Raw genomic sequence first — 57671 nt, forward strand, 5'->3', positions numbered from 1 at the left:
AAGTTCGAATGAATTATCCGTTTTTGTTGCCAGGTTCCCAACCCGGTAAATCGCATTATTTTCTTCCAAAGCAGGGGAGTGGATCCGAATATGTAAATTATCAACCGGATCTTTTTCATCCAATTCCTCGATACCGATAACAGGACGATCCTCCACATCATGTGCAATTACATTTGGGATATATAGTTCACTTTCCAATTTACCAAAATTGGCTTTGACTGCATCATTACCAACATCAACGGCTGCAATTCTTGATTTTGTCATAAGGTTAAATTCCCTCCTATTTAATCTATTACTCTTACAAGAATAATAGATTTACCAAAAATAATCAATCAGACTTTTATCATGTTTTCTTTAACGCTTGCATGCACACAATTTGCACACAGCTTTGTGCCAATATGTATACACTTTTGTATTCATGTAATCCCATTCGTAAACTTTTATGTTTTCATTTTTGCATACAAGAACACATTTTTTGTCCACTTGTGTTCACAAAAGTAAACATGTATGCAATTAACGCAAACATAGATTTTGCAGACTTTAAGGTGGCGAAAATATATGAATATTATTTAGCTATCATAACAGGCAGGGTTATATTTTTTTTACATGCGACAAAAAAGGAATATATGACAGCAATTTTACTGTTTCTACAAATTCATACAAAAAACGCCCCAAGGTGACCCCGACACAAGAGAAAGAGAGAGTTTTGTTTTATCTGTAAAACTGTTCTTAGATTAAGATTTCATTAAATAAGGTGGGGTCTAACTAACGTCAATATATTATTAAAGCAATGATCAATGTTTGACGTTATTTGTCGATTTATCTTTCACAATGAAAATCTCTATTTATTTGAGAGAAAACATCATTATAAGACTTTTTTTCTGTAATTACTTTTCAGCCAGTAACATGAATGTCGAATTAGTTCTTCCATTTCATTGTAAGTGGTAAAAATGATTGAGATTATCAAAAAAGGTAAGGTGATGTCATATAAAGTTGAAATGTGGAAGTTTTTATCACGAATGTATGTGTAGCATTCCGATACCTCTAACGGTGGCAAATGGAAACACAGATGTTGCGGAAAATGTCGTGGTTGATATTGGAATATATATGCAGCACATCACAGCCATATGGTATTTATTGATTAAACCACATCCTGTAGATGAAAACTAACCATCGGTGGGGAGATGAGGTGGTAAAGAACGCAGCGCCTTTATGTACTTCACCGGAACTAGTATGGCCTGCTTACCAATTCCTGATAAGTGAGGTCTTGCCTCTTGCAGAATTTTAGCTATTATTGTCTACCAAAATAAAATCAAATACTTGCTAAATATTTCAACCTCCGCAATATTTGACATATATTTCACCTGAACTGTTTAGGATGAGTAGAGTAGAGAAATAGAAGTGGACAAATTCAATGATGATTCGACAACTGATATGATTTATCAATAACTTCAACACATACTAATTACTTATCATACCTTCAATAGGTTAAAACAAATCAGCTTGACTATGAAGATCTATACTCTTACATGCTGACAAATGTTTTTCATATATCACGTCTGGACCAATCAAAGTTCCCTGCCAGCGTAACGGGTTGTATTTGAATACAATGTCGTACACTGCATCACACCGGATTGCAAGCTTTCTTGTACACATGTAAACATATTTGTACACCCAAAGCAAACGAATTTGTGTACAAGAATACAAAACGCGTCTACAAAAATACATTATTGTATACAAGTATGCAATAATGTATTTTAATTCTTTTAACAAATAATATATCTTAATCAACTGCTTATTTCCTGATCAATTAATTAGGAGACTTTATTGTAGACTAATTGGAGGGAATTGAATATATAAAGACGCATCTTGTTAAGATGCGTCTTTATATATTCAGCCAACATTTTTCTTTTTTATTTGCTTACTGCGCAACTGACCGCATGCGGCATCGATATCCGCACCATTTTCCCAGCGTACACCACAGTTTATACCATGCTTCTTTAATGTTTCAAAGAAAGTTTGAATAGATTCCTTTTCACTACGTTGGTATTGGTTATGTTCATCAACTGGATTATAGGGTATCAGATTAACATATGTCAGATGGCGCTTATCCCGAAGTAATCTGGCAAGCTGTTCCGCCTCTTCTACATGATCATTTACATCCCGAAGCATGATGTATTCATACGTAATCCGGCGATTGACTTTATCCAAATAATAATCAACTGCTTTCATTAATTTTTCAATTGGGAAAGCCTTATTGATTTTCATTATTTTAGTCCGCAATTCATTATTCGGTGCATGTAGGGAAATGGCTAAATTCACTTGCAGACCGGTATCGGCAAACTCATATATTTTATGAGCTAGTCCACTGGTCGAAACAGTTATGTGTCTGGCACCAATGCAAAGTCCCTTATCATCGTTTACAACACGTAAAAAGTCAATCAAATTGGTGAAATTGTCAAATGGCTCCCCAATTCCCATCACGACAATATGACTGACCCGCTCGCCGTCACCTTGTTCATCAAGATGCTTTTGCACGTTCATGATCTGTTCCACAATTTCGCCGCTGGAAAGGTCGCGGTTTTTTCTTAGTAATCCACTAGCGCAAAATGTACAGCCAATATTACAGCCAACCTGCGTTGTAACACAGACCGATAATCCATAATTAAATCGCATTAACACTGTTTCAATTAAGTTACCGTCTTGTAATTTGAACAGGAACTTTTTCGTTCCATCTGCAGACTCCTGTCTAATCTCTTCTTCTAACGTATGGAGCACAAAATTTTCCTCTAACAATGCAATACAATCTTTATTGACGTTTTTCATCTCCGAGAACTGTGTCACACGCTTCTTATATAACCAATTCCACACCTGTTGGGCACGAAATTTCCGTTGTCCTTGCTCTACCAGCCAAGCGGTCAGCTGGTCATAGGTTAATCCGTAGATGGATGGTTTGCTCATTGTATACCCTCATTTCAATACTATGCGTATGTTACCAATACTATATTACTGAAAATACATCAATGGTGCAACCAGCCAAGCTAATCATAAGTTAGCATCAATCGATTTTGATGATATATCGACCTTGGAATCCGAACATCGACTGAATTTGTGGTATTATCGACCTTAGTGTGCGAACATCGACCTAACCGACAAAAACATCGACCACATAGCCTAAATATCAACCCAATTCATGAAAATATCAACCTTGGGAGTGAACATCAACCGATTCCGCGAAACTATACTCTTGGAGCAAGCATTATATTAGACCTCCCACATTGAAAGACGTATCATTTCTTGTAAGGAATTATTACAAGGAGTGAATCAAATGACTTCTAATAAAGCAAAAACTTTTCATCATATCCCACTATCTGTTTTGGATCTTTCCCCCATTAATGAGGGAAGCAACCCTGGTGAATCATTAGCCAATAGTACAGATTTAGCTCAGCATGTGGACAAATGGGGATTCAATCGTTATTGGCTGGCGGAACATCACAATATGCCCGGAATTGCCAGCTCTGCAACATCTGTATTAATTGGCCACATTGCCGGGGCAACAAATCGTATTCGCGTTGGATCCGGTGGCATAATGCTGCCAAACCATGCATCATTGGTGATCGCTGAACAATTTGGCACCTTGGAAACACTCTATCCTGGACGTATTGACCTGGGTCTTGGACGGGCACCAGGCAGTGATCAGGCAACCGCCTTTGCATTAAGACGAACATTAAATATGAGTGTAGAGGACTTTCCTTTACAGGTTGAGGAATTGCAAGGATATTTCGCAGGCACTGAACGGGTTCATGCAGTTCCTGGTGAAGGATTGGATATTCCTATCTGGCTGCTTGGTTCCAGTGACTTTAGTGCACAGCTTTCTGCACATAAAGGATTGCCATTCTCGTTTGCCAGTCACTTTTCACCGAATTACACCATTCCAGCGTTACATTTATACAGGGAGCGGTTCCAACCATCGAAGTCGCTTGAAAAGCCTTATGCTATGCTAGGTGTCAATGTTATTGCTGCAGATACGGATGAAGAAGCACAATATTTAGCAACGTCCCATCAGCAACAGTTTTTAAATATCCGCAATGGACGCCCGGCGAAATTACAACCGCCAATTGAAGATACAAAAAACGCTTGGTCAGAAATGGAACAGGCGGCAGTTGCAAGTTCCATGGAATCACCTGCTACCATTGTTGGCGGGCCGGAGACTGTGAAACGTGGTCTGGAAAGCTTTTTGGAACAGACCAAAGCCGATGAGTTCATTATCAGTTCGCAAATTTTTGACCATCAAGCCCGTTTGCATTCGTATGAAGTTATCAGTGACTTGATGGATTAAACCTCTTATCATAAGCTTGGACATCAATGATATACTTCCTTAACCGAAGAAAAAAGGCATGATTTTTCAATATATCATGCTTTTTTCTATTTCAAGATAATGCCTTTAGTCCAACAACGCCAATAATGATCACTATTAAACTCAACATCCGAAAGTAACTTTTCGATTCCCCGAAAAATATCATATTTAAAAGCACCGCTCCTGCTGTACCGATGCCAATGAAGACGGCATAGGCAACACTAATCTGCAAATATAAAAACGCCATGTATAAAAATGCAAATGACCCGCCAAGGCCACCCAGGTAAATAACCCCATTTTTCACTGTCCTTGCATGACTAAACAGCCTCAGTCCCAGCACGCCAATCACTTCAAACACTGCCGCCAATAATATATACATCCAACCCATTAGTTTGTTACTCCTTCTGTTTGTTGTTCATCGGAAAGTTTTAAGCCAACGACACCGGCAACGATAACTATCATAAACAAGATTTTTCCAGTGGTTAACTGTCGGTCAAAGAGAAATACATCCATCAGTGCTGTTCCAACTGTACCTGCAGCAGCAAAAATAGCGTATACCGTACCTGTAGGGAGATTTTCACACGCCTTGGCAAGAAAGTGCAGATCAAATGGAATTACACACAAGATTAATACCCAGTGCCACCACTCGGATGCAGTGTTAAATCCATACACCCACACTAATTCAAACAAACTTGTTAATACAACATATATCCATGATTTATTCAACATGTTCACTCCATTCATGACTGACAATCAGTCACTATAAACTTAAAAAACACTAGTCACGCAGACCCAGCGCATATTCTGCAAACATTAATACAGCTTTCTTTTTCATATCAATGGTTTCATCGTCCATTTGTGAATACAAAAAGCATTGTTCTGCGGTTGATTCAATCAATCCAATGAGTACTTCTGCGGTTCGCTGAATATCAAATGCTTCCCGAATTGCTCCATCCGCTTTAGCCTGCATTAAAAAGTCACGCATCCACCAATAATATGGTTCATATATGGCTTCCCATTCCTTCAGATAATCTGTTGCTGCCAGCCCGGAATAGATCAAAGCAAAAATTTCCCGATACTCATCTGTTATTGCAAATACTACGTCAACCACTGTTTCGAGTTGTTTAGAAAAGGGAAGATTCTCATCCACATTTTCTTTTATCTGAACAAGAGTTTTCTCCATCATCTCTTCAGCTATTGACGGCATTACGGCAAACTTGGAAGAAAAGTATAAGTAAAATGTCCCTTGTGCAATACCAGCATCTTTGACAATATCAGATATTTTTGTTTTTTCAATGCCTTTTTCCCGAAAAACATGAATTGCGGATTGAATGATGCGATCTTTTTTATCCTCCACAAAATCCCTCCGTAACTGACTGATTATCATTCATTTTATCGACTTCATTTTAACCTGTCAATGAATAATATTTACTACCGGATTGTCAAATACTAAAACAAAACCAAAGACAAGAGAGGTGTACAATCATGCAACATCTGAAAGCATTAGGACTTAAATTTTTGGCCATAGCGTTTACCATATATACCATCTTCGGCATCTTTTCCGGTGCGGGGTGGGTAAACTTATTTTGGATTAGCCTATTCGTTACAGCCATTTCTTATCTGATTGGTGATATGATCATATTGAGACAGTTTGGCAATATTACCGCGACTATCGCTGACTTTGCCTTAACCTTCTTTTCGTTATTTATTCTGGGAGGCCTATTTCTCAATGCCAATATCCCAATCATTACGACCTCGATCCTATCAGCCTTTTTTATAACTTGTTGTGAACCATTCATCCACGGTTTTATTGTTAACCATTTTTCCCCTGATGAATATGAACGAAAAGACTGGCGAACGATGAACCAGCTGCAAACGGAATTCGCTGAGGAAACAAATGAACATACCTTAAGAGTTGAAAAAGAAAAGGACGATAAAAAGGACCGGGATAGATGATTATCCAGGATTTTTTACAACTAAAAATGGCTAACCGAAAATGATTCCGGTTAGCCATTTATGATTATTACTTATTTATTTCCCGCTTTAATCCGGCTAGCAATATCAACAGTCCGTTTTGCTTGTACTTCCACTGCTGGTTGTACATTGTTGACAATATTTCCTTCCGCATCAACGGTGGCACTTGCGCCATATGGATTTCCGCCGGTTGTGAACAATACAGGGTCAGTGTATCCTGGTGCAGCAATAATCGCGCCCCAGTGCATAAAGGAAGTATAAAGAGAGAGAATACTTGCTTCCTGACCACCGTGATCATTTTGGGCAGAAGACATTGCACTAACGACCTTATTTACTAATGCACCACTCGCCCATAGTCCGCCTTGCATATCAAGAAATTGCTTCATTTGCGAGGCAATGCCGCCAAATCGTGTAGCTGTACTAAAGATGATGGCATCTGCCCATTGCAAATCATCAGAGGTTGCCTCCTGGATATCTGCTGTTGCTTCATGATTGGCCTTCCAAGCTGGATTGGATGCAATTGCTGCTTCTGGAGCCAATTCCGTAACTTTCAACAGACGTACTTCGGCACCGGCTTTTGTTGCGGCATCTTCAGCCCATTTCGCCATTTTATAGTTTGTTCCAGTTGAACTGTAATAGATAATTGCTAATTTAACATTTTCCATCTTGTTTGTTGTCTCCTTCTTGGTTGAATGATTTCAAAATAATTTTTCCAAAAATCCAATGGTTTAAGTCTCCTTAAGCCACATCAGATTGAAATAAGTATCCATCACAAGGATGCATATTTATGTGTGTCCATAAAGTGAAACTTAAAATACTCCTGTACTTCGTTTTGTCTATTCTTTGCAAAAACCTCCTTTATTATTTACTTTTCTATATCAAAACGAAATTACAATACGTATTTTTATCAAGTTAGTTACTTTATGTAAGTATTATACATAAACATTACAATTGTGTCAAGTAAGTTTGTTATTATATGTAACCTTAGTGCATTACATTATCAAAATACAGATCAAACACGAAATTGTATGTCTATCCATTAATGATATCTAACAATTTCTAGTATAATGAACATAAATGATCATGGGGGTATGAAAAATGAACCTAACAGACATTATCGCAAAGCTAAACGGTCGAAAACCTACCATTCTTGGTTATGATAATTTTCACAAACACGCCATCCTGCTGCCGTTAATCGAGAAAAACAATGAAGTCCATATACTATTTGAGGTAAGGTCCATGAAACTGCGCAGCCAGCCCGGGGATATTTGTTTTCCGGGCGGCAAAATTGACCCGACCGATCCTGATCCTGAGTATTGTGCGATTCGCGAAACGACGGATGAACTAGGGATATCGAAAACATCGATTGAGAATATCAGTCCGCTTGATTACATTGTTGCGGATAACGGACGGATGATTTTCCCGTTTACAGGTACGATCAAAAACGCTGAACAAATAAACCCAAGTCAAGCAGAAGTTGGAGAAATTTTCACCGTACCTTTATCCTATTTCCTTCAGGTAAAACCCGAGATATATAAAGTCTATTTTAAAGTAATACCAGCGGATGATTTTCCATTTGATTTAATTGTTGGGGGAGAAGATTATAATTGGCAGGTACGTCATAAGGATGAGCTCTTTTACCAATATAACGGTAAAGTGATTTGGGGTTTGACCGCCAGAATATTATACCACTTCCTACATTTAATAGACTCCTAATAAGCAGCTAATTCAATATTAGCTGCTCTTTTTTGCACTTTTTCTTAAACACGCCCCTTTCTCTCTTATTCATTCGTTAATAGTAGTGAATAGGCGATGACAATCATGGAAATTGGCAATTAAAAAGACGTCTGTCCAATTGCCATTTTTCCAACTGTCATACGCTATTATTGAAAAAAGAAAGAATGGGGGATATTTAAATGAAACTTTATTTGGATCCTGGTCATGGCGGCAATGATCCGGGTGCACAGGGAAAAGAACTAAAGGAAAAAGATGTTACGCTTGCTATAGCAAAGCACATCCATTCCATTTTAACGCAAGACTATGAAAATGTCAGCGTGAAAATGAGTCGAACCAGCGATAAGACTGTCAGTTTAACCCAACGCACCGATGAGGCGAATAACTGGGGAGCTGACTACTTTTTGTCGATTCACTGTAATTCGTTTAATGGTTCTGCCAAAGGATATGAGGATTATATTCATAGCAGCCTTTCCAGTTCATCCAAAACTGCTGCCTATCAGAATACCATCCATAAAGAAGTCGTCAAGAAAAACCAGTTAAATGATCGGGGTAAAAAGAAGGCTGACTATCATGTATTGCGAGAATCGAAAATGCCAGCACTTTTGACGGAAAACGGATTTATTGACAATTCCCATGATGCTGCATTGATGAAACAGGATGCATGGTGCAAAAAGGTAGCCCAGGGACACGTAAACGGGCTGGCAAAAACTTTTGATCTAAAAAAAAAGAAGGGTAGCTCCAAAACTATTTATCGGGTCATTGCCGGTTCCTTCACTTCTAAAGCAAACGCCAAAAAGCGTGCAGATATGCTGAAAAAGAAAGATATCGATGCATTTGTTGATACGATAATGATTTCCGGTAAGCAATGGTATCGCGTACAGGCAGGGGCATTTTCTGATCAGAAGCATGCGGAAAAACAGTTGAAAAAGGTGATTGATGCTGGTGTGAAAGATGCTTTTATCGCGAAAGAAAACCGGTAGACTGCAAGAACAGGCAATCCAAATGTTTGTATTTGCGATTGCCTAATTTATTTCTCTCTTCATTAATTTAGTTTCGCCAAGGCAACTATATTGCGAATATGAAGTTGAATAGTTTGCCTGCCCTCTGTTTCCCAGTGCCGAAGTGGAAGAAATATTAATGATACGTCCGAACCTATTTTTCACCATATATTTTTGCGCAGCACGTGCAGCGTTAAAAGAGCCTTTTAAATGGACGTCCATCACTTGCTGCCAGTCCTCATTGGTCATTTTAAACAACATATTATCCCGAATAACACCTGCATTATTGACCAGAATATCCAGTGAGCCAAATCTTTCTACCACTTCATCCATCGCTGTCTCTACTTCTTCGGAATGAACAATATTGACATTCTTTGTGTAATAGTCGTAACCGTTGCCTTCGAAAACATCGGCCGCCTCTTGTAACGCTTCGGCATTAATATCAACAATTGCTACTTTAGCACCTTCTTCAGCGAACCATTCTGTAATTCCTCTTCCAATACCTCGACTCCCGCCAGTGACAAATGCTACTTTTCCTTTAAATCTGTTTGTCATTATGAATTCCTCCCACCAATTAAATATTGAACCTTCTTATTCTTTCTCGATCGGCTCAGCTTGAATATCACGCGTTTTCCCTAGTTCTCAATTCAAATCTTCTATCGTGTGTAGCATTCCCAGCTACCTATTATCGCGCTATTCCCTAATTAGCTTAAATGTTCCAGTGCCCTTTGCGAGCATCTCACCCTGCTCTTCCAGTATTTCCCCTTCTGCTGTAACAGTACGATAACCCTGTTGAAGTATTCTTCCTTGGGCAAATAGGCTTCCACTATCGGCTGGAGCAAAGTAATTTACATTTAAGTTCATGGTGATACAACGGGTTCTGGTCGTTGATCGTATAACCATTCCCAGCACAAAATCAATCATGCTGGCATGCACACCGCCATGCAGTATCTGGTTTGCATTTAAAAGCTGCCTGGTAACAGGTAATTTTAAGCGAACATCCCCTTCTTGAAAATGGGTGATTTCAAAACCTAGATGGTAGAAAAACGGGCTTGTTTCAAAACTTTTTCGTACCTCTTCCAGCTGTTGCATCGTAAATAATCCTCCGATCTTTCTTCAATGGTTATAAGAAACTTCCCATTCGACAATATACGACAAAACCTGGGAAGTAACAGGCACCATTAAATACGCTCCATCATCACAGCCATACCCTGACCGCCACCTGCACACAATGTGGCAATACCAAGCTCGTTCCCACGTTTGATCATTTCGTGTAGTAAAGTAGTGATAATTCTAGCACCGCTCGCTCCTACTGGATGCCCTAAAGCAATCGCCCCTCCATTTACATTCACAATTTCAGGATCGAGTGATAACTCACGTATGACTGCCAGAGATTGCGATGCAAAGGCTTCATTCAGCTCGATTAAATCAATATCTTTCACTTGTTTGGATGTTCGGTTTAATAACTTTTTAACAGCTGGAACAGGGCCAATCCCCATCACTTCCGGAGAAACACCGGCAGTTGCCCAATCGACGACCCGGGCTAACGGTTTGAGCCCCATCTTTTTCGCCTGCGATTCTTTCATCATAACCATTGCCGTAGCGCCATCATTACGGCCGCACGCATTTCCAGCCGTCACAGTGCCATTTTCTTTAAACGCAGGCCGCAATTTTGCAAGCTTCTCCATCGTTGTTCCCGGTCGCGGATGTTCATCCTGCTCTACGATTCGTGTTTGCTTTTTCTCTTTTACTTCTACTGGGACAATTTCATCTTTGAACGTTCCCTTTTCGATTGCTCTTGCTGCCCGCCTTTGACTTTCTACCGCAAAAGCGTCCTGGTCTTCTCTTGATATATCATATCTTTCAGCGAGGTTTTCCGCTGTCATCCCCATACCTAAATTTTTCCCATACATTTCAATGGGTTGCTGACCGGCCTCTGTATTAGCATCAACCAGTGTTGGATGGTCCCCACCGAAACGGGCATTTCGCAAATAAAAAGGTGATCGGCTCATACTTTCGGTTCCACCTGTCACAAGTACATCAGCTTGTTCAGAGTAAATTTGTTGCACCCCCGAAGCGAGCGCTTGCATTCCTGAGGCACACAGTCGATTAATCGTAAAAGCAGGGGAAGATTCCGGTATACCTGATCGTAATGCTGCGACTCTTGCAACATTCGAGGATTCTGTGGTTTGGCGGACTTCTCCCATAATCGTTTCATCCACTTGTTCCGGTTTGATGCCTGCTTTTCTGATCGCTCCTTCTATCGCAATGGAAGCCAAATGCCCGGAACTAATATCTTTCAAGGAGCCACCATATCTTCCTATTGGTGTTCTGGCGGCACTGACAATAACAATATTTTCGTTCATCACTATCCCCCCAATTTGTTTAGCTATATTCCTTTTTCAACTGCCCGGCAATAATGTTCTTCTGAATTTCCGATGTTCCTTCATATATCCTGGTAATCCTTGCGTCACGGAAGAAACGTTCAATTGGGAAGTCTGCAATGTAGCCAATTCCCCCATGAACCTGAACCGCCTTATCTGCCACCCTGTTATATACTTCTGATCCGTACAGTTTTAACATAGATGCTTCTTTAATTACTTTCTCCCCGTCATCAACCATCGAAGCAATCCGATAAGTAAAAGCACGTAAAGCTTCTGTTTCCATGGCCATCTCCGCTACCATATGCGCGACTGCTTGATGCTCAATTATTGGAGTACCAAATTGCTCTCGTTCCTGTACATATTGCATGGATAAATCCAATAATTTTTGACATGATCCCAGATTCCTGGCTGCCAATCCCGCACGACCATTAGCTAAAATTTTTAATGCGTTAACATATCCTTTTCCTTCTTCACCTAAAACATTTTCAACAGGAACCTCGCAATCTTCTAAAATAAGTTCCGCAGACTGCGAGCCTTTTAACCCCATCTTCGGTTCAATGGCGCCAACTTGAAAACCGGGAAAATCCTTTTCAACAATAAATGATGTAATCCCCTTTGCCCCTTTATCGGGATCGGTAACAGCCATTACGGTGAAAATATCCGCATCTGTTGCATTCGTAATATAATGCTTTGTCCCATTTAAAATATATTTATCTCCCTTTTTAACCGCTGTTGTTTTTAAATTACTGGCATTTGATCCGGCACTTGGTTCTGTTAGTGCAAAGGCTCCAATTTTCTCACCAGTGGCAAGCGAAGGTAAATACTTGCTTTTTTGCTCCTCATTACCCAGTTCGACAATACCGACCGTTCCAATTCCGGTGTGTGCTCCGATGAGTGTCGTATAGCCATTGTGTGTTGCTCCGATTTCTTCGTATAGCGCACATTTACCAACCATTCCAATTCCCAGGCCACCATACACTTCAGGAATACTTAAACCGAAAAGTCCCATCTCTTTTGACAGCTCAAGAATACGCTCCGGAATCCGGTTCTCTTTTTCAATGTCCATCGCGACCGCTTCCACTTCTGTTTGCACAAAATCGCGTACATTTTTCTTCAAGAAAGCAATATCTTCGTCTAAATGAAAATTCATGTTTTCCTCTCCTTTTTGTGCCGGGTACACATATTATGCATAATTGCTCAAACCCCAGGCAATTAAATAAAAAATAGATTATTCTTCCCATTAACTTTTTTCAGACTCAATCAGTTTTCGTTTTAAAATCTTTCCAACAGTGTTCCGAGGAAGTGATTCTCTTAGTTCAAATTGCTTTGGAACTTTATACGGTGTTAAGTTTCGGTAACAAAATCCTTTTAATTCCTCTACATCAATAGAATATTCTTCTTTTGGGACGATATAAGCTTTCACAATCTCACCTTTTTCGGGATCGGGTATCCCTGCGACTGCCGCTTCCTTCACATAAGGATGCTGATATAAAACACCCTCAATCTCTTGCGGGTAAATATTGAATCCGCCTGTAATTACCATTTCTTTTTTTCGGCCTACAATGTAGAAATAACCATCTTCATCCTGCATAGCTAAATCGCCAGTATGCATCCAGCCGTTTTGCAATGCACGGTTTGTCTCCGTTTCATTATTCCAATAACCTTTCATAACTTGTGGGCCTTTGACAACCAATTCGCCAACCTCATACAGTCCAAGCTCATTTTGGTTGTTATCGATAATTTTACTATCTGTTTCAGGAACGGGAATCCCTACACTACCCGGTTTCACCTCTCCATTAACCGGGGTTCGATGCGTCGTTGGAGAGGTTTCAGACATACCAAAGCCCTCTGATATTTTCGATCCTGTTAGCTTTTCAAATTTATTCAGTATTTCTACAGGCAGTGGAGCTGAGCCACATGAGCAAACTCGAAAACAATCTAACCCATACTTCTCTGCATCCGGGTAATTAACAAAAGCGATATACATTTGCGGAACTCCCGGAAACACCGTGGGCTGGTGTTTTTTGATCAGGGGCATCACTTCATCCACCTTAAATTTAGTAACTAACAGTATATTGGCGCCCATAAAAATCCCTAAATTCATAGCACCTGTCATTGCATACACATGGTATAACGGTGTAGCAGCAAGAACAGTATCTTGACTCGCAGAAAGATTTTCCCTGTACATGATAAAACTTTGAATCACATTTGTTACCAGATTTTTATGAGTCAGCATAGCTCCTTTCATTTTCCCTGTTGTACCCCCTGTATATTGAATAACCGCGACATCATCTTCCGCATTAATAGCAACAGGGGTATTCAACTTCTCACCAGTTTCTGTCAGCGCTTTCAATTGGTGGGTTTGCTTATCTAATTCCAATTCTGCTAATTGTGATGTAACGATCGTTTGAAATGGATAAATATCCTTAACCGCCTGAACAGTCTCTATCGATTTGGGATCAGCCAAAATATAGGTTAACTGTACATCTGTTACGATTTGCAAAAGCTCTCTAGCTGTATAAGATGGATTGATTTGCACAACGATTAACCCTAATGCGTGGGCTGCATAATAAGACACAATATAATCAGGATGGTTTTGAATCATCAAACCTATCCTTTCGCCCTGTTTAAATCCCATCCGTCCCCAGTTCCCAGCCAAATGGTCAATCTTGTTTTTTAGTTCTTCATAAGTTATTGTCTTTTCCCGAAAAGTAATTGCTGTACGTGTCGCATACTTTTTTGCGCTTGTATTAAAAAATTCATAAAGAGAGATATTATTGGATCCGGCATCCTGTAATGAAAGTGTATAATATTTTTCCCAGGGTCGCTCTTTTGCTTCGTTCATTAAATCTCCTCCCTTTCTATGAGGTTCAAGTTTATCCTATTTAAACCGAATGAGCTTCCGAAGAGATATTATCAACTCTTCCCGGCCTTACGAATAACAAGAACAAGGTTGCAAAAATGAATACAATAGCAGCCATAAATAACACAGAATAATTGTAACCAAGCATCTTATTCGCCCCGGAAAGACTAATGATAAATCCAGTAATCATAGGACCGACAATACCTGCAAGATTTCCCGAGGAGGTTAAAATACTGGTCATTAGTCCTCCTCTTTCAGGCATTTCATTGATCATGATGGTTGGGCCAATAGGTATAATAGAGTATGTTAACCCTTTCCCTAAACTCATTGCAATAATGACCCAGATTGGATTCTGAACAATCATTAGAGATGCCATAATCACTGCCCCGACGATCATTGCGATACCGATAACATATACCCTGGAGATACGCCAGTTATTATTCTTCTTAAACAAACGATCGGACAGCACGGAAACCCCCATATATATGGCTACAGAAATAATGCCAATGATCATGACTACAACCCCCATTTGTGCTGAAGGCATCTCGATAACTTCCTCAAGATAAATCGGCAGCCATACGGAAAACCATACAATCAAGATATAAGTCGAGAAATAGGCTAGTGTCGTAAATAAGGCAGAGGGCGAAACAAGTAATTTTCCAAAATCCTTAAGTTTTATTTTTTCTAGTTTTTCCTTCTTTTTCTTCTGTACATTTTTATATGCTTCAACCGGACTCTCCTTCGTAAAAAATTGAAAAATTATCGCCCATACCAAACTCGCCAAACCTAACGTAGCAAATGCAATCTTCCAACCAAACATGGTGATCAAAGCGACCAGAACCGGAGCAATAATCATCGCTCCTACCGTTCCTCCAGAAACAATGACAGAATTGGCAAAACCACGTAATTTTGGAGGAAACCATTTATGGGCATGGCTATACGCAATCGGGCTGTATGGTCCTTCGAAAGTTCCCAATAGTATCCGATAAACAACTAATAGCGGTAAAGCTGTAACCGCCAAAACTCCAAATTGTAAGACCGACCAAATAACCATTAAACCAACTAATACTCTTTTGGCTCCTATTTTATCTGCCCAGGCAGCACCAAAAATTCCGGTAACAGGATAGAGCCAATAATAACTACTGCCCACTAATCCCCATTCCGTATAAGACAAATCCAGTTCATTCATAATTGGGACAGCAGCAAGGCCAACGATTGATTTATCAGCAAAGTTTAGAATCGCTCCGAAGAATAGTAGAATAAGAACAATCCAGCGCATACACTCCCTCTTTTCTTCTATTAATTTGCTACCTGTTTAGTTTTCTTCAAGTACCTTCCTTGCAATAACTAACCGTTGAACCTCACTTGTTCCTTCATAAATTTTCGTAATCCGGGCATCGCGATAAAACCGCTCCACAGCATATTCGTTTATGTATCCGATCCCGCCATGAATTTGCAGCGCCTTATCTGCCACTTTATTAAAAACCTCTGACGCATAAAGTTTTGCCATAGATGCTTCTTTGATAACCTTTTTCCCTTCATCTACCTTTTCTGCAGCCATCATTGTTAAAGTACGTGCAGCTTCGGTTTCGGTAGCCATATCCGCCAACATCCATTGAATACCTTGATTGTCTGCAATTGGCTTGCCAAACTGAACACGCTCTTTCGCATAACTGGCAGATAGCTCAATTAACTTTTCACAGGATCCGACCGCTCTGGCTGCCAAACCGATTCGGCCCTCTCCAAGAATTTTTAGTGCATTGATATATCCCATCCCTACTTCACCAATGACATTCTCTTCCGGTACCATACAATCCTCGAGGATAACCTGAGCAGTGTAAGAGCCTCGCAACCCCATTTTTTTGTCCGTTTTCCCAATATGTAGCCCCGGAAAGTCCTTTTCGATAAAAAATGCCGTAATACCGCCTTTTGCCCCCTTTTCTTTATCGGTTAGAGCAAATACAGTGAAAACGTCGGCGATTGGAGCATTTGTGATAAAATGCTTCATGCCGTTGACCACCCATTGATCTCCGCTTTTTTCTGCTTGAGTGGAGAGATTCGTAGCGTCAGACCCTGCACCTGGTTCGGAAAGTGCAAACGATGCGATTTTGTTCCCGGCAGCCATCTCCGGTAAATATTTCTGCTTTAAATAGTCGGAACCAAGTTTGACTAATCCTGTGCTGCCAATTCCGGTATGAGCACTGATTAATGAAACCAGTCCGTTATGTGCTCTTCCCAATTGTTCCAGGACTATTGCCTTTTCCACCGTATTTAAACCAATTCCGCCATATACTTCGGGAATGCTCATACCGAACAAACCCAATTCCTTCATTTCATCTACCAAATGCGGTGGGATTTCATCTTGATCTTCTATTTGTTGACTATATGGTTCTACCTCCTTATCTACAAAGTTTTTTATCATGGTTTTCATCTGTTGCATTTCGTCTGTCATCACAGTCGACATCGCTATTCCACCCCTTACTTGATCTTCTTTCCATTTGGGAATGCAACTACAATGCCAACTTTTAATCTTTATCCAAAAAATAGTCAAAATCCGTAATACACACGCATTTATTGTTAATCCTATTTTCCATTGTTTATATGTAGCATTCAAAAACAATACAAAATTGAATCATTCTTATGTAAAAGTCAGTTTTCATCGATTCATTTTTAAATCAATGATTCATTTATGTATTAAAAGTCGGTTTTCTTTTTCGCAGCAATTCCTTTTACTAGATTCATCACAAAATAAAAATGCAACGGTATGAAATAATGGTACATAACGTTGCACTTGATTTAATAAAGGACTTATTAACCTATTTTATCTTTAAGTTATATTTATTCAGTTTTCTAACGACTGTCGGTTGGCTTATTTCCAATGCCTTCGCAATTTCGTAACTGCTTTTATACTTTTCAACTGCATGTGATAATACCTTTTTTTCGGTTGTTTCTACTGCATACCTTAAAGGAACAGTTGAATCCATTTTTACATTAGTTGCGTCATCATATTCTGAGGGGAGATTATCTATATCGATAACTTCATCAGGCGTCGTAACAACCAGCCTTTCGATCAGATTAGAGAGCTCCCTTATATTACCAGGCCAATGATACGAATAAAAAAAGTCCTTCAGCTCATAACCTAATTGCTTTGTCATCCCATATTTCTCGTTTGTCTGCATTAAAAACAATTGGGCCAAAGATAAAATATCATCTTTTCTCTCTTTTAATGACGGTAAGGTAAACGGAATAACATTTAATCTATAGTATAAATCCTCCCGAAAATCTCCTTGTTTAACCTTTTCCAATAAATTTTGGTTAGTAGCCGCTATGATTCTTACATCTACTTTTTTCGGATTCGTTCCTCCGATTTTTTGAATGTCACCTTCTTGAATCACACGCAATAGTTTCACCTGTAATGCTAAAGGTAATTCACCAATCTCATCAAGAAATAGCATGCCTTTATCCGCAATTTCAAACATCCCGGGTTTCCCTTTTTGATTTGCTCCGGTGAATGCACCTTTTTCATAGCCAAATAATTCAGATTCCAATAAATCGGGAGGAATGGCCCCACAATTTATTTTAATGAAATCTCCTCCTTTTGAGCGAATGCTATGGTTAAATATATATTGTGCCAAAACATCTTTTCCCACTCCTGTCTCTCCTAAAATTAAAACAGTTGCATCAATGTTTGCCACTCTCTCCGCTGTTTCGAAAATTCGCTTCATTTGCCTACTATCTACAATTAACCCATCCGGTTGATCCGGTTTATTTTTTAATCGATTTATTTCTTGTTTGTATTTATCATTTAATTCATTTACTTTACTTAACTCAGCTTGCAGTTCATTCAGGTCGGACAGGTCTCTAATATTCGTTACAACTTTATCAACAGTGCCTTTTTCATTAAATACAGGGGTCCCTGTTATTAAAGTTTCCTTACCTGCGTAATTTTTTTGAACAACCGAAATCGTTCGCCCTTCCTTCACTACTACATGCGTGACGGAGTTTTCCAGTATTCCCCTTTTGATAAGTGCGTCTACATTTTTTCCGATATAATATTCTTTTGGGATACTGGTAATCCTTTCAATTGCCGAATTCGTCTTCAGCGTTACACCATCACGATCTGTAATATAAATACCATCATATGAATTTTCGATAATGGCATCTAATTCACGATTGACATCTTTCAATTCTTTGTTTTCGTCTTCCAGTTTAGACAGTGCAGATGTGTCCAACCCGAACCATAACATATTCTTCGTACCGGGTATCGGATTACGAATAAAAATAAAGGTTTTCTTACCGGATGACGCTGAAAAAATCTGGGTATGATCGTATACCTCTTCTAAGGTGAAAATTTCTTGGATATTCTCCCCAGCATTTATATCATTCTCTAAGCTAGTACCCATCGTTCGGTTATAGGAAACAATCTGATTATCTTCATTCACAATAATAGCTGGAACCGGAATGCGTTCTATTATATCCGCATGAAGCATGATCTCACCCCCGTGTCAGGTACAACACGATTCTGAACTTATATACCTGATACCATCTTATTTCTGCAACAGTTTCATGTAGTATGTTAAGTATTACATGGTTATGAATATTTGTAAATATATCTCCATGCTAAATACAAATACTATTCGGTATTTTTATTTGACACATTTAACGGCGATTCCTTTTTCAGTAGTCTCTAGCAAAGCAGGTTGAAAATGAATCGCTTCCGATCAAAGGATAACTTACATGCCCTCATCACAAAAGAGGGGTTCAGCAAACAGACAGGAAGAAATGACTCCTGAAGATTGTTTCTAAGCACTGCCCTATATAAGACAAAATTCGAAAAGTGACAGGCACTCACGAAAACAGGCACCACAAATCAATTTCTTCTTGCCAAAATAACCATTGTGCCAAACACCGTAATAATCATCAACGCTGCCAAAATATTCAGCACATCCATTGAAGTTAATGGTAAAATGTCAAACTGAATGATACCTGAAAGGACGATATAATAAACAACAAACGCAATGGCTGAATAAGTTAACGCTTTATACCGAATAAATTTCATCCGTTCATCTTTTTGCTTAAACTGCGGATACAGATACCTCATTGAAAACGACATGACGGCTAGCGCAAACAGCATATAGGTTTGCTGTAACGTGACCTGTCCAATTATGCTAACCACTAGCATAAATACAGCCATGCAAACAAACACACATCCTAAAACAATAAAACTCAATTGTGTGTTATCTTTACGCATACAGAACCCCCCTTATTATTTTTTATAATCCTTTTCCTCCAAAAAGAAAATACTTTCCACATTCGTCTGAAACGTCTTCGCAATAATCATCGCCAATGGGAGGGAAGGATTGTATTTCCCCTTTTCAATAGAAATAATGGTTTGCCGTGAAACACCTAGCGCTTCCGCCAAACCTTCCTGTGAATAACCGAATTTACGTCTATATACTGTCATGTTATTTTTCAATGCGTTCACCCTTCTTTTTTCCATGGTAACGTACAGGTTCTTTTACGTCAAGGTACCTTTACATGGCTTTTTAAAAAAACTACACTTGTTTCAAAGTGCAGTAATACACGTTTATATTCATCGCTCTCCATAATAACACTTTCGATAAAATTCGACAAAATTCAGGAAGTGACAGGCACCATGCTATTTCTCTTTACCACGTAACACATCCTTCAATTCATCCTCAATCGTAATATCACTCCTTTTCACACCAGAGCGATACGCTGCCCGGATAATCAGATGACCGGCAACCGGAGCCGTTGTAAACACGAACAGAATACCAAGCAACAATCGTACACTAAATGATTCACTTGCCCAAAAATAAAGGAAGACCCCTGATAACGTCAGGAATACCGCTAAAGCAGAGCTTTTTGTTGCGGCATGTGAACGGGTATACACATCGGGAAAACGAATGAGGCCAATTGCACTAATGACACTGATGACACTGCCAATCAATATCAAAAGTGCCGCAATAAATTCAACTATTCCGCTTACGTTCAATGACCACACCCCTTTCGATATACTTCGAAAAGACAACCGTACTAATAAAGGCGAGAATACCAAGAATAAGAATTACATCCAAAAAGGTGGTTGTCCCAATAATAACCGAAATAATCCCAATGGCAGAAAGCAAAAGGAAACCGATCATATCCAGGGCAATGACCCGATCAGGCAAACTTGGCCCAAAAATAATGCGGAAAAGTGCTATGGCAATCGCAACACCGAACAATACCAGTGCAGTAAACAACATCATTTTAATCATTACCGTGTCACCCCTTTAATCGCCTTCTCAAATTTAGCCAATGATTGTAATAACATATCTTTTGAGTGTTCGACATCCATCCCGTGAATATAAAACGCATTCCCTTCAGGTGTAACTTCCATAACCACTGAACCAGGGGTTAACGTTAATAACATCGCTAGTAAAGAAACTTCCCATTCACTTTCCAAATCAGTTTCATATCTAAAAATGCCCGGTTTAATCGTTAATTTCGGACGTAAAATATGTTTTATTACAAAAAGGCTCGAACTGATTAATTCAGAAATAAAAATGAGGATCAATTTTATTAAGGCAAAAAACCTGCCCAAGTAAAACCGCTCACCAAAAAATCGGTGCATGAGAAACAAAATGGCAATACCAACGATATATCCTTCAAAGAATGTAATAAATCGTAAATGTTCCTCATCCTGAAACAACATCCATAACAGAGCAATCGCCATATTTAACAGAAATTGGGCTGGCAATGAACAGCCACCTCCTTATGATTGCTTAATCATTTAGTACCGCATCGATATATTTGTCTGGATTTAATAGTGTGTTCGCTGCTTCACTTACATATGTTGCAATCGATTCTGCTCCCAGTCCTAATCCAATAGTTGTAATTGTCAGGATAGCACACGGAATAAGCCATCCCTTTTTCGCGGTAATCATTTCTTCCTCATCAATAATTGTCTCTCCCCAAAAACAACTGAGAAACACGCGTAAAAGGGAATAGAGCACGAGAATACTGGAACCAAAGGCAAGTGCAAGTAATAGATAAGAACCTGATTCAATCGCTCCTTGTCCCACCAGAACTTTTCCAATAAAACCACTGAAAGGCGGAATACCTGCCATTGACAACATGACGATGAAAAACATCCAGCCCAATAATGGATAATTCCTAATCAGACCGCTTATTTGATCCATTCTGGCGGTTTTCGTTAAGGTAATCATGACCCCTGCAAGCAAGAACAATAATGCCTTCACAATCATGTCATGGATTAAATAGTAGATCGACCCTTCCATGGCTTCCGGTGTTGCAACCGCAAGACCAATTAAAATAAATCCAACCGAAATAATCACATTATAAACGACAATTTGCCGGATATCCCGATAAGCAACAGCTCCAATACTACCGCCAATTAATGTTAACCCGGCCAAAACCCCAATAATCGTATGGGTAAACACTGGTTGGTGATAAAATACGAGTGTAAACATACGGAACATTGCATAGATCCCGACCTTGGTCAATAGGGCACCGAACAGAGCAGCAATAGCAATCGGTGGAGCCGCATATGAACCTGGTAACCAGAAATATAACAGCAGGCCAGCCTTTAGGGCAAATACCGTTAAAAACACAATACTTATCACGGTTATCAGTGGTGGCTGTCCCGATTCAGCAATCCGCTGTGATAACTGGGCAAGATTCAACGTTCCTACCATACCGTATAAATAGGCAATCCCAACAATAAACAGCCAGGAAGAGACTACGTTGATCACCACATATTTTATCGCTTCTTTTAATTGCACCTTTCTTCCGCCTAAAGCCAGCAAAACATACGAGGCAAGGAGCATGACTTCAAAGCAGACATACAGGTTAAACAGGTCTCCGGTTAAAAACGATCCATTAACCCCTGCCACCAATAAATTAACGAACGAATAAAAGAACATCTTTTCATGACTGCGATCCATTGATGAAAAGGCAAAAAGCAAACAGATCGCTGTTACAATACTGGTTGTCATCACGAGTAGAACAGAAAAAGAATCAGCAACAAAAGAAATTCCAAATGGCGGCTTCCATCCGCCAAAGTCAAGTCTTAGTATTCCTTCTGTATGTATTTCATGTAACAAATAGATGCTTAAACCTAAATTGACCACCATGACGGCAAAGCTAACCCATCGTTGTAATGGGATATTCGAGCGAAAGAAAATCAGCAGGATACCAACTAATACAGGGAGGGCCAACGGAAGTACGAGTATATTATTCATCAGTAAACCCTCTCCATTCATACAAATCATCCGTTTTTGTTTCCTGATAGATACGGTAAGCCAATACGAGCGATATCGCAGTAACCGCAAAGCCAATCACAATCGATGTTAGTATCAGTGCCTGTGGAAGTGGATCCACGTGGTTATTTCCTTCACCGATAATAGGAACACTGCCTCTTTTTAGTCCGCCCATCGTCATAATTAATAAATGTGCGGCATGTGAAAGAATCGCTGTACCCAAAATTGTCCGAATCATACTTTTTGATAAAATCAAATAGGTAGCAGTAGTAACCAATATACCGGCGAGGATGGTTATTAATGTTTCCAATGCTTACACGTCCCTACTAATACTTAAAATAATGGATACGACAACGCCAACCACAGTAAGTGCGACGCCTGCTTCAAAGATGGTAACTGTCGTCAGATGCGTCTCCCCAAATATAGGAAGATTGAAATGTCCAAACGTTTGGGTTAAAAACGGCTCGCCAAAAATAATCGCGCCAAATCCGGTAGCAACTGCTATAAATGCCCCAAGTGCCGCAACCCGTTTAAAGTCAACAGGAATACCCTTTTTAATCGTGGCAATATCCTCAACAATAAACAGCAATACAAAAGCGGAAGCCAGAACAAGGCCGCCAATAAATCCTCCCCCGGGACTGTCGTGACCAGAGAAGAACAGATACACAGCCAATGTCAGAATGATAAACACAACAATTTTGATGACCGTTCTTAGGATTACATTATTGGTCTTCAACCCCGTTCATCCTCCTTTTTCGCTTTCAGCTTTGTAAAGGTATAAACGCCGATACCCGCGATCAGGAGCACGACAACCTCGAGCATCGTATCAAACGCCCGGAAATCACCCAGGATCGTATTCACAATGTTTTTTCCACCTGCCAATTCCTCAGCGTTTTCGTAAAATCCAGAGATGGTCGCAAATAATTTACCGTTCTGCACAGCAAGAGCAATAACTGTAAATATTACGCCGACACAAATTGAAATCAGCAAGTTAACGCTCTTGGATATCGATCGTCCTCTTTCCCTTCTCCATTCCGGCAAGAAATAATACGCCACAAGAAATAATACGGTGGTTACCGTTTCAATTATGGTTTGCGTCAACGCCAAATCCGGTGCCCGAAAGATGACAAATAACACTGCAATTCCATAGCCAAGTGCACTGTTTAACAAAATAGCCGTCAAGCGGGAGTTGGCAAAGATGATGGCAATACCAGCCGCCATCATCACCATCGCAATAATCCATTCAAACAGACTCACCGGACTGTTCCCAGAGATTTCAAATAGAAACGCCTTCGTATAAATGAGTATACCGCCCGCAGCAATAATAAGAAACAGATAAATATAGACCAAATAATCCCGTAAATAACCTGTCATATAAAAGTTTGTCATACTATTTGCCTTTTTCCCCAATTGATCAAGGATGACATCATATAATGCATTAAACGATAAATTATCCGGAAATAATTTATAAATTCCTTTCCAGTAACGGGAAAACTTGTACAAAATAATCCCTAAAGCAATAATCCCAAACGTCATCAATAATTCCGTATTGAACCCGTGAAAGGCAGCGATTGGAACCGTTAATTCACTTGGTGGAACAGATGGGTAAATGCTACTCATCGCCGGTGTTAAGATATACTTCCCAAGCACATTTGGGAAAAAGAAGATACCAACCACCAGCAGTGCAAGAACTCCAGGAGCAAGTAACATGCCAATCGTTGCTTCATGACCATGATGCTCCAACTTTTCCACTTGATAAGGACCAAAAAATGTTTTGAACACAATAATCATACAATAGACAAACGTAAAAACACTGCCTGTCCAAGCGATAGTCGGAAATAAGATTCCCCAGGTTTCCAATGAGAAAACATCAAATTGACTAATCTTCAATGCTGCCGTGAAAAACATTTCTTTACTCAAAAAACCATTAAAAGGCGGCAAACCAGCCATCGAAAAACTGCCAATGCATGTGATCGTAAATGTCACTGGCATTATCTTCAACAATCCGCCAAGTTTGCGGATATCACGTGTCCCAACCCGATGGTCAATGATCCCAACCACCATGAATAGAGCACCCTTAAATGTCGAGTGGTTAACCAAATGGAACAGGGCAGCAAAACTTGCTTGTGTATATATGGCTGTTTCCGCGGAGTAGCCCATGTATAATGCTACAGAACCAATCCCAAACATGCTCATAATCATACCAAGTTGACTCACGGTCGAATAGGCAAGCAAGGCTTTTAGATCCGTTTGCCGGACTGCATGAAACGAGCCCCAAAACATCGTAAACAATCCAATCCCGCCAACCAGCCAAAACCACGTACCCTCCCCGCCAAAAATTGGTGTAAAGCGGGCAACTAAATAAATCCCGGCCTTTACCATGGTTGCCGAGTGTAAATAGGCACTCACTGGTGTGGGAGCTTCCATCGCATCCGGAAGCCAAATATGAAACGGGAATTGTGCCGATTTTGTAAATGCACCTAACAAGATCAACAGCATCGCCGGTACAAATAAACCCTGATCCGTATATTGACTAATCCCGGAGATAATCTCACGGATACTAAATGTTCCCGACATCACATATAACATGAGAAAACCAGCAAGCATGGACATGCCACCTGATACGGTGATTAGCATTGATTTCTGAGCACCTTGCCGTGATTTTTTTCGCTGGTTCCAAAAAGCAATTAACAAAAAAGATGAAATACTGGTTAATTCCCAGAAGACATATAACACCATCAAGTTGTCAGAAAACACAACACCGAGCATGCTCGCCATAAACAAAAGCAAATATGTATAAAAATGCTTTAAGGATTCATCAGTTGACAGGTAGTATATCGAATAAAGGGTTACAAGTGCACCTATACCAGTTATCAGCAAACCAAATAACATACTAAGCCCATCAAGATAGAATGTTAGATGGATGTCAAAGGATGGAATCCACTTCATTGAGGTGAAATATGTATGTCCATCAGCCAACGATGGCAAGTATCTGATCAGGAGAACAAATAAGGATGCAGGCACAAGAAAAACAAACCAGCCGATGTGCATGAATTGAGCATTACGCTTACGTCGAACCTGAATAAGTAGGACAGCTATAATTAGGACGAGTATGATTGAAAAGACAAATAGCAAGATAAATCTAACCCTCCATTTAATAATTCAACATCTTACATTTTGGATAAGAACTTTGATACAAAAATGAATGTCAAGGTTGTACAATAGGTGAATTAACATGTCAAATAATAGTCGTTATATCCCAACCAACAACGCTTGACTTAAAGGGGAGCAAACGAGATAATAGGGTCTATTCGATACAATAACATGGTTATTTCCTAATTAACCATGTTGCTATATTTATTATACACTAATTTAGGTCTTCATTCGATGACGTAAAATAGTTTGTGTAAAATATTTGAGACGAAAAAAAGAGGTAGGGTATCCTCAAAATTGGACAACAAATAAAGAGAGGAGAAACCCTACCATGTCTCAAAGTATAACGGATCATGACTTTATAAATCAACTGGATAACCTTGTACGTGACTTTGTCAAAGAGCAGTTGGAGACCATCATGGAGGAAGAAAGAAAGCAGTTTTTCGAGGTAGAACACCCTGAATTGAAACAAGTGAAAAACGGTTATTACAAACGGTCCCTTGATACCAAACACGGTCATATTGATGATCTCGCAGTACCTCGTGATCGCCATGGTGACTTTCAGACGGAATTATTTGATCCTTACCAACGCCGTGATCAGTGGGTAGGTGAAACAGTGACGCGCATGTATCAGAAAGGCGTTAGTACGCGTGAAATTGGGGAAATGATTGAACATATGCTAGGATCTTCCTACTCCGCCACAACCGTCAGTAACATCACGGAAGCGACAGTTGAAAATATTGAGGCCTGGCAGCAACGCCCATTGAATAAACGCTACTCAGTCCTCTATTTGGACGGAACCTATTTAAAGTTGCGCCGGGATGACGTTGCCAATGAGGTCGTCTACATCGTCATTGGAGTTAATGAGAATGGCTACCGCGAAATTCTCGGATTTTATGTAGGCGGTCAGGAAAGTTCCTTGGGCTGGAAAGAGATTTTGATAGATCTTTACGAGCGCGGGGCTGAAGAAGTGTTGCTTGGTGTGTTTGACGGTCTTCCCGGGTTGGAAACAGCTATGAAAGAGGTGTACCCAAAAGCCGATGTCCAGCGATGCGTTGTTCATAAAATCCGCAATGCGTTAAATGCCGTGCGTAAAAAGGATCAGACAGCCATAGCAGAAGACTTAAAACCTATTTATCAGGCAAGTACCAAAGAAGAAGCCAGAAAGCAATTTAACGCATTTAAGCAGGTTTGGCAATCGAAGCATCCTAAAGTCGTGAAATCATGGGAAGAAGATCTAGAAGTGCTTCTGACTTTCCTGGATTACCCATCGTCTATCCAGCGCGTGATATACACGTCGAACATCATCGAGCGGACGATGAAGGAAATCAAGAAGCGCACAAAAACCATGAACAGTTTACCAAGCGAAAGGGCGACAGAAAAAGTAGTGTACCTTCAAGTAACCGACTATAACCAAAGATGGGGAGAACGAAAATTAAGGGGATTCGCAAGCGCTTATCAGCAGCTACAGGACATGTTTGAAAAACGATACGGGAAACCAAATAATATCTGATTTAATTTTCTGACACCTACCCTGGGTACCCAGGGTAGGTGTCAGAAAACAAATCCCAATTCCGAGGATACTCTATTAATTTACACAAACTTATTGACAGTACCCTTCATTCACTTTATAGCTTTTATATTTTCTTTAAAAAGGGTTCTCATATGGTATGGAACATGTTACGATAATACGGTTTTTAAAAGTTGAACCATAAAATGAGGTGAGATTGCGGCATGAAAAAGATAAAAGGTCGTATGGATGAGAGCATTCTGGTGTGTGTATATTATGGTCCCAATGGTGAGCGATTGATTCGGCGCGGTCAGAAATTAGCCGAAATCATGGATTGTCCATTATATGTCTTAACCGTTGATCAGCTTCCTTATGATGAATTCGATGCTGAAAAATCCAGCTACATTGAACACTGGAAAGAACTCTGTGATGAACTGGATGTTGAGGAATTTATTATTCGGGATAACGAAAAGCGTTCATCCGTCAAAGCAATCGCCGAGGTCTGCCACAATTATAATATTACGCAAATTATCATCGGACAAAGCCCACAAAAACGTTGGGAGGAAATCACAAAAGGCTCGTTTGTTAATGTGCTATTGCGCGCTATGACATTTATCGATATCCATATTGTTTCCATTGACCGGAGATTGAAAAGTAATGTGGATACATCATTTGAAAAAGGGGTACGCGGTTTTTTACGAAAGGATCAGGATGCCTATCGCCTTAGTTTCAAACGTTCAAAACTAAACCTTTATGAAGGGATTTTCTATAAAGAAACCGGCACCGACTTTAATAACGGGATATTTAAATTTATAAACAATGAAGGTAAAATCTGCCAAGTCCACATCACCGACGACATTGTCACCGGCAAAATGAACGAACCCCCAAACGTTAAATAACAACAGGGGGGTTCTGTTCCACCCAAAAAATAGGAATCGTTGATATATTTATGTTTGAAAGCAATACCGCTGTTTAAATAATTTATTTGTGCTGCATGGATATATGAAGATCAAAAGATAACGATCCTTTAATTTCATTATCTTCATCTGCTAAAATCAAATACACCATTGATTACATTGGGTAATTCAATATCACCAACCACCCAGCCCTTAAGCGAAAACTCGAACGGCTCACAATCCCCACCAATGCCAACAGTCACGCTTAAATTCATTGGATCATAAACCACCGTATGCATTGTACCAAAATACTCCTGATAATCTTTAAAAAAGAAAGGCGATTCCTCTTCATTGAAAAGCTGGTACGCCAATAACGGGGTCAGCTTCTGCTTTGGTAAATGTTCCAGATGGTTTAGACGGGTTTTTGATTGGGATATCTCCGGTCTATTGTTTTCCCTTAATACATCCATCTCAAAATGATTGGTGCACATGACTTGATTTTGGGAACGTACAACTTGATGATTCGGACTTGCTTCGATAACTACAGATTCTCCACTTCTATCCATAATGGAATAGTTATAACAGTACCCATGTGGAATATTTTGAAGTAAATGGACTGCGTCTTGTATCGTTGCGCATTGATCCAATATCATCCGTACAATGGTTGTTCCTAAAAAGCCAGTACGATGATGTCGTTCATTTACTAGGTGCAATCCCACAATTAGCCCTTTTTCATTCATTCCATCGAGTCTGCCAATCATTTGCTGACTGAATCCCACACTAGCATAGCCATCATCCGGATTGCAGAACACGAATCTGGCATCATACAATTCGGGGCTAAAATCATAGTTGCGAACATAGAAAGTTTCACTTGCGAAGGCCGTACAACCCATTTGTGGAAATGTAACATCAAAACCGCTAAACATCCTTATGGCCATATCCTCTTTCATTCCTAACCCCGCTGCTACTCCCTTCAATTCCTCCAGCAAAAATGGCATATACTCCATCAATCGGGACTTTGTTTCATTCACATCACAATGTTTAGTCATCTCTTGAGTAAATTCAATCCGCTCATCCCGCTTCCAATCCTGCCCTTGTTTAAACCCAACTTGTTCATATGTTCCTTTTAAAGCAACAACATCAACTGCCAGATCCATTTTGTCACCCATGTCATGCTCCTTTGCATTTTCATTTTCCTAACCTTCACATTCTAAATCTACTAGTTGCACAATGAATTTGCAACCGCTTTATAACTAGAAGTTTCGCTCTATTCCAACGTCTGTTTTTTGCCGATAATCCCTAGTCTTTCCGCGCTGCATTTGTTATCCTTTAGATGGAAAACAAAACACTTATATTGCGTGTTCAAAAAGGAGGATAAAAAGGACCGAGAAGTTCTAGGCGGCGTAGCTTTGAGCACCGGAGTGTACATAAAAGGTACATGAGGAGCGGAAAAGCAAGCCAACGAGCTTCTTTAAAGGTAGGCCGACTAAAAACGGGCTTGCGCTCAGGCGTCGGCATACCCCTTTTGCAGGGCCATGTCATTTTTACCGGCCTTTTTGAACATCCTCTTATATTATTGGGATAGAGATGGGGTTATGGTATGAAAAGATTGGTTATACTAGGTGGCGGCTATGGAGGGGTTAGAGTCATCGCAGGTTTACTGAATCACCAACTATCGGAGGATATTGCCATTACGGTTGTGGATAGAAATCCATATCAATCGCTAAAAACAGAATTTTATTCAATCGCAGCTGGCACTTCTGCTGACAAAGATGTACGGGTAAACTTCCCAGAGGATAAACGAGTAAACTATATATTTGGTGAAATTACAGCAATTAACACAGAGGATCGGGAAATTATATTAGAAGGAAGAACTGAACGTGTCGAGTATGATTATTTAGTGGTAGCACTCGGCTGTGAAGACATCTACCACGGGATTAAAGGAGCACAGGAATATACACATAGTGTTCAGACCTTCCAGCAAGCTAGACGGACCTGGGCAGCAGTCGGAAATCTTAAGGCGTATGGCAAAGTCGCCATCGTTGGGGCAGGATTAAGTGGTATTGAAGTTGCTGCCGAAATCAGGGAAAGTCGTCCCGATCTAAACATTCGGCTACTTGACCGCGGGGCTTCCGTGTTAAAGGCATTCAATCCAAAAGTCCGGGAATATGTGGAATCATGGTTTATTGAAAATCAGGTAGAGGTACTGCATCACGCCAATGTGGAATATGTGGAAAAAGATGGCGTTTGCAATAATGGCATCTGTTTTGTTAATGATGTCACCATTTGGACTGCCGGTGTGCAGCCACATCATTTAGCCAGGGCATTGCCATTCCAAAAGGATCAACAAGGGAAAATTATCGTCAATGATTACTATCAAGTACCGGAAAACAAGCATATTTATGTTGTTGGAGACTGTGCTTCATCATTTCATTCGCCGAGTGGACAGTTGGCTATGCAGCAAGGTGATCAGATTGCGGAAGTTTTATTGGCGGTGCTTCATGATAAACAACCAAAAAAACCGAAAGCAATCAAACTAAAAGGTACACTCGGATCCCTTGGCAAGTCAGATGGGTTTGGAAATATGTTCCAACAACCATTTACCGGACTTGTCCCACGCATTGCCAAATCCGGTGTTTTATGGCTTAGTAAGCGACATTAATTCATGATCAGAGCCTTCTAAAACGGGTAAACGTGACATGAAATCCATATAGAAAATCGATCGGGTCGCTTACAATATCGAGCGAATTGATCATAAAATCGATCGAGTCAGATCTAAATTTGATCGAGACAACCAAAAACTCGATCGGGACTTTGCCTAAACTCGAACAAAAAAAGTCACAAATTCAATCGAACACTATCAACCAATGGGGGGGAGAAGAGCAGGGTGAGACTAGTGATCAGCCTCACCTTGTCCCGCTACCGTTTATCCTTGTCCAAATGGGAAAAGTTTCAGCTTTTTTGCTTCATCTGCGTGATTATTAATGATTTCGTTCAATAATTGTTGTGGGCTTTTTCCCTTAGTGTCCATACCAAGTTTCTCCGCCGATTGCATGATCTTCTTTTCCTGGATCTCTTTAGCCAGATTGTAATAATCCTTGCCTTCTGTATCGATTCCTAGCTTGTCTGCTTCTTTGTTAATATAATGCTCAAATATAGCTTGTTTGATGGATTCCGTGTCTTTTCCCTTGATTGTAATTCCGAGTTTCTCCGCTTTTTTCTTTAATTTAGCTTCATAAACTTCCTTTTCCAGCGTTTTTGGATCCTTACCTTCTGTTTCAATACCAAGTTTCTCGGCCATTTGTTTGACCTTTTTGTGATGTACCTCTGCAGCGAGCTTATCGATATCTTGATTTTTTGATTCAATGCCCAACTCGTCAGCGGCACGTCGGATTTCAGTCTCGTAAACCTCTCTAGCCAGATCTTCTGCATTTTTTCCTTCTGTATCAATACCCAGCTCCTTGGCACGGTGTTTAATTAATCCTTCGTTATGATGAATATCATAATTGTGGTGGCCGAGTTCGGGTTGGACGACAGATTCCTTCTCACTTGATGGAGCAGCAGCGGCAGGGACCTGAACGGAAATAATCAAACCCAATGCAACGGCCAATGCGGTCAAAAACCGTTTATACATTGTCATCTTCCTCCTGTCTTTAGGTTATGTCTTAGCATTTCCACATTCAATCAAGACATGTACACTTATTATAATCACCTTTAAGATGGAAAAAAATAAGGAGATAGCAGTGTACTTAAAAACTGCTATCTCCTTATAAACTGGCGCTGGTTGGAATCGCTGATAAACGATACGAAACACCGTACAGTGATTGTGATTCGCCGTATAAGCGGTCAAAGTCGCTGTATATTGAAATATTGCTAAAACGCTTGATTAGTCTTCTTTATTGATATACTCGTTTAGTTCCTCGCCGCCCTGGCTATTGTGATTTTTAAATTGGGCTTTTCGTCCATTACGATGCTCGCCATGATTCGTATTTTCCTTGAACATGTTATTTTTCTTTTCCTTATTGACCATGCCATATTACCTCCTTTTCCACCTATTGTTTGAAAAGCGAGGGGCTTTATACATGCTTAATCCCACAGATATGGCGTTTGCTGGTACACATAGTAATTCAGCCAATTGGAAAAAAGCAGATGGGTGTGTGACCGCCATGTATTTTGTGGTCGTTTATCTGCATTGTCGTTTGGAAAGTAGTTCTTTGGCAAATCTGTATCCAGTCCTCTGTCAAGATCACGCGTATATTCTTCAGCAAGGGTGCTTGATTCATATTCCAAATGACCGGTAATCATAATATGCTTCCTGTCTTGAGACATAATAATAAACGCCTCCGCTTCATCGGAATAGGAAAGAAGGTTTAGATCCGGATGATTTTCAATTTCTTTCATTGGTACCGATGTATATCTTGAGTGTGGCGCATTAAATACATCACCGAATCCCCGGACAAGCTCAACAGTCCGATCCGTAATTTGATGCTGAAACACACCGAACAACTTTTTTGGTAGAGCGTACTTCCCGATCCCATAATGATAATATAATGCCGCTTGTGCCCCCCAGCAAATATGTAAGCAAGAGGTTACATTCGTCTTTGTCCATTCCATGATTTGTGTCAGTTCTTGCCAATAACCCACATCTTCAAATTCCAAATGTTCAATTGGCGCACCGGTAATAATCATGCCATCAAAGCGACGATTTTTGATTTGGTCAAACGTCAAATAGAATGTGTCCAAATGCGATTTGCTAACATGCTTTGCTTCATGGCTTGCCATTCTTAAAAAATTTATATTTACCTGTAATGGTGTATTCCCCAATAAACGGAGAAGCTGCAATTCCGTTCGTTCTTTTTCCGGCATTAAGTTTAAAATAACAATATTTAGTGGGCGAATGTCTTGTGTTCTTGCCCGATCCTCATCCATTACAAATATCTTCTCCATTTTTAATGCCTCGGTTGCCGGCAGCTCTTTTGGTATGTTAATTGGCAATTGACATCTCCTCCTTTATGTAATGAAATATTGTATCTATTATAAGGTTAGGAAAATTTTTAAGCAATAGAATGGGCAGATTAATTCCTTATTTATGTTTTTACCGATCCTGAAATACAGGCAATGTTTTTGACAGATTTATGTCTGTCCTGTATTGTCGGGATAACCTAGCAAATTAGTAGGAATATTAGTTTATATATATAGTAAATGTAACGTGGAACTTTGGGTAATCCTATTGATAAGGTGGTCATCGTATGAAAGCAATCTGGAAAGGTTATATCCATGCGTCACTTATATTGAAAATCACCATCGCACTGATTCTCGGCGTTATCGTGGGATTAATATTCGGTAAGGATGCTGCAGTACTTGAACCATTTGGTGATTTATTGCTTCATTTACTCAAATTCCTTATTATTCCCCTCATTCTATTTACCTTGATCGTTGGGGTAAACCAAACTAGTATTACAAACCTGGGGCGAATGGGCGGAAAGGTATTTCTGTATTATGTACTTACTTCCGCGTTGGCAATCGTTGTCGGCATCGCGGTTGCCAGCATCTTTAGCCCAGGCGCGGGTATGACATTGGATACGAAAGAAGGTTTTGAGGTGCCGGAAAATCCCGGGATCATCCATGTTCTACTAAGTATTGTCCCGGAAAATATTGTGACAGCCTTTAGTGAGCTTAATCTGTTGGGGATTATTTTCACCGCCCTTGTCTTTGGGATTGCCATATCTTCCTTACGAGCTTCTGAACAACATCATGAACTTGGCGAACAAGTTTATACGGTCATTAATGGCTTAAACGAAGCGACATTATCGATTATGAAAGTGATTCTGCAGTATGTGCCAATCGGGGTATTTGCGATTATGGCCAAGACAGTTGGCAACCAGGGAGCAGACACATTATTGTCCCTGGGTAATATGGTCCTGGTGCTCTATATTGCGTTAATTGTGCATATTGGTGTTTACATTCTGTTTATGTTTGTGACAAAAGTTCCATTGAAACCATTTTTTCGTGAGGCACGCACTCCAATGGTTACCGCATTTGTCACGCAAAGCAGTTCCGGTGTGTTACCATTGACTTTAAATGCTGCTAAAAATATGGGACTTTCCAGAAGCTTATATGGATTTAGTTTGCCACTTGGAGCAACCATTAATATGGACGGTGCCGCGATTCGCATTGCCGTTTCTGCCGTTTTTGCTGCCAATATTATTGGAGATCCGCTAAGTTTTACCGATATGCTACAAGTGGTCTTGGTGGGAACACTCGCCTCGATTGGAACGGCAGGAGTACCGGGAGCTGGAATCATTATGATTGCAACCGTTTTTGCACAGTTGGGATTACCAATGGAAGCTGTTGGATTACTGACAGCCATTGATGCACTAGTCGGTATGGGATGTACCGCCATAAATGTAACCGGTGATCTGGTTGGCACGGCAATTATCGACAAGTCAGAGAAGAAGCGGGAAAATCCTGATACAGTAGAAAACAGCTATTCCCGCTCATGATTTGGGATCGGATTGTATTTCTAATTTGGGCAGCGGCATTCATTATGTTGTACAACATCCTCTATGCCTGTTCCTGTGATTAAATAGTTCAATTAGTAAGGCCGCTATTTCAGTAAAAAGAAATAGCGGCCTTGTTCATACTAAAATGGGATTAGTCCCCTTTATTTAAACCGTCGATTCACCTTATTTCCGTCATAGGAATAGACAACGGCTTTATCCTCCACCACTGTTTCCAGATATACAGATCGTCCCCAGAGCTGGTAAATATACGGTAGAACGTGTTCCAAATAATGCAAATCAAGCTCAATTCCTTCATACCGGTGCATTAAATAAAGATACCCATTACGCAGATAATCTCCATCCACTACCTCAATATAAGGAAATCCACCATTTACCCGCTGCTGGATAAGCTGATCACGTACCTGTTCATAATCTTTATCCGTCACTCGATAGTCAGCGCCTTGTTTCTCAAATAAATACATATCTTCTCGCTGAACGAGTTCCTTGGTTAAATAGTTGCGAATAAAGGATGTATCGGATTCAATTTCCCTGACTTCAAAAATTTTCTCCCGGCCGGAATTAGGTTCAACGCCCATTTGTTTCATTTTATCTGTTGGGTTATTATAGCGCTCTTCAATATCCTCAAACATTTTTACCCCAAGATAATATGGATTAATCTGTGTCTTTGACGGCTGGACAACCCCGGCATTTAACGTAGCAAATTCAACGGTTTCATCAGATGTCAGATCCATTTCCCGCAAAATCCGCTGGTGCCAAAATGATGCCCAGCCTTCATTCATGATTTTTGTCTCCAGTTGCGGCCAAAAATAAAGCATTTCCTCCCGCATCATGGTTAGGACATCTCGTTGCCAATCCTCCAGCTCCCGGCTATACTCCTCGATAAATAATAATAGGTCCTTTTCCGGCTGAGGGGGGAAATTCTTCTTTTTTGTTTCTTCTTCGGGCTTTTGCTCCATCATGGTTTCATCGATTTCCCACAAATCATCATATGCTGATCTTGCTTTTCGTTTTTCCGGCTCTTTATCTTCCTCCACCCCAAACGATGGTAGTTTTGATCTGACAAGTGATGGGTCAATATGTTCCTGAATGGATAATACCGCATCCAAAAACGCCTCCACCTCTTTCTTACCATGGATCATTTCATAATTGGCAATCCGTTCTGCAGTGGCTGTCATGCTCTCCACCATATCTCTTCTGGTATTGGAAAACCGGGCATTATTTTTGAAGAAGTCACAGTGGGCAAGAACATGAGCAACAATGAGTTTATTTTGAACCAGACTGTTGGTATCAAGCAAAAAAGCATAGCATGGGTCGGAATTAATCACAAGTTCATAAATTTGACTCAGGCCCAGGTCATAATGCAATTTCATCTTATAAAATTGTTTCCCAAAGCTCCAATGACTGAACCGGGTTGGCATTCCATAGGCGCCAAATGTATAGATAATATCAGCAGGGCAAATTTCGTAACGCATCGGATAAAAATCAAGGCCAAACCCGGTTGCAATTTCTGTAATTTCGTCAATTGCCCGATCAAGTTCCTTCAACTCCATCAACGAGCATCCCTCCAAATAAGCTTTATACATTCTATGATCCCCATGGATGATGATGAACCTCTTATTGATGATCTGCCTGTTATTAATCCAGCATGTTTTCCCTATGCAACAGCTTACAAGTGTGTATGATTTTGCCTGGTGTGGGTAACTTAATACCATGGAGGAATAGTGATGACCGAACAGAACTTATCAATTGAAGCGTTTAACGAACAATTACAGCAATGGACAGGAAAAACAATAAAGATCTCCAAGCAGGAACTATTAGACGATGATGCAACGATTATGAATTTACAACAAGTCACCTACGAAACGAACACACAACGGATTGATGATTACCAGCCGATGCATACACTGCAATTAAACGGAACTGGTCACATTGAAAACGAAGCACATGATATGCAGCCATTGCCTTCTTCACAATATGAAATTCCGCTTGAAGATTCGTCCCGATATCAATTCGATGGATCACGATTTTCATTGACAACAGACAGAGGGACATACACCATTGAAAAATTGTATGAATAAGGAATCTGCCAGGCACTTGTTCGGATAATTTCCATCGTACCTGGCAGCTTGCCAAAACCTATACAGGTGCTGTTTCTTTTTTGAAGAAACACTTCATCGCATGGTAGACATCGCGTTTTTCTTTCAAAATATAATGCCTGAACTTCTTACCTTCAATATTGCGATACGCCCGCATTAGTGTCGACGGACGATTATAACTGTTCACTTCCCCGTAACCAAACATACTTGATTTTTCCATTAGTTCGTTAACAAGCTTGATACAGGTTGGATTATCTGACGTAATATTCTCCCCATCGGAAAAATGAAATGGATAAATATTATAACGTGATGGGCTATATTGCTGTTCAATTAGTTCCAGTGCCTTATAGTAAGCCGATGAACAAATGGTTCCGCCACTTTCTCCTTTTGTAAAAAATGCTTCCTCAGATACAACCTTTGCCTCTGTATGATGGGCAATAAAGGCAATTTCTACCGATTCATACTTGGTTCGTAAAAAGCGGGTCATCCAGAAAAAAAAGCTTCTTGCTATATATTTTTCGAATGTGCCCATTGATGCACTCGTATCCATCATTGCGAGTACAACCGCTTTTGATTCTGGCTTGATGACATCATCCCATGTCTTAAACCGCAGATCGTCATTATAGATTGGCGTAATTCCCGGATGTCCTTCTGTTGCATTTCGCTTTAATGCTGTTAAAATGGTACGTTTCTTATCAATGTTTCCCATTAAACCTTTTTTACGGATATCGTTAAATTCAATATCCTCTGTAACAATTTCAGCCTGTTCCTTTTCTTCCAGATTTGGTAATTCCAATTCTTTAAACAGCGCTGATTCAATTTCTTCCAATGATACTTCTGCTTCATAATAATCACTTCCTGGCTGATTACCCGCTTGTTTGCCCTGGCCGGCACCTTTACCTTTGCCACTTGGATCACGGGCAACTACATCACCAACCTGACTATCACCATCTCCCTGGCCGACATGCTTTGATTTATTGTAATTATAGCGGATTTTGTATTCATCCAATGAACGAATTGGTATCTTAATGATATCCCGTCCGTTTGACATGATAATACTCTCTTCACTGACTAAGTCCGGTAAATTATTTTTTATGGCTTCTTTCACCTTATCCATATGACGCTGCTGATCCTGTTGACCTTTACGATGGAGGGACCAGTTTTCTTTGGAGACGACATAATTTTCGTTACCTTCCTGCATAACATACCCTCCTGATTATTTATATTTATTCAGTCCAGAATACCCTTGGTGTGAAATATACCTTGTTCCCTATATTCTATGCAACCCTAGCCAAGTTATTGCGTACTATTTTCAGAAAACATATACACCCAGGTAGAAAACTCCATCCCTATTATGTAAGAAGCAAGACTAATAGGCTTATTAGTCTTGCTACCGTAAAGTGAAAATTTCACTCAGCACGGGTAGTGCAGCCCGTTCGTGCGTGATAACTTCTTAACGGTTAAGCAGGCTGCCGACGTATCTTAATAGTTCATTTGCAGAGGTAGAATTATAACCATATTCATCAATCAGCCTAGCTGTGACTTCGTTAATCTTTTTAAGTTGTGATTCATCCGGCGTTTTCGATGTCGTTGTGATTTTGACGACATCCTTCAAATCGGCAAATAATTTCTTCTGAATGGCTTCCCGCAGACGTTCATGTGAATTATAATCAAACCGTTTACCTTTTCTGGCATAAGCGGAAATACGAATCAGAATTTCCTCTCTAAAGGCTTTTTTGGCATTTTCCGAGATACCAATTTGTTCCTCAATCGACCGCATGAGCTTCTCATCCGGGTTCATCTCTTCACCGGTAAGCGGGTCACGCAGTTTATTTTTATTACAAAATGCCTCAACATTATCGAGATAGTTATCCATTAATGTTTTCGCAGATTCTTCATAGGAATACACAAATGCCTTTTGTACCTCTTTTTTGGCAATTTCATCGTATTCCCGTCTGGCTACTGCAATAAAATTCATATATTGATCTTTGTTTTCATCTGAAATGGATGCATGCTGATCAAGCCCATCTTTCAGGGAACGAAGAACGTCAAGTGCATTAATCGATGGGGTTTCCTTACGAATAATAGTTGATGATATCCGGTTAATCACATAGCGCGGATCAATACCATCCATCCCTTCATCAGGAAATTCTTTGCGTAATTCATCTACATCCAATTGATTAAATCCTTCTATATTCTCGCCGTCGTACAGACGCATTTTTTTAACACGATCGATACCTTGCTTTTTCGAGTCTTGCAACCTTGTCAAAACGGAAAAGATCGCTGCAACTCTTAGTGCATGTGGAGCGATATGGACATTTTGCATATCACTCTCTCTAATCATTTTTTCATAAATCCGCTCTTCCTGGCTTACCCTTAAGTTATAAGGAATAGGCATGACAATAATCCGTGAATGCAGGGCCTCGTTTTTCTTATTGGAAATAAAGGAACGGTATTCCGCTTCGTTGGTGTGTGCCACAATTAGCTCATCCGCACTGATCAAGGCAAATCTTCCTGCCTTAAAGTTGCCCTCCTGTGTTAAGGAAAGCAAATGCCATAAAAACTTCTCATCACACTTCAACATCTCCTGAAATTCCATCATGCCACGATTTGCCTTGTTCAACTCACCATCAAATCGGTATGCACGCGGATCGGATTCGGATCCATATTCGGCAATAGTGGAAAAGTCAATACTACCTGTCAGATCAGCAATATCTTGTGATTTAGGATCAGATGGGCTAAATGTGCCAACCCCAACCCGTTTATCCTCGGAAAAGAAAATCCGTTCAACCATGACATCCTCTATCCGGTCATCATACTCCTTTTCCAGCCGCATCGTATTCAATGGCGAGAGACTGCCTTCGATCCGTACACCATACTTATCATAGAACTCCTCCCGCAAATGCTTGGGAATCAAGTGGAGTGGATCTTCATGCATTGGGCAGCCCTTAATGGCATAAACTGCTCCTTCATCAGTTCGCGAGTAGGCTTCAAGACCCCGCTTTAACATGGTAACAATCGTTGACTTCCCACCACTAACTGGCCCCATTAATAATAAAATCCGTTTGCGCACATCTAGTCGTTTAGCTGCGGGATGAAAATACTCCTCGACCAGTCGTTCTATCGCTTCTTCCAGCCCAAAGATCTCCTCACCAAAAAAGTGATACATCTTTTTGCCATCTCTTTCCGTCACTCCGGAGCTTTTAATCATATTATAAACACGTGAATGAGCGGTTTGGGCAACTTCAGGATGCCGTCGTACAATTTCCAGGTATTCCGCAAATGTACCTTCCCACTTCAGCTGTTCTTCCTCTTCTCGATAACGCTTCACTTTATCTAGTATATCCATTTTGTTACCTCCATTCAGGGCAAGGTTTATATAGCCTATGCAAAAGAGGAAAGGGAGATGACGAAATCCAATATCCCGCCTGTCAGAATTGCAACATTTCAAGGTAATGGTTGCGATACGATGAAAATATACTAAAATAAAGAAGGGTCACTATCATCATATACATTGATACAAGAATGTTCTGAGGGTTTTTGGCTGGTATTCTTTTTTATTAAATACTATGGTACAATTCACGTAATTATTAAGGAGATAAGATTGATGAAACGAGCAATTCACACATTATTTACAAATTATTGGAACCCCTATGTAGCGTTGATCCTGGCGGGGATCCTCAGCGCGTTATATTTTGGTATAACCAAAGGGGTATGGGCGGTTACCGGTGAATTTACCCGATTGGGCGGACATATTTTGCAGTTGCTCGGGATTGACATATCTGACTGGGATTATTTTTCCCTTGTGCACATGCAGGGGACAACATTTTCCCGGACAGATGGATGGATTGTCTGGGGGATGTTTATTGGCGCTTTAATCATGGTTCTTTACAGCAATAATTTTAAAATGCGAATCCCCAGGCAAAAGCGCCGATTGGTTCAGGGGCTTATTGGCGGGATCATTGCTGGTTTTGGTGCCCGCCTTGCGATGGGATGTAACCTTGCTGCATTTTTTACGGGTATGCCGCAATTCTCTTTTCACTCATGGATTTTTATTGTAGCAACTGCACTTGGTACGTACCTTGGAACAAAAATAACCAAAACATCATGGTGGAAGGGAAAACCAAAATTGAAAAAAGGCGGTTCCAATCCTTCACCAGTAAAAAATCAAACCATTCAGCCTTATATTGGTGGTGTTATTACACTGGCATATGTAGCACTGATTGTTTATTTCTTTATCACTGGGAAAACGATGCTTGGAGTAGCCGCACTATTTGGCGCATTGTTTGGTATATTAATAGAGCGTGGACAAATTTGTTTCACTTCTGCATTCAGGGATTTATGGTTAAGCGGCCGAGGTCTGATGGCAAAAGCGATTATTGCGGGGATGGCAATTAGCACGATTATTACGCTGATCATCATCCTTGTTTATGGCATTCAGCCCATCACGCAAGTAGCTGCACCAAGCACATTCGTTGGTGGTGTATTGTTTGGCTTGGGGATTGTCCTGGCAAGCAGTTGTGAAACAGGTATGATGTACCGGCTGATGGAGGGACAGATACTCTACTTAACTGTATTTGTTGGCAATCTCATTGGTGTAACTGCACTCGCTTATGCCTGGGATCACCTTGGCGTATATCAATTCCTCGTTGCAAGCGGGAAACCTATCAATCTCATTCATATATTGGGAGCACCAGGGGCAATGATTGCTACCCTCATTTTGCTTGGCATCTGTTTTGCTATAATAGCTTATTTGCAAAGGCACGACCAATTCAACACCGGTTTAAAGAAAGGAGTTAAAAAACATGTCAGCTGATTACACGTTGGATTTGCGCGGAGAGTCCTGCCCATATCCAGTTATTTACACAATGGAAACACTGCAAGAGATGCATGACGGAGAATTGCTGCAAGTGATTACCGACTGTCCTTCCTCATTCCGAAATATACCTGAAGAGATCCAGAAACATGGCTACCAATTTGCTAAAGAACCAGTAAAAAATGGACCAGAATACTTGTTTTATATTATTGCTTAAAAAAAGAACTAAAAACAGACCTTCGCTGATGGTCTGTTTTTAGTTGAAACACAATTTCCTAAGCAGCAAGAAATGTCCAACTCCGGCGACTTTGCTCCTTATGTACCGCTATCAATAAAAATCGTTAACACTTTCGCCCCATCATTATCTACCGGGACAAATAAATGCGGTTTTACCCCCTTGAAATAAGAGGTGTCCCCTTGCTCCATAAAATGCTTTTCGCCATCATAAAGCAGGTTTATCGATCCCTCCAAAATATAAATAAACTCATCTTGGGAATGGGTATATGGTTCATGTCTCTGATTGGTATCCTTTGGTGTTACATGCACGATTGTTGGCTCAATATTCGAAAATCGTGAACGTGCCAGCAGTTCATACGTGTAGCCCATACTTTCGTCCCCAACACTGAATTCCCGCTTTGATTTCGGCAGCAGAACAAGATCCGTTTCTGGATGGCCATCAAGTACCCAGGAAAGTGGTACATCCAATGCCTCACTAATTTTTGATAACGTTGCGACAGCGGATGCCGTTTGTCCATTTTCGATTTTGGATAATAAACTTTTAGAAATCCCGCACTGGTCGGCGACTTGCTGTTGCGTATTCCGACTGCGTAATCGTGCTTGCTTAATTTTTGTCCCGATATGTTGCAGGTTGATGATGATTCGCTCCCTTCCATTCGCTCCGATACAGAAGATGTTCAAAAAGTCCGGTAAAAATGACATGCCCCTGCAAAAGGGGTATGCCGACGTGGGCGCAAAGCCCGTTTTTAGTCGGCCTTCATTTGAAGAACTCGTTGGCTTGCTTTTCCGCTCCTCATGTACCTTCTATGTACACTCCGGTGCTCAAAGCTACGCCGCCTAGAACTTCTCGGTCCTTTTTATCCTCCTTTTTGAAGCACCCATACAGGTGTATTTATCATAGAATACTAACCTTATGTCGTCAAGATTAGAGGTTGGTAAGCCTAAGTATGAGCTGTTAATGTTGACTAAGAATCCCCAGTTCTCAAATCTTACAAGCCAAGAAAGGCCATCAGTCACCGGCTCACAAGTGACAGGATGGCTTTATTCATCACCTTTTTGTGTTATATGATCAGCCTTTCAAGCCTGACTGGCTGCATAGGTTAATGACTTGCTTGGCAGTGCTTTTCCCAATTTGTTCTGGATATAAAAGGCGGCTTCCTGAAGTTTCTTCTCATCGACTCCTGTATCTATTCCCAGACCATGCAACAGATAAAGCACATCATTTGTCGCTACATTGCCAGCAGCTCCTGGAGCATATGGACAACCACCCAACCCGCCAATCGAACTGTCGAATCTGGTAATCCCGTGTTCTAGTGATCTGGTAATATTAGCAATCGCCATTCCTCTCGTATCATGATAATGCATGATGATTTTGTCCTGTGGATATCGCCGCAATACCGTTTCCAGCAGCTGATCCACCTGGGATGGGACAGCGGTACCGATTGTATCCCCAAGTGAAATATCATCTACACCAAATTCGAATAATTTATCACAAACACGAATCACCTGCTCCGGAGTGATCTTGCCTTCAAATGGACAATCAAACACTGTTGAAACATAACCGGTTACATGTTTATGTTCCTGTTTTGCCTCTTTAATCACTTCTGCCAACACCGGGTACGTTTTTGCAATGGACTTATTAATATTTTTCTTATTATGGGTCTCGCTTGCCGACATAAATACGGATGCACCATCAATTCCGGCTTCCAATGCGAGTTCCAGTCCTTTCATATTGGGAACGAGAGCGGAATAACGGACATTTGGGTTACGATTTATTTTCAGACCAACTTCATACGCATCCGCTAGTTGCGGAATCCACTTCGGATGAACAAACGATGAATACTCAATTTCCTTCACCCCGGTTTCCGACAACATGTTGATCCAATTTATCTTGTCAGCAGTTGAGACAGGTTTCTTTTCATTTTGTAAACCGTCACGTGGTCCAACCTCTTTAATCTGTACACGACTTGGCCAATAAACCATTATTGTCCCTCCTTTTTAATTTGGAGCTATCCTTTACAATTGAATCCGCTTACATGCGAAATAGAAGATCTCTTTAATACATTATTCAAAACAGGGGTAATGCGATCATGAAATGAAACATTTGCCCAATTATATTCAATACAGTTTATCTATATTCAACCTTGTTGAGTTAAGTATATAATAAAAATTCTAAAAATGTCAACTGACTGGTGTGATAGGTGACCGCAAAAGGTGTAAAGGAAGTGCTATTTGGGATAAATTATCGAGGTTGCGAAATACTATGCATGGTTTTATTCAAAAATTGGTACCGTTTTTGAAAGGAGAAAGTAAGATGAATACGGAAAACAAAATTTTGTCATCCTTAAATTACTTTAGCATCTTTTTTGCCCCGTTTTTGTTTCCGCTTATCGTTTATTTTGTAACAAAGGATGGACGTGTCAAATACCATGCCCGACGTGCTTTGCTATCTCATATCATTCCGATCATCGTCATTGTTTTAGCCATTATTTTGGGTGTTATTTTTGGCATGTACAATTCTACGGGGCTTGCAACAGGGACGATTCTGATTGGCTATTTGATAGCAGGGATTTTATACATTGTTTACCTGGTTTGGAATGTCGTACAGGGAATAAAAATTTTTAGCTGAATGAATAAATCAGCCAAAATTACGTGTCATTTACCCAATTTGCACGTTATCCATTGGCAAACATATAGTGTAGAGGGATTTATCACGCATGAACCGGCAGTAAGACACCTTCTTATCTTGCAAGTAACATTGAAGAGAAGTAGGTGCATCACGAGAACAGGTGGGAGGGTAGCATTCTGATGTATTATCATCCGCTTCAACCCTATCCGGGATCAATATATTGTTTGCCATTTATCCCGGTTAATCAACCGGTTGACAACTATCATCGAATACAACCGCAAACAGGGTATCCGGAAATCGGACGGCAATATCCCAAAGTTGATCCAACCCTTTTTCATCAATCCGCTGAAACGTTTAAACAATTAATGAAGGATGGAAACGTCTTGTTGAATAAATTGAGTGAATCAAGGGAATTTGCCGGCAATGTAATGGATGCTGCACAGCGCGGTGATCAAAACAAGGTAAAACAGTTGATCCACTCAGCCGGTATCAAAGAAAGAGTGGAGGTACGCTATACCCCGGACGGCATAACTTTTGACATGTATTCCGACAAAGGGCAATGTTGTAAATTGGCAATGTCACTGCGTTGGAAATAACAGGTTTTTCATGAACGGCTGTCTTAAACTAAGTGGTTTAGCCGTTCTGATCCTGTTTGATTCACGATTTCTTAAGTCCATAATACAATCAAGCCTGGTGTGATAATCGAAACAACCACTGCACTAACAACCATAGCTACTGTACTAATCGATCCCTCTAGTGGATTACTTTCCATCGCGCTGGCCGTTCCCATCGCATGAGAGGCACATCCCAGCCCTACACCCTTACCTAAATAGTGGTTAACACGGAAAAACTTTAAAATAAAGGAACTGATCATGACACCACCAATCCCGGCAATCATCACAAACACAGCGGCAAGTGGGGTAATTCCTCCCGTTGAGTCAGCGATTGCCATTGCAACTGGTGTTGTTACTGATTTGGGGCCAAGGGAGTAAATAATTAATTTATCAAATCCAGCCCATTTTGCCAGCAATATACCGGTCGAAACACCAACTACCGCCCCAGTTAAAGTGCCGCCGAGAATTGGTATGATTAGTTGTCGCAATGTATCCCGTTGTTGGTAAAGCGGATAGGCAAGCGCAACAACAGCGGGGCCAAGCAGTTTATTAATCCAATCACCGCCTACCATATATGTTTCATAAGGAATTTTAAAAACTAATAATCCAACAATAATGAGAAACGTGGCGATAATGACAGGTGCGGTAAAACTGAAATTAATCCGTTGATGAACTTTTATCGAAAACAAATAGATTAATAGCGTACCAATAATCGCAGCTACCCCGATGAAAAGATTAATCATCCTTAACATCCTTCCAGCGAATAATCCATTGACTAACAAGCCCCGCCCCGGCCATCACCAGTACAGTACTTATTAGGATAATCACGATTAAAAGTGACCCCTTGCCAGCGAATATATTGGCATAGTTTAATATACCCACTGTAGCCGGGATAAAGAAAAAGGTCAGATGTTTAACAAAAAAACCAGCCCCATCCTTGATCCACTTCTCTTTGATAATATTCATGGATAACATGGCGAATAATAGTATCATACCGATCACACTACCTGGTATCGACAAATGAAGGACGTCTTGAATACCGTTACCAATCATATAGATAACGCACAAAATAGCAATCTGCACTACAACTCTACAAAATTGCAACCTCGGACACTTCTTTCCGTAAATAGAATAAAACCAGAAGCATCTATTATAGACCCGCCAAACAAATTTGACAATGCGGGACAAAGGGACAGGCACATTATCCCACTTCTTTTTTCAGTGCGGTCAGCGGCTTTGCCCATTTTTATCGACAGGACCATTCGCTTTTTTTCGGCACTTCCATAAAATGGTGGGACTGGAGAACCGCCCCTTTGTCCTATAGCCAGGCATCGAAAAAGTCCCGGTAGCCTTGTTTCATGATGGTGCTGGAAAAGTTATCAAATGCGTACTTCCGGTTTTCCTGTGAGACTTTGTATGGTGATGCAGCTGCCATATTGACAAGCTCAAACCAATTTTGCTCGTTTCCGGAAAAAGCGTGCTGCGAACTAATATGCCTGTAACATGGGTGTTCTGGCTTTACAATGATTTTTCCCATTGCTAACGCCTCAGTTAAGGGCATCGCATAGGTATCAAATTTCGAGCAGCTCCAAAACACTTTGGCACTATTCATCAATGCAAAAATCTCATCCTGTGACAGCGCAAACTCCAATTTTACATTATCCGGTATGACATATTTTTTAACACTTTCCCGATATCGCTCCCCACCGAATACCATCACCACTTCCTTATCCGGATTCTTTCGTGCATATTCAAAAACCAGATCGGGCCGGCGATTTTCCTCGTCCCTGCCAATCCAGAGAATCCGGTTATCGATGATTTGCTGTGGGTCAAAATATTTGTTGGCCATATTCTCATTAAAACCAATCGGAATAACCGTTACATCCTTCACATCAAATGTTGTCATCAATTTGTCTTTTAAATATTCAGTTTGCACAATCGCCTTATCCACTATCCCGTAAAATGGCTTCATCATTTCATAACCAGTTAATGCCGGATCCGGGATACTGTGTGGAAAAAGCACACTATGCTTAATAAACATGTTCAGATAGGTAAACCCCGATACGGTGTATATAACATGATCAATATTTTCCTTATCAAGTTTATCCAGCACAATGTCGTAATTGACCAAATCACCCTTTTCATACTCGTAACCTGGAAGATGATCATATTCGCTGACATGGCGCTCCGGGGAAATAAAAACGATTTCCACTCCCAATTCCTTGCCAATTTGCTTTAATCGATCAGCAAATACACGTGGCCCTTGTGCTTCTGCAAATTGTATCTTACGCATAACCAGCCCAACTTTTTTCATGTCTATCTCCTCGATTCTTACTATTTCAGCTTTATATTTATCATATCACAGCGATTGGGTAGTTGAAGTTTATTAGGCCCCCAAAAATTTCCAGTTGGGACTCCTTAATTGGGATTAGCAAGACGTAATAGTTTCTGATCTCGTAAACGTTTTGACGGTACAGCTTGTTTGCATTGTAAATTTGTCAACGATTCCGGATATTGTATCAGCGGTTTTGTACATTGTATCAGCGATTCTGGGCGTTATATCAGCGATTTCTCACATTATATCAGCGATTCCCGTTTTTTGGCGGGAAAAAAACATCCTTTCACCAACAACATTTTGGGTTGGGCGTCATTTGCTTGTCCACCAGTCACCCTCCACTATGTTCATTCAATATTCTGGTGAGGGCGGTTTGATATGTTTGATAATCTTGTTCGGAAAACAATACCATTTTGACAATGCCAAATGGATGTGCAGTTAAAAAGTTAATAATCGTTTTCATAGCTATTTCGGCCGCCCGGTCTATTGGAAACCGATAAACGCCTGTCGATATAGATGGAAATGCAATACTGTTCAACCCTTTCTCCAGGGCTAAGTTCAAGGAATTTTCATAACAGCTTTTCAGCAAAATATCCTGCTCATGATCTCCCTTTTTCCAAATGGGGCCGACTGTATGAATCACATAACTGGCCGGCAGTTCAAAGCCATCGGTAATAACCACCTCACCAGTTGGCAATTCCGCTCCATGTAATACCTCCGACCGGATCCTTTTACATGCAGCAAGTAATTCTTTCCCTGCTTTCCGATGAATGGCACCATCGACGCCACCCCCGCCAAGCAGTGTCCCATTAGCCGCATTAACGATCGCATCTGTTTGCTGATCGGTGATATCCCCAACCATTAGTACCAGTTCATTTCCATTCATGTTTACGTGCATTTATAGCCCTCCTATAGCTTTACTCCTTTGTACAACCGCTTCACTATCTTGTCAACTAATCGTTCCTGCATAGAATCAAAATCATTTTAATCAATTTACTTTCTAACCCTTGTTGTTTTTTCATTTATCTGGTACAGTACAAGTAGTTAAATATTTTCTTATTTCAATTCTTTTGATATAAGGATAGAGGAGCAAAGACATGAGTACATCATAGGAGGATCATGAGAATCCGGTGATCATGGTGGAAAGGGGAATTTGCCGAAGCGGAAGGAAGCTCATGTTCCGGACGCTGGTTCTGTTATTGAATAAATGCAGGACTGTCATATAGTGAGCTATATGGAGGGCTATCTTACGCAGAAATGTTCATATAAAACTATTCTGCAGCAATGAAGCCGTCGTTGCTGCTTTTTTGCGTTTAAGCCGATTGCCCTGATCATCCTTATTCCAAAAAAGGCAAGTAAAATTTTTCAAAGGGTGTGACGACATGTATTTCGGTCAGGTATTAACTGCAATGGTAACGCCATTTAATGCCAATGGTGAGGTGGATTATGAAGCAACCGCTGCTTTAGTGCAACATTTGATTGCCAATGGATCAGATGGTTTGGTCGTAGGAGGAACAACGGGAGAATCACCTACGTTAACAACTGAAGAGAAACTGCAAGTATTTAAATTTGTTAAGGATACTGTAGGGGAACAGATCCCTGTGATCGCCGGAACAGGATCAAACAACACGCACGCATCTATCCAATTAACACAACAAGCAGAAGAGATCGGCGTTGACGGGGTCATGCTGGTTACCCCGTATTACAACAAACCATCACAGGAAGGATTGTTTCAGCATTTCAAGACAATCGCCCAATCTACATCATTGCCGGTAATGCTTTACAATATTCCCGGACGCAGTGTAATCAATATGTCACCGGAAACGATTATTGCCCTGTCGAAAATCGATAATATCGTTTCAGTGAAAGATGCCGGCGGGAATTTGGATGATACAGCGGCAATCATTCAGGGAACACCAGTTGATTTCACCTTATATAGTGGCGATGACAGTATGACCTTGCCCATATTATCTGTTGGCGGAACTGGGGTTATTTCCGTTGCATCGCACATTATCGGCAATGAGATGCAGGCAATGGTGCAACATTTTAAACATGGTGAGGTACAACAGGCCGCGGCAATGCATCGCAAACTTTTGCCGATCATGAAGGCATTATTCGAAGCGCCTAGCCCTACACCTGTAAAAGCTGCTTTAAACATAACTGGCATCCCGGTCGGCGGGGTTCGTTTACCACTCGTTCCATTAAATGAAACAGAAATGAATACGTTAAGACAAGTAATCCCTGTAAGACAAACGAGAGCTATCAGCTAACATGATTGACATCGCAACGGTACGAGACTGTTGCGATTTTTTTATGGGCTCTTTTTTTCACAAAAATCCTGTGTTGTATCCCATAAGGTTATTCAAATAGTTCAAAAGCTTATATTTCCTCATCAGGACAGGTGCTGATTATGCCTTTGAAAAGAAACGATGACATGATGGATTAAACCAATAAATCCAGGAGCCCATGCAGCGATGGAAATCACGAACATAATCTTAGGAATGATTAGTAGAAAATGCAGTCCCAATGCTTCAGAAAACTGATATGTACTTGTTGTATACATCGCCAGCGGAAAGGCCATTCCCCAAAATTGCGGATCATAAGTCAGTGGATAATGATGGATGATATGCCGCCAAATCGCCAGGATAAAAAGTAACGGAATCCACCATGTACCCGTAATCCAGAAGAATAACGTAAAGCCTTTTAAAAACGGGGTAATCTGATGTAAAAACGGCAATAAGTCCGCATGCATAATCAATGTTGACCCTGCTAATGTTGTAATAGCAACGGCCCCCATATTAATCCAATACGGCGGTGTCAGTGCCTCAAACTTGAACTCCACGAACGTAAACCGGTAAAAGATTAACGTAATAATGTTCAAATATAGCATACACCCTAGAAAATACATGGCTAATGTATAGAACAAAAGGATTCGTTGCGCCTCTCCGCCTACGTAAGGCGCCAATAATGTTCCCAAAATAGCAATAGACTGCGTGGCAACTGAAGCAATTAACCATGCCCCATTAATTCCCTCAGCGATTGTCGGCTTATTCTTGCGTACAGTAACCGCCGTAAAAAAGGTATACATAATAATCAACCATAAAATAATAGCCAGCGCAAACAGGTACTCAGATACGACATGATGATGCCCAACGATAATCAATTGACTGCCAAACACTGACGTTCCCGCAACCCATGTAAAAAAACCTGGCCCTTTCGAGTGGCTGGTTAAATCATTTAATACATTTGGAAGGAAGTAAATAATGCGAATAATCATTAGTGTCCATAATCCAATATAGGCAAATATGTTTATAACCAGCAATGTCTTGGCAATCATATGCATTCCGAGCAGGTATGAACCTATTGATAATGCACCAGTTGCCATTACCATTGCAAAATAACCGGAAAACAAATGCTCAGCTTTTTCCTTCAAAAAATGGATCATTAATTCCACCTCTAGTTCTGTTCCTACTACGTTCTTTATTTAGGATCACTAGCGTTGCATAAAGTTTTTCTACAAATATCAAGAAAAATATTTAGTTGGAACATTAGGAATAATGGGAGTTTTCACTACAAAAGTCTATAAAAAAACCTTATAATAAGGGAATGGTAGTCCTGTCCAAATCCCAAATTATAAGGAGAACTCATGGACAATCATACCATAAAAACTGTATTCAAGGAATACATTCATCCATTAGATTCAAAAGTAACCCAAAAAATGGTCGATCACGCAGAACTTGATAAGTATGTTAAAAAGCTTGATCTACTAACGTTTACCAATGCTTTTATCTATGCACAACTGAAAAACTTAGATAGTTTAAAACGAATAAGCAATACGATTAAACGCAAGAAAACAGTTCAAAGGCTAGTAGGTATTGAAAATATTAGTAAGTCACAGCTTTCTCGAAAAAACAGAAGTATCCCACATGAAATTTTTGAAGTGATTCTACATCATTTAATTCAGAAGTTGCACCATATACTTGGACCAAGAATGGTAAGTAAAGAACTTGGTAAGCTTCATTTGATTGATTCATCAACCATATCCATGTGCCTCAGTCAATATGAATGGGCAGATTTTCGAGAAACAAAATCTGGAGTGAAGATGCATACTTCCATTTCCTTTTGCGATGGCATTTCTTACCCAAATAAAGTAAATCTTACTCCGGCAAGACCTGCGGATGAAACACAGCTGGACGCATTGATTGTAGCGGATAAAAATGTGCTGCATGTGTTCGACCGTGGCTATTTCAACTTTGAAAAGTTTGAAGCCTACTCGAAAGCTGGTATTCGTTTTGTGACACGAATTAAATCAAATACTGTTGTGCATGTCATCGAGGAAATGCCGGTTGACGATACTTCTCCAATCACTCGACATGCGATTATAAAGATTGGAAACATGAAGCATGAACTGCAATTAGTAGAGACCCGAGATAGTGAAGGGAATCAAATTAGAATCGTGTGTAATGATGCAAAGGTGAGTGCACAGGAAATAAGCGACCTTTACCGAAATCGTTGGCAAATTGAATTATTTTTCAAATGGGTAAAGCAACACCTTGTAATCAAAAAGTTGTATGGAAAAAGTGAAAATGCCGTATACAATCAGCTCTATCTAGCGATGATCACGTACTGTTTAACACTGCTTATGAAGAACAGAATAAGCTATAAAGGCACACTACTAGAGATGCTTCACTGGATTCGTGATTGCTGGGATAAATCAATGACGAATTTTATTTCCGAAGTGTTTAAACCACCTGAAGGCACATCTAGAGGACGACGGCGGCAAGAACACGAACGAATCTTTGAAGAAACCCTAGCACAATATGAATTAGGAGAGATTTTTCATTTAGATAACTTGGTTTATGATCCACTCATTTAAATAGTATATAAAATTCAAAAAATGGATGAAGGGCTACCTTTAAACCCTCGTTGTTCTTTTTTAATTTTATAGAAGGAATATATGACAGAATATTCACCCGATTAAGTCGGGTAGCTAATCAAGATGATTGACTTTCAGAAATGGTTTTAATGCAACGCTAGTGATTTAGGATAAGCGTAGCACAATGTAAAAGGAAAATCGATGGCGGGCCATGCGCATGTGATTTTGATCGCCATCAATATTGTGTGAGCAGGGGGTATCGACCATATTGGGGGGATTTCAACTGTGATGGCAGGAGTATCAACCGAACGGATGGATGTATCGACCACTTCACAAAAATTATCAACCATTTAGGCTCCGATATCGGCCACTATCAAAAGATTTATCAATTGGAGAGTAATCTCGACTGAACGATAGGATGAATTGATTGACCTGAAAATGCTCCACCACCATTAATAAGCCATCACAACTTTTCACGTTATGATGGCAATGTGATTTACGTATAAAATGAATTAAAATCCGGTTAAAATAGACCTTTTACATATAAACGGTGGTCTGCCAAAGCCTTTATGTTGTAATGGGCATTTTTGTCTCATAGCAAAAAAATTACCAAAAAAACCCTGGATAATACGGGTAATATCCATAGCCACCGAAACCGCCGTAACCACCATAATGCGGAAATAATAGATAACTTGTCAGCAGCCCACCTGCCAAACCGCCAAGGAAAGGTCCAAATCCATATCTGACAGGTACTGGTCCGCCAATATCACTCCCAAAACCAGGATATCCGTTAAAACCCACTCCGTACCCTTGAACCGGCTCTTGCATTTCCTCTTGTGAATTTCTTTGTTGTTCTGGCACTGCAGTTGACAAATTCTCTTCATAATTAGGCATTGCGGCTTGCTGATTCCATTCGTTATTCATTCTTTTCCCTCACTTCAAAATGTAGTATATGATATCCTTATGCATTTGCCTAATGAAGGTGTTGGGCGTTTTCACCAGAAGTAGGTAATTACAAGTTATTACATCAAATCAAATTTTCAAAAAATAGTGTTTGGTGTTAACATCAGCTTTGTGGTATCATATATCTAACAGATACATATCATATAGATAGGATGATCCTTTTGAAAGAATACAATCATACTACCTACGCAATACTTGGGATTTTGACAACTACATGCAAATCCGGCTATGCAATTAAACAATTCATTGACCAAAGTTTAAACCACTTTTGGAAAATTAGTTACGGGCAAATTTATCCAACCCTAAAATTTATTGAAGAAGAGGGATTGGCTACAGTAAAAACAGCTACACAGGAAGGAAAGCCTGATCGAAAGGAGTATTTCTTGACACAAAAAGGAAAAACAACCTTAAAAGAATGGCTCAAACAACCGATTGAACAAATACCTGTGGAGCGAAATGAATTGTTATTGAAATTATTTTTTGGACGTCATCAATCCACAGCAAATACGCTAAATCAACTGAACGATTACCAGCAAAAATTGAAAATAACTTATCAAACTTACACAAACATAGAACAAATGATTACGACAAATAAACATGATCAAAAAGATGCAACCTATTGGCTATTTACCTTAGATTATGGAAAAAGGGTAACACAGGCAGCGATTGAATGGTGCGAGGCGACTACCGAACAGATTAAAAAGGTAAAAGATGCTTCGTATTCGAAGTAAGTGAATTATCATATCTGGGTGTCATGATGGATCCATCAAATGGGAGGAATAAAATCATGAGAAAGTCAATTTACACTGGCCGTTACATTACCGACAATGACAGCGATCTTGTTGTATTTCTAATCGGCATGCGAATGAACAAACGATTTGCAGTACACAAATGGCTACCAGTTTTCAAGGCAATGCGAGGCATGATTAAAGAGCTGTACATGAACAAGGAGGAGTTAGGTTTTTTATCCATGGAAAATTACTTTGGACTACGAACAACTCTCATGATTCAATACTGGCAGTCGACTGAGGATTTACTTGCCTATGCCAAAGGGGAAAAACATTTGGCTGCATGGAAAAACTTCAATCAACAAGTCGACAACAATGAGGCTGTTGGCATTTACCATGAAACTTATCCAGTTGATAAAGGCAAGTACGAAACACTTTATCGGAATATGCCACAACACGGGCTAGGAAAAGCGATAAAGCATATCCCAATTACTCCGGAAACCATTTCAGCCAGAAAGCGGCTGCATCGTGATATAAAACATTCCGGAGCAAACTGAGAGTCCTTGAATTTACACATAGAGGACAGGCCTTGTTGCAACAATCAAGAAATGTTTCCCTGTTCAATAATCTCAACAAATTTGGTCGAAGCAGTTGATAATGGTACGCTTTTTAAATAGCATACACCAATACTTCTTTTCGGAATCCCGTCGATTAGCTGTACTTCATGGACCAGTCCTTTATCCAAATACGTTTTAGAGAATTCTTTAGTGACACAGGCAATTCCCAGATTAATTTTGGCGAACTCCAAAAGCAAATCATGGGAGCCCAATTCAAATTCCGGAGAGATCTTGATGCCCTTGGATAGCAAATAATTTTCCACATACACCCTTGAATTGGACTTTGGCTCAAGGAAAATCAAGGGCTGTTCCACCAGTTCCTGCAAACGAATTGGTGCAGACAGCTGCTGCCTGAATCTATTTCCGTAAACAAAAATATCCTGTATTTCAAGAAATGGCTGCATCTCCAAGTTGGGATCATCAACCGGGAAATTACAAATAGCTATATCAACGGATCCTGTCTTTAACATGGAAATCGCTTCAGCTGTAGTACCGTTGACAATTTTAAATTTGATATTAGGATAATCATTATGGAAAACTTCTAAATAGGGAAGTAAAAAATATCTGGATATCGTATCGCTAACGCCAATCTTTAACTCCCCAGTTGTTAAATGTTTGAACGCAAGTATTTTTTCTTCACCTGTATCAAGCAAGTTTAGTGCAGCGTGGACATATTTAAATAAGTGCTTGCCTTCATTTGTGAGCGTTACCCCTTTTGGTGTTCGATTAAAAAGTCGTGTATCGAGTTCACTCTCCAATTGCCGAATTGCCTGACTAACAGCCGGCTGGGTTAGATAAAGATCCTCCGCTGCCTTGGAGAAGCTCCTGTTTTTCGCAACAACCCCAAAGATTTTATATAAATCCAATTTACCTTTCATATAAACAGTCCTTATATTTGGTATAATATTTATTCATTTTACTTATACCACTTCTTCAGTGTATATTACAAGTAGGAACTATGGATATTAACCTTAATAGCAACAAGGAGAGATTATTTTGGAACGAGTAGTTGGAACCGTATCACGTGGCCTTCGCTGCCCAATCATCAATCAAGGTGACAATATTGATGAAATTGTTGTCGACAGTGTATTGAATGCAGCAGAAGTAGAAGGATTTACTATTCAGGATAAAGATATCATATCAATAACCGAATCCGTTGTTGCCCGTTCACAGGGAAATTACGCAACAATTGACGATATCGCAACAGATGTACAAGCGAAGTTCGGTGATCACACAATCGGCGTCATTTTTCCAATCTTAAGCCGAAACCGCTTTGCCATTTGTCTTCGTGGTATTGCCAAAGGTGCTAAGAAAATTGTTCTTATGCTAAGTTATCCATCAGATGAAGTTGGTAATCATTTGGTAGATATCGATGCACTAGATGAAAAAGGTATCAATCCCTGGACTGATGTGCTAACCGAGCAACAATTCCGTGATTATTTTGGATATATGAAGCATACCTTTACCGGTGTCGACTACATTGAATATTATAAATCGTTAATTGAAGCATACGGTGTCGAATGTGAGGTTATCTTCTCCAATAATCCGAAAACAATTTTGGATCACACCAAACATGTCCTCACTTGTGATATCCATACACGCGAGCGGACAAAAAGAATCCTGAAAGCCAATGGTGGTGAAACGATTTATAGCCTGGATAATATATTAGCAACATCTGTTAACGGCAGTGGCTACAATGACGAATACGGTCTGCTTGGCTCCAATAAATCGACTGAGGAAAAGGTTAAGTTGTTTCCACGTAATTGCCAGCCAGTCGTTGACAACATCCAGCACATGTTGAAAGAACGTACTGGCAAAGATGTCGAGGTTATGATTTATGGGGATGGCGCGTTCAAAGATCCAGTCGGTAAAATATGGGAGCTTGCTGACCCTGTTGTATCACCCGCATATACAAAAGGACTGGACGGCACACCAAATGAAATTAAATTAAAATACCTTGCAGATAACAATTTTTCTGATTTAAAAGGTGAGGAACTGCAACAAGCCATTACCAAGTATATTGATGAAAAAGATGAAGATGCTGACCTGGTCGGAGCTATGGAAGCACAAGGAACAACACCACGAAAACTTACCGATCTGATTGGCTCGCTATCTGATTTGACCTCCGGCAGTGGAGACAAAGGGACACCGATCGTTTATATACAGGGATATTTTGATAATTATACGAAATAAGTTTATGTACGGGATGCCTGAGGAGGGCATCTCTTTTTTGTATGGTTTGTTCGATCAACTTTCGGTCTAGCTCGATCAACTATTGGCTGTGTTTGATCAACTTTAAATGCTGTTTGCTTTTTCTGTGTGAGATTCTATCTTGTTTGGGTGCTGTCCTTTACCGTTGGGACGATGCCCTCTCCCGTTCTTTTCCCTACCTGCTATACTGCTATACTTTATTTAAAATACTCCATTACAAATTCCTTAAACTGGAGCGCGGCTGACGATAAATAACCACCATCCAGCCAGGCAATGCCAATAACCCGCTCACTTTTAGGCCAACGGATATGCAGGCGGGCGACTTTGGCTGGATCCAGTCCCGTTACATCCGGAATCAATGAAACGCCAAGTCCGGCACCGACCAATCCAGCTAACGTATGGATTTCTTCGCCTTCAAACAATATTTTTGGATGTATCCCTGCTTCTTCGCATAACTGATCCATAATTTGCCGCAGTGAATTTCCCTCTTTAATAGCAATAAAATCTTCGTCGGCGATTTCCTCCAGTGTGATACTTTCGCAACCAGCCAACCGGTGATCGGCTGGCACAATCACGAACAATTCATCGTTCCATAGTTTTTGCCAATTGACCTTAATGTTGGTTTCAATGGGAGTAGTCAGACACAGGTCGAATTCTCCGGACTCTAACTGCCGTACAAGTGCCGCAGAATTATTTTGGTTAAACTGAAAGCGCAATTTTGGATATTGTTTGCGAAAGGCACCAATTAAATTGGGGATTTTCTCCACACCGAGTGTATGGAGAAATCCCAACGATATCTCCCCGTATTCCGGATCAATCAAATCACGAATTTCCTGTTTGCCATCCTGATATTCTTTCAAAATGCGATTGG

57 protein-coding genes, 1 pseudogene and 1 riboswitch (2 of these 59 cut by a window edge) are annotated in these 57671 nt (G+C 40.2%); of the genes and pseudogenes, 18 read left to right on the forward strand and 40 right to left on the reverse strand.

The genetic code is table 11. The features are described from left to right. Both O2S85_RS18060 and rlmN read right to left on the reverse strand, forming a co-directional pair. Nucleotides 1–264, reverse strand: the 5' end (the start) of a protein-coding gene (locus O2S85_RS18060; RefSeq protein ID WP_269410666.1) for a ParM/StbA family protein. It extends 948 nt beyond the left edge of the window; only the first 264 of its 1212 coding nucleotides appear in the window; it begins with the start codon at nucleotides 262–264; its stop codon lies beyond the left edge, outside the window. 1629 nt (nucleotides 265–1893) lie between these two features. Next, nucleotides 1894–2961, reverse strand: a complete 1068-nt coding sequence (gene rlmN / locus O2S85_RS18065; RefSeq protein ID WP_269410667.1) for a dual-specificity RNA methyltransferase RlmN — start codon at nucleotides 2959–2961, stop codon at nucleotides 1894–1896. Nucleotides 2962–3328: 367 nt separating this feature from the next. On the opposite strand from rlmN, the gene O2S85_RS18070 reads away from it, so the two are divergent. Further along, complete coding sequence (locus O2S85_RS18070) at nucleotides 3329–4339, forward strand: LLM class flavin-dependent oxidoreductase (protein ID WP_269410668.1); 1011 nt, start codon at nucleotides 3329–3331, stop codon at nucleotides 4337–4339. 91 nt (nucleotides 4340–4430) lie between these two features. Here O2S85_RS18070 and O2S85_RS18075 read toward each other — a convergent pair whose 3' ends face one another. Genes O2S85_RS18075 through O2S85_RS18085 form a run of 3 tightly spaced genes read right to left on the reverse strand, consistent with a single transcriptional unit; the run spans nucleotide 4431 to nucleotide 5714 of the window. Then, complete coding sequence (locus O2S85_RS18075; protein ID WP_269410669.1) at nucleotides 4431–4745, reverse strand: DMT family transporter; 315 nt, start codon at nucleotides 4743–4745, stop codon at nucleotides 4431–4433. After that, a complete protein-coding gene (locus O2S85_RS18080; RefSeq protein ID WP_269412641.1) occupies nucleotides 4745–5086 on the reverse strand; it encodes a DMT family transporter in 342 nt (113 codons plus the stop codon). Before O2S85_RS18080 ends, O2S85_RS18075 begins: the two co-directional genes overlap by 1 nt. Nucleotides 5087–5135: 49 nt before the next feature. Further along, nucleotides 5136–5714, reverse strand: coding sequence for a TetR/AcrR family transcriptional regulator (locus O2S85_RS18085; RefSeq protein ID WP_269410670.1), 579 nt, complete (start codon nucleotides 5712–5714; stop codon nucleotides 5136–5138). A gap of 128 nt (nucleotides 5715–5842) precedes the next feature. On the opposite strand from O2S85_RS18085, the gene O2S85_RS18090 reads away from it, so the two are divergent. After that, nucleotides 5843–6313 carry a YndM family protein gene (locus O2S85_RS18090; protein ID WP_269410671.1) on the forward strand — a complete coding sequence of 157 codons (471 nt, stop codon included), beginning with the start codon at nucleotides 5843–5845 and terminating at the stop codon, nucleotides 6311–6313. Nucleotides 6314–6384: 71 nt separating this feature from the next. Here O2S85_RS18090 and wrbA read toward each other — a convergent pair whose 3' ends face one another. Next, nucleotides 6385–6996, reverse strand: coding sequence for an NAD(P)H:quinone oxidoreductase (wrbA, locus tag O2S85_RS18095; RefSeq protein ID WP_269410672.1), 612 nt, complete (start codon nucleotides 6994–6996; stop codon nucleotides 6385–6387). A gap of 433 nt (nucleotides 6997–7429) precedes the next feature. Between wrbA and O2S85_RS18100 the strand changes: the two genes are divergently transcribed. Both O2S85_RS18100 and O2S85_RS18105 read left to right on the forward strand, forming a co-directional pair. Next, the gene (locus O2S85_RS18100) at nucleotides 7430–8047 is read left to right on the forward strand and encodes an NUDIX hydrolase (protein ID WP_269410673.1); all 618 of its coding nucleotides are present in this window, start codon (nucleotides 7430–7432) and stop codon (nucleotides 8045–8047) included. Between the two features lie 200 nt (nucleotides 8048–8247). Next, the gene (locus O2S85_RS18105; protein WP_269410674.1) at nucleotides 8248–9048 is read left to right on the forward strand and encodes an N-acetylmuramoyl-L-alanine amidase; all 801 of its coding nucleotides are present in this window, start codon (nucleotides 8248–8250) and stop codon (nucleotides 9046–9048) included. Between the two features lie 99 nt (nucleotides 9049–9147). Here the strand turns inward: O2S85_RS18105 and O2S85_RS18110 are convergent. From O2S85_RS18110 to O2S85_RS18190, 17 genes and pseudogenes are all read right to left on the reverse strand, one after another. Then, nucleotides 9148–9621: pseudogene (locus tag O2S85_RS18110) on the reverse strand (SDR family NAD(P)-dependent oxidoreductase); the annotation flags it as partial. 138 nt (nucleotides 9622–9759) lie between these two features. After that, nucleotides 9760–10158, reverse strand: a complete 399-nt coding sequence (locus tag O2S85_RS18115; protein ID WP_269410675.1) for a PaaI family thioesterase — start codon at nucleotides 10156–10158, stop codon at nucleotides 9760–9762. Nucleotides 10159–10247: 89 nt separating this feature from the next. Next, nucleotides 10248–11432, reverse strand: coding sequence for a thiolase family protein (locus O2S85_RS18120; protein WP_269410676.1), 1185 nt, complete (start codon nucleotides 11430–11432; stop codon nucleotides 10248–10250). Nucleotides 11433–11451: 19 nt separating this feature from the next. Beyond that, nucleotides 11452–12600, reverse strand: coding sequence for an acyl-CoA dehydrogenase family protein (locus O2S85_RS18125; protein ID WP_269410677.1), 1149 nt, complete (start codon nucleotides 12598–12600; stop codon nucleotides 11452–11454). 90 nt (nucleotides 12601–12690) lie between these two features. Further along, complete coding sequence (locus tag O2S85_RS18130; protein WP_269410678.1) at nucleotides 12691–14295, reverse strand: long-chain-fatty-acid--CoA ligase; 1605 nt, start codon at nucleotides 14293–14295, stop codon at nucleotides 12691–12693. A gap of 40 nt (nucleotides 14296–14335) precedes the next feature. After that, a complete protein-coding gene (locus tag O2S85_RS18135; protein WP_269410679.1) occupies nucleotides 14336–15592 on the reverse strand; it encodes an MFS transporter in 1257 nt (418 codons plus the stop codon). A 36-nt stretch (nucleotides 15593–15628) separates the two neighbouring features. Then, complete coding sequence (locus O2S85_RS18140) at nucleotides 15629–16777, reverse strand: acyl-CoA dehydrogenase family protein (RefSeq protein ID WP_269410680.1); 1149 nt, start codon at nucleotides 16775–16777, stop codon at nucleotides 15629–15631. Nucleotides 16778–17129: 352 nt separating this feature from the next. Then, nucleotides 17130–18803, reverse strand: a complete 1674-nt coding sequence (locus tag O2S85_RS18145; RefSeq protein WP_269410681.1) for a sigma-54 interaction domain-containing protein — start codon at nucleotides 18801–18803, stop codon at nucleotides 17130–17132. A gap of 380 nt (nucleotides 18804–19183) precedes the next feature. Further along, nucleotides 19184–19564, reverse strand: a complete 381-nt coding sequence (locus tag O2S85_RS18150) for a permease (protein ID WP_269410682.1) — start codon at nucleotides 19562–19564, stop codon at nucleotides 19184–19186. 15 nt (nucleotides 19565–19579) lie between these two features. Further along, nucleotides 19580–19789: a helix-turn-helix transcriptional regulator gene (locus O2S85_RS18155; protein WP_269410683.1), complete on the reverse strand. Its 210-nt coding sequence runs from the start codon at nucleotides 19787–19789 to the stop codon at nucleotides 19580–19582. 183 nt (nucleotides 19790–19972) lie between these two features. Continuing rightward, nucleotides 19973–20329: a Na+/H+ antiporter subunit G gene (locus tag O2S85_RS18160; RefSeq protein ID WP_269410684.1), complete on the reverse strand. Its 357-nt coding sequence runs from the start codon at nucleotides 20327–20329 to the stop codon at nucleotides 19973–19975. Further along, a complete protein-coding gene (locus tag O2S85_RS18165) occupies nucleotides 20307–20591 on the reverse strand; it encodes a Na(+)/H(+) antiporter subunit F1 (RefSeq protein ID WP_269410685.1) in 285 nt (94 codons plus the stop codon). The genes O2S85_RS18160 and O2S85_RS18165 overlap by 23 nt, the downstream gene beginning before the upstream one ends. Then, the gene (locus O2S85_RS18170; protein WP_269410686.1) at nucleotides 20591–21073 is read right to left on the reverse strand and encodes a Na+/H+ antiporter subunit E; all 483 of its coding nucleotides are present in this window, start codon (nucleotides 21071–21073) and stop codon (nucleotides 20591–20593) included. The genes O2S85_RS18165 and O2S85_RS18170 overlap by 1 nt, the downstream gene beginning before the upstream one ends. A 25-nt stretch (nucleotides 21074–21098) precedes the next feature. Beyond that, nucleotides 21099–22577 (reverse strand): Na+/H+ antiporter subunit D, encoded by a 1479-nt coding sequence (locus O2S85_RS18175; RefSeq protein ID WP_269410687.1) that lies wholly within the window; start codon nucleotides 22575–22577, stop codon nucleotides 21099–21101. Continuing rightward, the gene (locus O2S85_RS18180) at nucleotides 22570–22905 is read right to left on the reverse strand and encodes a Na(+)/H(+) antiporter subunit C (protein WP_269410688.1); all 336 of its coding nucleotides are present in this window, start codon (nucleotides 22903–22905) and stop codon (nucleotides 22570–22572) included. Before O2S85_RS18180 ends, O2S85_RS18175 begins: the two co-directional genes overlap by 8 nt. A gap of 3 nt (nucleotides 22906–22908) precedes the next feature. Continuing rightward, nucleotides 22909–23331: a Na(+)/H(+) antiporter subunit B gene (locus tag O2S85_RS18185; protein WP_269410689.1), complete on the reverse strand. Its 423-nt coding sequence runs from the start codon at nucleotides 23329–23331 to the stop codon at nucleotides 22909–22911. Then, entirely contained in the window at nucleotides 23328–25730 is a 2403-nt protein-coding gene (locus tag O2S85_RS18190; protein ID WP_367746467.1) for a Na+/H+ antiporter subunit A, read from the reverse strand. The genes O2S85_RS18185 and O2S85_RS18190 overlap by 4 nt, the downstream gene beginning before the upstream one ends. A gap of 349 nt (nucleotides 25731–26079) precedes the next feature. Between O2S85_RS18190 and O2S85_RS18195 the strand changes: the two genes are divergently transcribed. Both O2S85_RS18195 and O2S85_RS18200 read left to right on the forward strand, forming a co-directional pair. Further along, nucleotides 26080–27261 carry an IS256 family transposase gene (locus O2S85_RS18195; protein ID WP_269410047.1) on the forward strand — a complete coding sequence of 394 codons (1182 nt, stop codon included), beginning with the start codon at nucleotides 26080–26082 and terminating at the stop codon, nucleotides 27259–27261. Between the two features lie 221 nt (nucleotides 27262–27482). Beyond that, nucleotides 27483–28157, forward strand: coding sequence for an adenine nucleotide alpha hydrolase family protein (locus tag O2S85_RS18200; RefSeq protein WP_269410690.1), 675 nt, complete (start codon nucleotides 27483–27485; stop codon nucleotides 28155–28157). Between the two features lie 143 nt (nucleotides 28158–28300). On the opposite strand, the gene O2S85_RS18205 is transcribed toward O2S85_RS18200, so the two are convergent. Continuing rightward, complete coding sequence (locus O2S85_RS18205; protein ID WP_269410691.1) at nucleotides 28301–29323, reverse strand: C45 family autoproteolytic acyltransferase/hydrolase; 1023 nt, start codon at nucleotides 29321–29323, stop codon at nucleotides 28301–28303. A 431-nt stretch (nucleotides 29324–29754) separates the two neighbouring features. On the opposite strand from O2S85_RS18205, the gene O2S85_RS18210 reads away from it, so the two are divergent. After that, nucleotides 29755–30816 (forward strand): NAD(P)/FAD-dependent oxidoreductase, encoded by a 1062-nt coding sequence (locus O2S85_RS18210; RefSeq protein ID WP_269410692.1) that lies wholly within the window; start codon nucleotides 29755–29757, stop codon nucleotides 30814–30816. 264 nt (nucleotides 30817–31080) lie between these two features. Here O2S85_RS18210 and O2S85_RS18215 read toward each other — a convergent pair whose 3' ends face one another. The 3 genes from O2S85_RS18215 to metA all read right to left on the reverse strand — a co-directional run bounded on the left by O2S85_RS18215 (nucleotide 31081) and on the right by metA (nucleotide 33149). Then, nucleotides 31081–31788 (reverse strand): hypothetical protein, encoded by a 708-nt coding sequence (locus O2S85_RS18215; protein ID WP_269410693.1) that lies wholly within the window; start codon nucleotides 31786–31788, stop codon nucleotides 31081–31083. Between the two features lie 252 nt (nucleotides 31789–32040). Next, the gene (locus O2S85_RS18220) at nucleotides 32041–32184 is read right to left on the reverse strand and encodes a hypothetical protein (protein WP_269410694.1); all 144 of its coding nucleotides are present in this window, start codon (nucleotides 32182–32184) and stop codon (nucleotides 32041–32043) included. Nucleotides 32185–32240: 56 nt separating this feature from the next. Then, nucleotides 32241–33149, reverse strand: coding sequence for a homoserine O-acetyltransferase MetA (metA, locus tag O2S85_RS18225; RefSeq protein ID WP_269410695.1), 909 nt, complete (start codon nucleotides 33147–33149; stop codon nucleotides 32241–32243). 254 nt (nucleotides 33150–33403) lie between these two features. Here metA and O2S85_RS18230 point away from each other — a divergent pair, with 254 nt between their 5' ends. Then, complete coding sequence (locus tag O2S85_RS18230) at nucleotides 33404–34657, forward strand: dicarboxylate/amino acid:cation symporter (protein WP_269410696.1); 1254 nt, start codon at nucleotides 33404–33406, stop codon at nucleotides 34655–34657. Between the two features lie 161 nt (nucleotides 34658–34818). On the opposite strand, the gene O2S85_RS18235 is transcribed toward O2S85_RS18230, so the two are convergent. Next, nucleotides 34819–36228, reverse strand: a complete 1410-nt coding sequence (locus O2S85_RS18235; RefSeq protein WP_269412643.1) for a SpoVR family protein — start codon at nucleotides 36226–36228, stop codon at nucleotides 34819–34821. A gap of 174 nt (nucleotides 36229–36402) precedes the next feature. Between O2S85_RS18235 and ymzB the strand changes: the two genes are divergently transcribed. Next, a complete protein-coding gene (gene ymzB, locus O2S85_RS18240) occupies nucleotides 36403–36756 on the forward strand; it encodes a protein YmzB (RefSeq protein WP_269410697.1) in 354 nt (117 codons plus the stop codon). 58 nt (nucleotides 36757–36814) lie between these two features. Here the strand turns inward: ymzB and yhbH are convergent, their stop codons facing one another. Further along, nucleotides 36815–37975, reverse strand: coding sequence for a sporulation protein YhbH (gene yhbH / locus O2S85_RS18245; protein WP_269410698.1), 1161 nt, complete (start codon nucleotides 37973–37975; stop codon nucleotides 36815–36817). Nucleotides 37976–38227: 252 nt separating this feature from the next. Then, complete coding sequence (locus O2S85_RS18250; RefSeq protein ID WP_269410699.1) at nucleotides 38228–40123, reverse strand: PrkA family serine protein kinase; 1896 nt, start codon at nucleotides 40121–40123, stop codon at nucleotides 38228–38230. Between the two features lie 258 nt (nucleotides 40124–40381). On the opposite strand from O2S85_RS18250, the gene yedE reads away from it, so the two are divergent. Further along, entirely contained in the window at nucleotides 40382–41590 is a 1209-nt protein-coding gene (yedE, locus tag O2S85_RS18255; protein WP_269410700.1) for a selenium metabolism membrane protein YedE/FdhT, read from the forward strand. Next, nucleotides 41580–41807: a sulfurtransferase-like selenium metabolism protein YedF gene (gene yedF / locus O2S85_RS18260; RefSeq protein WP_269410701.1), complete on the forward strand. Its 228-nt coding sequence runs from the start codon at nucleotides 41580–41582 to the stop codon at nucleotides 41805–41807. Before yedE ends, yedF begins: the two co-directional genes overlap by 11 nt. A gap of 98 nt (nucleotides 41808–41905) precedes the next feature. On the opposite strand, the gene O2S85_RS18265 is transcribed toward yedF, so the two are convergent. Next, on the reverse strand, nucleotides 41906–42529 hold the full coding sequence (locus O2S85_RS18265; RefSeq protein WP_269410702.1) for a helix-turn-helix domain-containing protein: 624 nt from the start codon (nucleotides 42527–42529) through the stop codon (nucleotides 41906–41908). 375 nt (nucleotides 42530–42904) lie between these two features. Beyond that, nucleotides 42905–43810 carry a hydroxymethylglutaryl-CoA lyase gene (locus O2S85_RS18270; protein WP_269410703.1) on the reverse strand — a complete coding sequence of 302 codons (906 nt, stop codon included), beginning with the start codon at nucleotides 43808–43810 and terminating at the stop codon, nucleotides 42905–42907. Between the two features lie 331 nt (nucleotides 43811–44141). On the opposite strand from O2S85_RS18270, the gene O2S85_RS18275 reads away from it, so the two are divergent. After that, nucleotides 44142–44456: a magnetosome magnetite crystal formation protein family gene (locus O2S85_RS18275; protein ID WP_269410704.1), complete on the forward strand. Its 315-nt coding sequence runs from the start codon at nucleotides 44142–44144 to the stop codon at nucleotides 44454–44456. A 179-nt stretch (nucleotides 44457–44635) separates the two neighbouring features. Next, nucleotides 44636–45052, forward strand: a complete 417-nt coding sequence (locus O2S85_RS18280; protein WP_269410705.1) for a YuzC family spore coat inner layer protein — start codon at nucleotides 44636–44638, stop codon at nucleotides 45050–45052. A gap of 71 nt (nucleotides 45053–45123) precedes the next feature. Here the strand turns inward: O2S85_RS18280 and O2S85_RS18285 are convergent, their stop codons facing one another. The 4 genes from O2S85_RS18285 to O2S85_RS18300 form a co-directional block, all read right to left on the reverse strand. Then, nucleotides 45124–45813 (reverse strand): LrgB family protein, encoded by a 690-nt coding sequence (locus O2S85_RS18285; protein ID WP_269410706.1) that lies wholly within the window; start codon nucleotides 45811–45813, stop codon nucleotides 45124–45126. After that, nucleotides 45806–46174, reverse strand: coding sequence for a CidA/LrgA family protein (locus tag O2S85_RS18290; RefSeq protein WP_269410707.1), 369 nt, complete (start codon nucleotides 46172–46174; stop codon nucleotides 45806–45808). The genes O2S85_RS18285 and O2S85_RS18290 overlap by 8 nt, the downstream gene beginning before the upstream one ends. Before the next feature lie 214 nt (nucleotides 46175–46388). Then, nucleotides 46389–47384 carry a glycosyltransferase gene (locus tag O2S85_RS18295; protein ID WP_269410708.1) on the reverse strand — a complete coding sequence of 332 codons (996 nt, stop codon included), beginning with the start codon at nucleotides 47382–47384 and terminating at the stop codon, nucleotides 46389–46391. Nucleotides 47385–47736: 352 nt separating this feature from the next. Next, the gene (locus O2S85_RS18300) at nucleotides 47737–48303 is read right to left on the reverse strand and encodes an O-acetyl-ADP-ribose deacetylase (RefSeq protein WP_269410709.1); all 567 of its coding nucleotides are present in this window, start codon (nucleotides 48301–48303) and stop codon (nucleotides 47737–47739) included. A gap of 176 nt (nucleotides 48304–48479) precedes the next feature. Then, nucleotides 48480–48658, forward strand: a riboswitch (Lysine riboswitch). 129 nt (nucleotides 48659–48787) lie between these two features. On the opposite strand from O2S85_RS18300, the gene dapA reads away from it, so the two are divergent. Next, entirely contained in the window at nucleotides 48788–49675 is an 888-nt protein-coding gene (gene dapA / locus O2S85_RS18305; protein ID WP_269410710.1) for a 4-hydroxy-tetrahydrodipicolinate synthase, read from the forward strand. 122 nt (nucleotides 49676–49797) lie between these two features. On the opposite strand, the gene O2S85_RS18310 is transcribed toward dapA, so the two are convergent. After that, complete coding sequence (locus tag O2S85_RS18310; RefSeq protein WP_269410711.1) at nucleotides 49798–50850, reverse strand: tellurite resistance/C4-dicarboxylate transporter family protein; 1053 nt, start codon at nucleotides 50848–50850, stop codon at nucleotides 49798–49800. A 201-nt stretch (nucleotides 50851–51051) separates the two neighbouring features. On the opposite strand from O2S85_RS18310, the gene O2S85_RS18315 reads away from it, so the two are divergent. Continuing rightward, nucleotides 51052–52281, forward strand: coding sequence for an IS4 family transposase (locus tag O2S85_RS18315; protein ID WP_269410712.1), 1230 nt, complete (start codon nucleotides 51052–51054; stop codon nucleotides 52279–52281). Between the two features lie 606 nt (nucleotides 52282–52887). On the opposite strand, the gene ymaG is transcribed toward O2S85_RS18315, so the two are convergent. Further along, nucleotides 52888–53205, reverse strand: a complete 318-nt coding sequence (gene ymaG / locus O2S85_RS18320) for an inner spore coat protein YmaG (protein WP_269410713.1) — start codon at nucleotides 53203–53205, stop codon at nucleotides 52888–52890. A 200-nt stretch (nucleotides 53206–53405) separates the two neighbouring features. On the opposite strand from ymaG, the gene O2S85_RS18325 reads away from it, so the two are divergent. Beyond that, the gene (locus O2S85_RS18325) at nucleotides 53406–53975 is read left to right on the forward strand and encodes a PadR family transcriptional regulator (protein WP_269410714.1); all 570 of its coding nucleotides are present in this window, start codon (nucleotides 53406–53408) and stop codon (nucleotides 53973–53975) included. Between the two features lie 56 nt (nucleotides 53976–54031). Beyond that, nucleotides 54032–54529: a DUF4188 domain-containing protein gene (locus tag O2S85_RS18330; protein WP_269410715.1), complete on the forward strand. Its 498-nt coding sequence runs from the start codon at nucleotides 54032–54034 to the stop codon at nucleotides 54527–54529. Between the two features lie 44 nt (nucleotides 54530–54573). Here O2S85_RS18330 and O2S85_RS18335 read toward each other — a convergent pair whose 3' ends face one another. Continuing rightward, nucleotides 54574–55467 carry a LysR family transcriptional regulator gene (locus tag O2S85_RS18335; protein ID WP_269410716.1) on the reverse strand — a complete coding sequence of 298 codons (894 nt, stop codon included), beginning with the start codon at nucleotides 55465–55467 and terminating at the stop codon, nucleotides 54574–54576. Nucleotides 55468–55585: 118 nt separating this feature from the next. Here O2S85_RS18335 and O2S85_RS18340 point away from each other — a divergent pair, with 118 nt between their 5' ends. After that, entirely contained in the window at nucleotides 55586–56782 is a 1197-nt protein-coding gene (locus O2S85_RS18340; RefSeq protein WP_269410717.1) for a coenzyme F420-0:L-glutamate ligase, read from the forward strand. A 215-nt stretch (nucleotides 56783–56997) separates the two neighbouring features. On the opposite strand, the gene O2S85_RS18345 is transcribed toward O2S85_RS18340, so the two are convergent. Further along, on the reverse strand, nucleotides 56998–57671 hold the 3' portion of the coding sequence (locus O2S85_RS18345) for a LysR family transcriptional regulator (RefSeq protein ID WP_269410718.1). 202 nt of this gene lie beyond the right edge of the window; only the last 674 of its 876 coding nucleotides appear in the window; its start codon lies off the right edge, out of view; its stop codon occupies nucleotides 56998–57000.

It is taken from the genome of Lentibacillus daqui (genome assembly GCF_027186265.1).
Classification (GTDB): domain Bacteria; phylum Bacillota; class Bacilli; order Bacillales; family Amphibacillaceae; genus Lentibacillus_C; species Lentibacillus_C daqui.

What these genes read in the sequence shown, in the direction of transcription:
- O2S85_RS18125 (WP_269410677.1), bottom strand. Translation starts at nt 12,600, where the DNA reads ATGAATTTTCATTTAGACGAAGATATTGCTTTCTTGAAGAAAAATGTA.
- O2S85_RS18235 (WP_269412643.1), bottom strand. Translation starts at nt 36,228, where the DNA reads ATGGAGTTGAAGGAACTTGATCGGGCAATTGACGAAATTACAGAAATT.
- O2S85_RS18080 (WP_269412641.1), bottom strand. Translation starts at nt 5,086, where the DNA reads ATGTTGAATAAATCATGGATATATGTTGTATTAACAAGTTTGTTTGAA.
- O2S85_RS18280 (WP_269410705.1), top strand. Translation starts at nt 44,636, where the DNA reads ATGTATTATCATCCGCTTCAACCCTATCCGGGATCAATATATTGTTTG.
- O2S85_RS18275 (WP_269410704.1), top strand. Translation starts at nt 44,142, where the DNA reads ATGAATACGGAAAACAAAATTTTGTCATCCTTAAATTACTTTAGCATC.
- O2S85_RS18310 (WP_269410711.1), bottom strand. Translation starts at nt 50,850, where the DNA reads ATGATCCATTTTTTGAAGGAAAAAGCTGAGCATTTGTTTTCCGGTTAT.
- O2S85_RS18270 (WP_269410703.1), bottom strand. Translation starts at nt 43,810, where the DNA reads ATGGTTTATTGGCCAAGTCGTGTACAGATTAAAGAGGTTGGACCACGT.
- O2S85_RS18130 (WP_269410678.1), bottom strand. Translation starts at nt 14,295, where the DNA reads ATGAACGAAGCAAAAGAGCGACCCTGGGAAAAATATTATACACTTTCA.
- yhbH (WP_269410698.1), bottom strand. Translation starts at nt 37,975, where the DNA reads ATGCAGGAAGGTAACGAAAATTATGTCGTCTCCAAAGAAAACTGGTCC.
- O2S85_RS18115 (WP_269410675.1), bottom strand. Translation starts at nt 10,158, where the DNA reads ATGCAACAGCTGGAAGAGGTACGAAAAAGTTTTGAAACAAGCCCGTTT.
- O2S85_RS18195 (WP_269410047.1), top strand. Translation starts at nt 26,080, where the DNA reads ATGTCTCAAAGTATAACGGATCATGACTTTATAAATCAACTGGATAAC.
- O2S85_RS18295 (WP_269410708.1), bottom strand. Translation starts at nt 47,384, where the DNA reads ATGAAAAAAGTTGGGCTGGTTATGCGTAAGATACAATTTGCAGAAGCA.
- O2S85_RS18175 (WP_269410687.1), bottom strand. Translation starts at nt 22,577, where the DNA reads ATGAATAATATACTCGTACTTCCGTTGGCCCTCCCTGTATTAGTTGGT.
- O2S85_RS18120 (WP_269410676.1), bottom strand. Translation starts at nt 11,432, where the DNA reads ATGAACGAAAATATTGTTATTGTCAGTGCCGCCAGAACACCAATAGGA.
- O2S85_RS18100 (WP_269410673.1), top strand. Translation starts at nt 7,430, where the DNA reads ATGAACCTAACAGACATTATCGCAAAGCTAAACGGTCGAAAACCTACC.
- O2S85_RS18150 (WP_269410682.1), bottom strand. Translation starts at nt 19,564, where the DNA reads ATGCGTAAAGATAACACACAATTGAGTTTTATTGTTTTAGGATGTGTG.
- O2S85_RS18230 (WP_269410696.1), top strand. Translation starts at nt 33,404, where the DNA reads ATGAAAGCAATCTGGAAAGGTTATATCCATGCGTCACTTATATTGAAA.
- O2S85_RS18205 (WP_269410691.1), bottom strand. Translation starts at nt 29,323, where the DNA reads ATGGGTGACAAAATGGATCTGGCAGTTGATGTTGTTGCTTTAAAAGGA.
- O2S85_RS18335 (WP_269410716.1), bottom strand. Translation starts at nt 55,467, where the DNA reads ATGAAAGGTAAATTGGATTTATATAAAATCTTTGGGGTTGTTGCGAAA.
- O2S85_RS18215 (WP_269410693.1), bottom strand. Translation starts at nt 31,788, where the DNA reads ATGTATAAACGGTTTTTGACCGCATTGGCCGTTGCATTGGGTTTGATT.
- O2S85_RS18300 (WP_269410709.1), bottom strand. Translation starts at nt 48,303, where the DNA reads ATGCACGTAAACATGAATGGAAATGAACTGGTACTAATGGTTGGGGAT.
- wrbA (WP_269410672.1), bottom strand. Translation starts at nt 6,996, where the DNA reads ATGGAAAATGTTAAATTAGCAATTATCTATTACAGTTCAACTGGAACA.
- ymzB (WP_269410697.1), top strand. Translation starts at nt 36,403, where the DNA reads ATGACCGAACAGAACTTATCAATTGAAGCGTTTAACGAACAATTACAG.
- yedF (WP_269410701.1), top strand. Translation starts at nt 41,580, where the DNA reads ATGTCAGCTGATTACACGTTGGATTTGCGCGGAGAGTCCTGCCCATAT.
- O2S85_RS18075 (WP_269410669.1), bottom strand. Translation starts at nt 4,745, where the DNA reads ATGGGTTGGATGTATATATTATTGGCGGCAGTGTTTGAAGTGATTGGC.
- O2S85_RS18145 (WP_269410681.1), bottom strand. Translation starts at nt 18,803, where the DNA reads ATGCTTCATGCGGATATAATAGAACGCATTCCGGTTCCAGCTATTATT.
- O2S85_RS18140 (WP_269410680.1), bottom strand. Translation starts at nt 16,777, where the DNA reads ATGTCGACTGTGATGACAGACGAAATGCAACAGATGAAAACCATGATA.
- dapA (WP_269410710.1), top strand. Translation starts at nt 48,788, where the DNA reads ATGTATTTCGGTCAGGTATTAACTGCAATGGTAACGCCATTTAATGCC.
- O2S85_RS18165 (WP_269410685.1), bottom strand. Translation starts at nt 20,591, where the DNA reads ATGATTAAAATGATGTTGTTTACTGCACTGGTATTGTTCGGTGTTGCG.
- O2S85_RS18315 (WP_269410712.1), top strand. Translation starts at nt 51,052, where the DNA reads ATGGACAATCATACCATAAAAACTGTATTCAAGGAATACATTCATCCA.
- O2S85_RS18210 (WP_269410692.1), top strand. Translation starts at nt 29,755, where the DNA reads ATGAAAAGATTGGTTATACTAGGTGGCGGCTATGGAGGGGTTAGAGTC.
- O2S85_RS18105 (WP_269410674.1), top strand. Translation starts at nt 8,248, where the DNA reads ATGAAACTTTATTTGGATCCTGGTCATGGCGGCAATGATCCGGGTGCA.
- yedE (WP_269410700.1), top strand. Translation starts at nt 40,382, where the DNA reads ATGAAACGAGCAATTCACACATTATTTACAAATTATTGGAACCCCTAT.
- rlmN (WP_269410667.1), bottom strand. Translation starts at nt 2,961, where the DNA reads ATGAGCAAACCATCCATCTACGGATTAACCTATGACCAGCTGACCGCT.
- O2S85_RS18330 (WP_269410715.1), top strand. Translation starts at nt 54,032, where the DNA reads ATGAGAAAGTCAATTTACACTGGCCGTTACATTACCGACAATGACAGC.
- O2S85_RS18090 (WP_269410671.1), top strand. Translation starts at nt 5,843, where the DNA reads ATGCAACATCTGAAAGCATTAGGACTTAAATTTTTGGCCATAGCGTTT.
- O2S85_RS18265 (WP_269410702.1), bottom strand. Translation starts at nt 42,529, where the DNA reads ATGTCATTTTTACCGGACTTTTTGAACATCTTCTGTATCGGAGCGAAT.
- O2S85_RS18070 (WP_269410668.1), top strand. Translation starts at nt 3,329, where the DNA reads ATGACTTCTAATAAAGCAAAAACTTTTCATCATATCCCACTATCTGTT.
- O2S85_RS18200 (WP_269410690.1), top strand. Translation starts at nt 27,483, where the DNA reads ATGAAAAAGATAAAAGGTCGTATGGATGAGAGCATTCTGGTGTGTGTA.
- O2S85_RS18250 (WP_269410699.1), bottom strand. Translation starts at nt 40,123, where the DNA reads ATGGATATACTAGATAAAGTGAAGCGTTATCGAGAAGAGGAAGAACAG.
- O2S85_RS18285 (WP_269410706.1), bottom strand. Translation starts at nt 45,813, where the DNA reads ATGATTAATCTTTTCATCGGGGTAGCTGCGATTATTGGTACGCTATTA.
- O2S85_RS18220 (WP_269410694.1), bottom strand. Translation starts at nt 32,184, where the DNA reads ATGGTCAATAAGGAAAAGAAAAATAACATGTTCAAGGAAAATACGAAT.
- O2S85_RS18135 (WP_269410679.1), bottom strand. Translation starts at nt 15,592, where the DNA reads ATGCGCTGGATTGTTCTTATTCTACTATTCTTCGGAGCGATTCTAAAC.
- ymaG (WP_269410713.1), bottom strand. Translation starts at nt 53,205, where the DNA reads ATGAATAACGAATGGAATCAGCAAGCCGCAATGCCTAATTATGAAGAG.